Consider the following 57,671-nt stretch of genomic DNA (forward strand, 5'->3'; position numbering starts at 1 on the left):
GAATCATATGATTTCACAGATTACAGAGAGTTTAGTTAATATTACCGACAAAAATGCCAAAGTATCTAATCAACAAAACCAAGAACTAGAAATGGCGGCTACAGCAATGGAAGAGATGACATCAGCATTGGCAACAGTGACTGAAAATACATCTATGGCTGAAAAATACGCAGGGAGCACAGAAAAAGAGACGAGCACCAGTAAAGAAATTTTTGATAAAACGACACTTGAGTTTGGGACTTTGGAAACTGAGTTCACCAAAACATCTGAAGTCATTCAAGAATTGGCGGATGAATCGACCAATGTCGGTAATGTGTTGGATGTGATCAAAGATATTGCCGAGCAAACTAATCTATTGGCGCTTAATGCGGCTATCGAGGCGGCACGTGCAGGTGACCAAGGCCGCGGTTTTGCGGTGGTGGCAGATGAAGTGCGATCACTGGCGCAACGCACGCAAAAATCGGCAGGTGAAATTGAAGACATGATTGGAAGTTTGCAGGGTAAAGCCGAGCAATCAACCCAAACCATTCGTGTTAACGCTGAAAAAATCGCATCCACGCGTGACAATATGACAACGGCTAATGAGGCGCTAGGTACCATAAAAGAATCCGCAGCCGAGATTCACCGCCTTAACTCTTCCATTGCTTCTGCTACTGAAGAGCAACTGTCGGTGAGTGACGAGATCTCTAGCAATCTCGCGAATATCAAGACGCTTTCAGGTGATATGAATGAAGCGATTGATCAATTGGGTCCGATTGTCTCCGATCTAAAAGATAATGTTGACTCACTCAGCAGTGCCATCAAACATATCCGCACATAATTAGAGAGTTGTTAGCGGATTGTTGAGCTTGGCAATCCGCTCTTTCATTACCACCGCAAAAACGTCCACGCAATTCTGATAGACACCGACAAACACTGACACTCTCGTACATTCTCACGACAGCCTTTTTTTGATTTGCTGATTATAGTCAACCCTCTTTAACGCGTTTTATGCAACAAAATGAAGTGGGTTTGGCCGTGATGAATATCAGTAAACAGCATCGAATGAGTCTTGTGGAGTGGGCTGAAAGAATTTATCCGAACAGCAAAGGATGGCGTGTAGTGAGCAAAAACTGGCGTTTTTGCGCGTTGGGTTCGGCATTTCCAACCATTATGGAACGCATGATTGAGGTCTTTAACGAGCCGTATTTGGCGCCGGTATTGGCTGACTATCCAGAAGTGATCACTAAACCGCTCAAACCGTACCTCAATGTCTCACTGAGCATGTCTGAGCGGGTTGCAATGCTGCATGACCATTATCGTTTTATGGCAAATACCTTTGGCCGTCATTGCAGCACCATTTTCTCAGTCGCGGGTCTGCCTCTTGTCAGCTTTACTGCCAATAATGGACGTCAATATGGCGTGCGCTTTTATCGTGGTGCAATTCGCGAAGGGGCGCTGGGTTTGTCCTTGTATGACGTGGAGAGCAAGCAAGGCGTGTACAGTATTTCGTTCCACTTTAACCGTGAGGGGCGAGAACTCTATATCGGTGCCTTGCAAGGTCCGAGTGATAGCGTACCTGACCGTCATCAGATCATTAAAATGTTGACGAAAACGGCGCATGGATTGCGAACCAAAGCTTTGATGTTAGAGCTGGTGCTGATGCTGGGCCGTATCATGGGTGCCGAGCGCTGCTACGCGGTGTCTAATAAAGGCCATATTTATAAAGCGATTCGTTACATCACTTCTAAGCGGAATGTGGTGACGTTTGATTATGATGAGCTTTGGCGTGAATATGATGGCATGCCACTGAATCGATATATGTATACCTTGCCGATGCTGCCAATACGTAAAGATGTTACCCAGCTTAGTGGCAGTAAACGACGTTTATACACCAAGCGATATGCTTGGTTGCATACCCTAGAGCAAGATCTGAACTTGGCGATAAACGCGTTGACGGAAACGCGTGCAGAAATGCATCACGTTGCCTGAACAGCAAAAGCAATAAGAACAGCAAAATGGCCTCATAAGAGGCCATTTTGCGCGTCACTCACAAAACTCGCGACGCGCGAGCTACACCAAACGTCGCCGGAAGAGTCGGTGTCCCAAGGCATTGAACAATGCGCCCGCCACAATCAGCCCACCACCGAGATACGTCCATATGGACGGCAGTTCTTGAAAGACCGCTATCCCAATTAAAGTAGAAAACACGATTTGCACATACGCATAGGCTGACGCTTCGCCCGCTTGCTGTGTTTGCATGGCTTTGGTAAGTCCATACTGGCCGATTTGAGTAAACACGCCTACTAACACCAATAAGAATGTGAGCGGCAAACTTGGCATCACAAAGTCTGGCCACATCAACACCATTGAGACCGGCAGGGCGACCATCGGGAAGTATAGGATGATCACCGAGCTGTCTTCGCTGCGACTGAGCTTTCGTACAATCACGTAGGCCACCGAACTTCCCAAGGCCCCCAGTAATGCGATAGCGACACTAAAGGGCGGAAGTGCGCTATCGATCGATGTATTGAGGTTGGGTTGAACCATCAGATAGAGGCCGCCCAAACACAGGGCAATGGATACTAAGGTGGCGCCTTGTAATCGCTCTTTCAGCACGATCAATCCAAGTACCGCAGTAAAAACGGGATGCATGTATTGCAATACAGTGGCTTCGGCGAGCGGCAGGGTGGTAACGGCGTAATACACGCACATAAGTGCGCCAGTCCCTAATACGCCGCGCAGCAATAGTAGCGGTTTATTATTGCCAAAGGGCGACAAGCCTTTTCGTTTGACATCTGTGTAGCTGATAATAAGCGACACCAAAGCCCGTGCAGCGACAATCTCAAAAAGCGGGATACCATGTAGGCTGACATATTTAACACAGGCCGACATGACCGCGAAGCCGAACGCGGAAAGGAGCATAAAGCGGATCCCAATCGGGATCGCGGACAATGAAAAGGCAGGCATAATCACACCGGCTAAAACAACAAGGCCGCTATGATAACGTGTCTCGATCCGTTTTGCTTGAGAGAACGCACTAACGCGCGGTTAAGCGCCGCGCGTTAATAAAAACGTTAAAACGAGTAGCTAAGGCCAGAGACCCGTTAGCGCGCTCAGTAAACCCTCACTGGCACCTTGCTGGCCTAAATACTCGAGTACAATCGGTACAAATTGTTGCAAGGTGGCTGCATCAATGCCGAGTGTGTCAGCCACGTTATATAAACTCTCGAGCGAACCAATGTTATCGCCAATGCCACTGTCACCCAGTAATGATGAAAGGGAGGATAAATCAGGACGCAGACTTGCCAGCTCTTGCTGCTGGTTACCAGTGAGCTGATTCGCCGCCATCGCTAGCAGGGCACTTGCGCCGCCAGCCGCTTGCGTGGGGCTAACATCCACTTGCTCGGTAATTGCTTGTACAAGCGGCGATTCACTGGCCTGGTCGTCCGCAAATTGGGTCGCCATTTGGGTCATCACATCCGTGGTGGTATTACCTTGACCAAAAAACGCTTGACTGGCGGGAGAGATTAATATGGCAGCAAGCGTGAGTGCTGGCAGTGTCGCTTTCATAGAAGGCACCTATTATCAACCGAGAGTGATGTAGGTATAGCGGTAAATGGCGGTGAATGAAAGTCGCCGATCACTAAGACAGTGCAAGGTCGGTGTTTTTAGATGATATGGTTCGACGTTGGATTCGCTGTTTGATGGCAAAAAAGGCCAGCGCACCGATGATTCCTCCACCATGAGCGAGGTGAGCAATATCGATACCTAACGCGGCACGCATGGGCAGGGATTGGCCCAATAGCGCATCTCCCACACACTTTACGCTGGTGATTAAGGCAATCCATTTCCCGCTAGGGGTGTGAATAGTGCTTATTCCTCCATACATAAATAATCCATACAACACCCCGGATAGACCCATATACTGCTGATAGGGACTCCACCACATCACCAGACCAACCACACACGCAAGCCACAAGATCAGCGACGCCAGCGTACCGGCGCCGATATGGCGATAAAACATCAGGCCGAATACGCCTAATCCGGTCATGTTGGTCAGCAGATGGAAGAGGTTGTGATGAATAAAATTACCCGTCACCACGCGCCACGCTTGGCCTGAAGCCAGTGCACTGCGCTGCCACACCCACGTCTCAGCAAGTGACGAATAATGAACACCCACACACACGAGTGCGACGATTATCAGCAATCCAAGTGGTTGAGTTGGCACGTGTAGGGTGATAGGTCGTTTTCGCTTCATCATTGCCTTTTATCTCGTTACAGCTTGAATAACAACGCGTTATTGCAGTCAATATGACTGAATGAGATCTGCCTCAAATAACGTTACAAATGATAATTGATCTCAATCGTATTTGCATCTATGATGCGCGCCCTGAACTTACCCCAATTTAATGTTTTTATAACATGAAGTTAGTGAATACGCTGTTAATCGGGCTTTTGTTTGTGTCGCCATTGAGCCATAGCGACGATGAAACGAATACGTTGTCGTCATTTTCGTGGCTGCAAGATGTGACCCATCAACAGGATAAAATTCGGTCATATCTGGAACGCCAAAATCAGCATGCACAACAGTCTCTGATGGCGAGTCAATCGCTTCGCGATGAGTTGTTGAATGAATGGCAGCGCACACCGAAAACTGGCTCCACACCTTGGTTAACGCGCGATGGTCGCGAATTTTTGCAAACACGGGTTAATGGTGAGCGCGTGCTGCGTATGCGCAAAGCCGTCAGTGAACAAGGAGCCGTTCGCGAAAAAGAAGCTGTTCGCGAAAAAGAAGCAGGCAGCGAAAAAGGGTCGACATTGCTCAACATTGAGGCGCGAGCTGCTGAGCATGTGTATTACCAGCTGGGAAGTTGGTCGTTAAGTCCCAATGGACAATGGCTCGCCATTGCCGAGGATATTCACGGTGAGGAAGACTACCGCATCGTGCTGATCAACTGCCAATCAGGGCAAACCGATATTATTGCCACCGAGGCTGATGCGTCTGTCATTTGGTCGCCGGATAATCAGCAGCTCTACTATGTCGGTAAAGACGCGGAAACTGCACGCCCATATCAATTGTTCCGCCATGAAATAGGCACCATCGGTGGCGATAGCCTGGTGTATGAAGAAGTCGATCCTGCGTGGTTGTTGTCGGTATACCGTGCTAGCCACACAGATACGGCCATTGTGCAAGTCAACAATGAATCGTCGACCGAACAGCGTCTGCTCCGTCTGAATGAAGGCAGCCTGTCTGCACCGCTCAAAGCGCGCCAACCCAATGTCGAATACTACCTCGATAAGACCGATGATGCGTTTTGGATGCTGAGCAACCACCAAGGAACCAAGCAGTTTTATCGTGCTGCCGTCGCGACGCCGAACGATTGGCAAGTCATTTATGCCCCCAAGTCGGGCGCTGAATTAAACACGTTTTACCTCTTCGAAGATGGCATTGTCCTCACCCAACAGCAAGAGGGTGAGCAGTGGTTTATCTTACTTAATGCAGACGGTGAGCGCGTGGTTAAGCAGCCTTTGGCGGCACAAGGGCAGGTCGCTTGGTTTGCGCGCGGAGGCGACTATGCGAGCAATCAGTTGTTTATTCGCAGTATGTCGCTCGTACAGCCACCACGATGGGAAGCGCTGGATCTTAAATCCGGCACGCGTCGTGAAGTCAGTGCCGATCATTACCCCGACTTTGACGCGTCTCGCTATCACTCTGAGCGCTTATACGTTGGACCGCATCGTATTCCTGTCACCTTGGCATATCGTAAAGATGCGCTGACCCCGTCATCGCCAGTCGTGCTTTATGGATATGGCGCGTATGGCTTTACCATGAAGCCGTATTTTATGCCGCAAACCGTCTCGCTAATGGACAGAGGCGTCATCTATGCGATTGCGCATGTGCGTGGCGGAGGCTATTACGGTGCAACATGGCACCAAGCGGGCAGCGGGATGAATAAAAAGCATGGCATCCAAGATTTTATTGATGTCGCCAAAGCGATGGGCCGCTATCAAGATGGACAACGTGCAGTCGCGGCTGTTGGCTCCAGCGCTGGTGGTACCTTGGTTGCCGCGGCACTTAACCAAGCGCCCGCAGCGTTTGCGGCCGCTAGCCTCAATGTTCCGTTTGTCGATGTGCTGGGCAGTATGTCTAATCCGGCGTTGCCGTTAACCGCACAGCAATACCAAGAATGGGGCAATCCCGCGCAGAGCGATCAGCGCGAGGTCATGCAAGGCTATGATCCTTTGCGCAACATCCAGCAAAACCCTTATCCCCCTATGCTGGTGCGTGTCGGCTGGGACGATAAGCGGGTTCCTTTTTGGGAAGGGGCGCAATACCTTTCGCATTTAGCCGCAACCAGCACCCGAACGGGCCCTTATTTGTTGTTGACAGATTTTTCCCGTGGCCACCAAGCCGATGCGCGCCATGGGCTGACGCAACAAGCAACCGACTATGCCTTTCTCTTACACCAACTGAAGCGTGTGAACTAACCGGAGTATTAAATGAAATTGTCTTCTGTCTCTGTGGCAGTGCTGACGGCACTGGCTACTGGCACCGTGCACGCCAATTCTGCCAACACCGAGGAGAATACCTCTGGTGATGCGACCAATCGCCACGTCGAGACGTTGGTCGTCACGGCCAATAAATTTGCTGAATTGCCGTCAGATACAGCGGGTTCGGTCGCCATTTACCGCGGCGAAGATATCCAAAAAAAAGGCGCCACCGAGCTCTATGATGCACTGACAAACGAACCGGGTGTCAGTGTGACGGGCGGAGCGGGTCGCCCTCAAAACATCACCATTCGCGGGATGTCCGGTAACCGTATCTTGATTGTGGAAGATGGCGTCCCTGTCGCGGATGGGTTCGGGGCGGCTGATTTGAATGATAAAGCAGGGCGTAATTCCTTTGATATCGCAAGCGCCAAGCAAATCCAAGTCGTGAAAGGCGCTAGCTCAACCAGTTACGGGTCAGGTGCATTAGGCGGTGCCGTGATCGTGACATCGCTGAGCGCTGACGATCTCCTCCGCAACAAGGATCTGTACGCCGACGCGCAAGTTACCTATAGCGAGCTCAGTGATAAAGGCCGAGTCGGCAGTCGTCTCGCGCTCCGTCATGGTGATACCAGTGCGTTGCTCGATGTGAGCTATTGGGAAGGGGAAGAAACCCGTAATTATCAGCAAGATTTGTATAACCGCACTTTGGATGGTGGCAGTGCGTCGTTGCGTCTGGATCATTATGTCTCCGATCGCTGGAAGCTAAGTGCTCGAGCCAAGCTCTACCGCGAAGACGCATCGCGACAAGAAGGCACAGCATCGATTCAACCTGACGGTAAGTGGGATATCAAAACCTTTGATCAAGCCGAACAAATCGAAACCTCGCAATTGTGGCTTGGCAGTGAATATCACGCCCAGCAGCCTTGGTTAGAAACTCTCAACACCAAGCTCTATTACCGAAATACCGATTTTACCCAGAACACGAACCGTTTGATGACTCGCTGGAACATGGGGATCAATGAGCAACGTCGGGTGCTGGATGATCGCCGTTTTCAAGACCAGTCAATCGGTTGGTCGGTAGACGCCAACGCTGAGAAAATCAGCGGAGACGTGGTGCATACGCTGGTTTACGGTGGTGTGTTAGAAACGGCTTACCATGAACGCCCTGTGACGAAAACGACTCTCGACTGGAACGGCGTAACGGTGAGTGATACGCAACCTTTTGCCCCTGCTCGGAGTTATTCGTTAGGTGTTTATGCACAAGATGCAATGAGCATCGGGCAGTGGCGTGTGATGCTGGGCCTACGCGCTGATGCGTACCGATTGAGCGCAGACGATCCCCAAGCCATTGGCATGGCGAGTGTGGCGGATAATAACAGTGCAGCGTTATCGCCCAGTGCTTCGGTGGCTTATCACTGGACGCCAGCGTTCAATACCTACCTCAGTTATAAGCATGGTTATCGAGCGCCTGAATATGACAAAAGCTATGGCTACTCCAACCATGCCTCTGTGCCGGTGACGCCATTTGTGGTGCTGCCCAATCCGTCGCTTGACGCGGAAACCAGCGATAGTTTTGAGCTCGGGGCCAAATATGATGACGGCAAGCTGCGTTTGTATACCGCGGCGTATTACAACCGGTTTAGCCAGTTTATTGATATTGCCGATAAGGGCTTCAACGCAGAAACTGGTTTGTTTGAGAAGCGTTATGAAAACCTTGATGGTGTAAAAACGTATGGCGTTGAGGCGTCTGCGGCCTATGCATTTACCGAACAATGGCAAGCGAAAAGTCAGATTGGCTGGATTTCCGGCAAAGACGACAATGACGAGTATGTTCGCAACTTATCCCCGCTAGAGGGTAGTGTCTCACTTCACTTCGATAACCAATCGTTTAACGGTTATACCCGTTTGAACTGGGCAGATCAGATGACCCGCACGCCCATGTGCTACACCGAGTTAGGCACCCGCTCTGAGTGTGCTCAGACGTCTGGCTGGGCGAGCGTTGACCTTGGCTTGGGCTATCAGTTCTCGTCGCAAGCTTCTATCAATCTCAATGTCTATAACGTGTTAGACCGCGAATACATTCGTTATCAAGACGTTGCCGGTATTTCCGAATCACAAACCCGTTTTTCGACCGAGCCTGGTCGTTACTTCACCCTCAATGCACGTTATGCGTTTTAAGGAAGAACCATGAAATCAGCGATCAGTCTTGTGGCGTTGGTACTTGCCAGTACCAATGTCATGGCAGGGGAATGGGATTACCCTGCGGGCAATAATCAAGCAAGTGATGCCACTCAAGCACAGCAATATTTGCGCACGCATTATCCGTCGGTGGGAGAGCTGTCGTTGCGCTACCAAACCAGCAGTTTGCTTGGTCGTCAGTATAACTTTGATATTTATCGTGGTGGCGAGTATCAGCCGCAGCGCACATTAGTGCTACATACCGATAAACAGGGCTTGGTGACTCGGGTGTATAAAAGCTTAACCGACACCATGATCCGACAGGGTGAGGCAGTGAAAGAAGCGGCGATTGAGATCCCGCGTCGCCTGATCGCGGATGCGCCGCCAGCGCTATCAGACGGAGAATTAGTGACGCGCACCGTCAATGTGGTTGATCCAGATCTGCGTAGTATGGATAAACAGCCCGCCCCTGAAACGCTCTGGACAACGCTGGCGGATTATCCCCACGCGCCACGTTTTGTTATGCGTGATGTCTCTTTATTGGATGTGGGCGGCACCCTCTACTTGAGTAATCCCAGAGTCCAAGCTGTTGATGCCATCGCCTTTGAAGACAAAAACCCTGAGTCTGGACAATGGCAGAAAAGTGACAGTGTCTCGTTTTTAAATCCTGACGGTGTCACACAGTTTGCAAGCCATGCGTCGCTCACAACGTTGCCTTTTGATAGTCAAGACTTTGCACAAATGATGGCGTTTTATCATTTGGATAAGTCCCTGCAATATGTGTCCTCGTTAGGGTATTCATTATTTGACGGTCCGGTGCGCTTTGATGCTCACGCGTTAAGTTCGAACAACTCGTCTTACTATGTGGGTCCTAACGCGGTGATGTTTGGGGCGTCGGGCTCGCCCGATACACTGGATGCCGATGTCGTGGTCCATGAACTGGCCCACGGTATTCACTACCATATTTTGCCCGACTGGGCGTATGGCCACACGGGCGCCTTGGGTGAGGGATTTGCTGACTATTGGGCGGGCTCTGCCAGCTATCGCACCTTGTATCAACAAGGTGATGACTTCGAGATTGATACCGTCTTTAACTGGGATGGTTATTTCGGTTTTAAGCAAGGTACGCGCAGTTTGTGGAATCAAAAAGCGCGCTATTTTGAGAGCAGTGAATACCGCGCGCACGAAAATGTCGGTGGTGAATTGGGGGATGAGCTTTGGTCGACGCCTTTGTTCCAAACCCTCAAGCAAGCGGTCGCACTGTATGGTGAACCCGCCTTTAAAGAGATGGATACCTTGGTGCTGGAGTCGATGTTTGGGCTAGGCCGGGGCATGAAAATGCACGATCTGGCAGAAAGCATGCTCTATGTAGCTAAAACCTATTATCCATCACGCGACTATGCAGCCTTGTTGAAAGCGAACTTTGAACAACACGGTTTGCTCAAAGCACCGTTTCGCTTTGAGATAAGCCAGCGTTATGTTGCCGATACGGCGGCGATCCACACACGCTTAACACCACAAGGGCGGACAGCCAAAGTTCGCGGTGACATTAAAGTGGAAGGTGGAGCGCCCACGTCCATTAATCAAACACTCAGCCAGGCTCAGTCGTTTTCTATTCCTCTGCCGCTTGCGGCGCAATGCGGTCAGCCGCTGACCCTTGATGCGCAAATTGACTATCAATTTGATGACACGCTGCAAACCCATCAATGGCAAGACAGTTTGACGGTGATTAAAGGCTTGCCCCAACTCACCCAATCGCGCCAAATCCTGAATGCAACCTTACCGGATGCATCGGTGGCCAGTAATGGTGCGCAAAACAATGGCTTCAAAAGTTTTAACTTCATTATTAACGATGACACGAATGCCATTCGCTCCGATCTTGGCGTGTATGTCCATATCAACCATGCCAGCCCATCAGATTTACGCGTTGTTCTCGTCTCACCCGCAGGCACACGGGTGACGCTACACGCCAATACCGCCCATCAGAGCGATGACTTGGTGCGCTATTGGACCAGCCAGCACGACGGCCTTTTGCAAGCCTTTGATGGCGAACCTCTTGCGGGGAATTGGCGTCTTGAAGTGACGGACTATGCCCAAGGCAGCCGTGGTGAGCTGCTGGCATGGCAAGTGGGACGCGTGACGGAATTCGACTGCCAAGATACCGACCTTAGTACCAAAGATGCGTTCGATACCGCCAGCTCGGGAGGCGGCGCGTTGTCATGGCCACTGCTGCTGGTGGGCTTGCTTTGGGGCGGCTGGCGAGCACGAAAGGGCGAGTACCGATAACGCGTTATTCAATCACCTTAACACCCTTACTAAAAAGACAGATATGATGAAATTTAACTACTCTCTACTCGCCAGTGCATTGCTACTGGCAGGCTGTAATGGTTCTGGATCAGAAACGAGTGCAAGCGACTCGATCGCGCCGACCTACAGCGTCTCTGGTACCATTAGCGCCACCAATGCCACCGGTAATGAAACCGTTTGTGCGGATTTAAATGGTGACTTTGCCTGCAACGCCAACGAACCCACCACGCAAGCGGAGCAAGGGGCATTTACCCTCACCAGCGCCAATAAAGCGATCTTGTCCTCACCGATTGTCGCGCAAATCGACACCGGCGTGACCACGTTATCGTCGCAACGAATGGGAGCGCAGGCTGACGCGCCTCGCCAAGCGAATGCATTCCTTGTTGCTCCCGGCGTGCGTAAGACTACCGGCAATGAGATCAATGTGATCAGCACACTGGTCGCTAGCAACATGGCGGCAGGGGATGCCTATCAAGATGCTGTCGCTCATTTACGTGAGCAATTCGAGGCGATGGGCGTCACGACGCAAGCGGACTTGCTTACCAACGGGGCGGATAACCGTTTTGTACAGCTTGAAAATAACGTTTTATCGCTGATATCAGGGATGACACCCTCGCGGGCGAATCGCATGCTAGCGCTACTAAGCGGCGAATTGGCGCGTTACGCGGATGTTTTACTTAAAGGTGCGCCAAGCGACGCGGACCTTAACGCGATTTTGGTTGAGTTGGATGAACGGACTCAAATGCGTCCTGTAAACGATACCGGCATTGTTAGCTATTATTCCGACAGCGGGGATGTCGCCACCGCGCCTGTCGATTACCCCGGTCAAGATGCTGACTATGGTTTTGATGCAAAGGAAGGTGGGTTTAGCTTTACCAAACTAGATGGTAAGGGTCAGCCTTTGCCCGATAGCGCCACCACGTGGGATTGCGTGCAAGATAATCGCAGCGGACTGGTATGGGAGAGCAAACACACGGATCCTCAATCCCCGCGATATGTTGATCGCCTTTTTGCCTATCAAGTGCCTGGACAGTTCGAACCGTTTGGCAAAGACGTTGAGGCGACAGGCTGCAAAGACGCTGAGGGTATTTGCACCACGGCCCAATACCAAGCGTACCTAAATCAGCAACAGGTCTGTGGCATTGATCAATGGCGCTTACCCACTTTTATTGAACTGTATAGCCTGATTGATTTCGGCGAGACGCAAACCGATAGCGATGGGCGTGTTTATGGGCTCGATACGCAGTATTTCCCTCATCAATCCTCTGCCAGTGAATACGATGCCGGCTTGCTGTGGTCTTCCACCTCTTTCTTAACCGAATATACCGCATTTGCGACGCCGGGTGCGCGCTATATCCAGCTGCCGCAAACACGAGGCAGTGATCGTGGCACCACGGTATCGCTCGAGATCTATAGCGATCAGGTCGAGTCTGACTACACCTCATGGCAACTGCCTATTCGTCTTGTCGCCCAAGGAGAAAAATAATGAACAAGCTGATCATTGCCGCCAGTATCTTCGCATCTGCAACTGCATGGGCAGGCCAAGAATGCTCGATTGATTTAACCAAAACGGCACCGAATGTCCGTTACAGCTTTGATGATAATGGCACGGTAACGGACACCTTTACCGGATTAACGTGGATGCGTTGCCCACTGGGTAAAACCTGGCAAGCCGAACAGCAGGCGTGTCGTGGCGAGGGCACCGGAATGTATTGGCAAGCCGCACTTAATGAAGTGCAGGCGATCAATCAAAGCCAAGCGCATCCGCTGCATCAATTTGCCGGTCACACGCAATGGCGCATGCCCAATATTAAAGAGCTAGCGTCTTTGGCTGAACATGCTTGCATGAAACCCGCGCTTAATCCAAAGGCATTTGCCGCCGGATTCCCATACTCTACGTCAGAAGAAGGCTATGGCAGTGGTGATGTACGCGCTTACGTGTGGAGCAATAGTCATGTGCAAGCGGATAATACGATTTTGATGTTTGACGTGCGTAACGCGGAGATCTTTGCTTACGGGCCGACGCAGCTTGAGGGCAGTGTGCTGCTAGTGACTGACCAATAAACGACATCGCCCCAGCGACATCGACTGTGGCTGGGGCGAGATGATGGTTAGTGGTGATCGATAACCGAAGTGATCAAGCCACCGCACGTACTTTTTCTAAGTGGGCGAGGTACTCATCGTAACTGCCGTTAAAGTGCGACAATTGTTGGTCTTTAATCTCAATAATGTCAGTGGCGAGCGAGGAGACGAATTCGCGATCATGGCTGACAAAAATCAAAGTACCGGGGAATTGCTCTAGCCCTTTGTTAAGTGCTTCAATCGCTTCCATATCCATGTGGTTGGTTGGCTCGTCCATCACAATCACATTAATATCTTGCATCATCAGTTTGCCAAACATCAGACGGTTTTTCTCACCACCAGAGCAGCTTTTGGCTTTTTTATTCACATCATCAGCCGAAAACAGCAAGCGACCCAAAATGCCACGAACAATCAAATCATCATGCTTGGCGGTGCGCCACTGTGACATCCACTCAAACAGGGTGAGATCGTTATCAAACTCGGCACTGTTATCTTGCGGGCAGTAGCCAATCGCGGCATTTTCAGACCACTTAATGGTGCCTTTCTGGTGGCTCAATTCACCCACAAGACAGCGCAGTAGGGTTGATTTTCCCACCCCGTTTTCACCGATCACAGCCAGTCGTGAGCCAGCTTCAAGCAGCAGGTGACCGTTATCGAATAACAGGCCATCTTCAAAGCCATGACCCAGCTCTTTCAATTCAACCGCTTGGCGATGGAGCTTTTTGCTTTCGGTAAATTGGATATAAGGATGCACACGGCTTGATGCTTTGACTTCATCAAGCTGGATCTTTTCCATGCGTTTGGCGCGTGAACTGGCTTGCTTGGCTTTAGAGGCATTAGCACCAAAGCGATTCACAAAGTCTTGCAGCTCACTCAGCTCGGCTTCTTTTTTGGCGTTGCTCGACAGCAATTGCTCGCGTGCCAAGCTAGATGCCGCAACAAAGTCATCATAGTTACCCGGATATACACGCAGTTCACCGTAGTCAATATCCGCCATGTGGGTACATACGGCGTTCAAGAAATGACGGTCGTGCGAGATAATAATCATGGTGCACTGGCGCTGTTGCAGCTCACCCGCCAACCAGTTGATGGTGTGAATATCCAAGTTGTTGGTCGGTTCGTCCAACAGCAAAATATCAGGATTGGCAAACAGGGCTTGAGCAAGCAGCACGCGCAACTTCCACCCCGGCGCCACTTGCGCCATCAGGCCAAAGTGAAGCTCTTCGGCAATGCCCGCTTGCAAAAGAATATCGCCAGCTCGGCTTTCTGCGGTATAACCGTCCATTTCTGCAAACTGGCTTTCTAGCTCAGCCACAGCCATGCCGTCCTCTTCGCTCATTTCTGGCAGAGAATAAATACGCTCGCGCTCTTGCTTGATCTCCCACAGCTTGCGGTCACCCATCATCACCGTATCAATCACTGAATACTGTTCGTAGGCAAATTGGTCTTGGCTCAGCTCGCCCAACGTCTGCCCTGGTGTGATAGAAACATTCCCTGCACTTGGGATGAGGGCACCGCTCATGATTTTCATCAGGGTCGATTTGCCACAGCCATTGGCACCGATTAACCCGTAGCGGTTTCCGTTACCAAATTTGGCAGAGATATTTTCGAATAGCGGTTCAGCACCAAACTGCATGGTGATATTGGCGATTGAAATCAAAAGAGTTTCCTAGCGAATATGCTCAACGAGGGCGCGTATCATCATACTCAAAACGGGAGATGCACGGCCAAGCGAGGAGGGTGTAAAGATAAATAAGACTGAGCGCGCATTGTACAGAAATGTGATGGGATTAACAGTCTATGCTGGATGAACATTCAATTAAGGGTTTCCCTACTAGCGGTCAGTGGACGCACAAGAGTGTGACTAAAAGACATTTTGAATACCTATTGTACATATTGTTGAGCGAAGTCTAACTAGTGATACAAAAAAAGATCTAATCTGAGGCAATTATGGATAGTTCTCTTTGGCTAGTTCGTTGGGTTTGAGGTTTGTAAGCTTTTTCAGCTAGGTAAAGACTGCTTATAGCTAATAGAAAGCTCCTATTTATGCTGCTTACAACTGGATTGATTGTTCAAATGGATATGAATACTTCCCGAATACATTCTGTGTTGGATCGAAAAAATCAAGAACACCACAAAACTTGGCTCTCGCAGTTTCAAAAAAGTCGAACGGGGATCCCTTTTGGGTCACCGCTCTATTGTTATCACCTGTCGCTCAATGAGTACCTAATCCTAAAAGAGGTACTGTCGAAAAGCTTTGAAGTGGTGAATAAAACGGTTTTTTCTCCTGAGTGGTGTGGCGCATTTGTACTTTATTGTTCTGAGTGGTTTCGTCGCGAATACAATCTCGAGTGGAGTTGGAACACTATTCACGAGACGCTAGGGTTTGAACTTTCACCACAACAGCGTTCAACCGTGGTTCAACGTGGCTTGAAACTGTGGGGACGCTCAGTTTCCCGCTACGAGAACTCTCAAGGGAACAACTATCTCGGATCCGTTTTCAGAGAAGGTGGATTACCAACCAAGCTACTCTCTGACGATCACAACGGCTATCAAGATGCTTTTTCAAAGATATTCGGTCGATACAGTGAGGCCAAGGAGCTAGGGCAGCATTCTGTTCGGCAGCTTATCCAATCCCGTATCCAACGTTTACCAGAGGCACTGCAAGGTGATGACTCTGTCGAACTATTCGCTGATATGCTCGATAAGCTCGATAGCCTAGTTTACCAGTTTGGGTTAGATGGGCAGTCGGTACCCGCAAACTATCTCGATATACATTGTCCGAACTGGCGTACTCAGTTCCCACTGCCACTGGAAGATGACATAGGTACGCGCTTTCTGAACAACTTATTGGTGATTGCATCTAACGAAGTTAAAAAGAAAGCGAAGAAGGAAGTCAAACTTGGCTGCGCGCACTATTTTTCATGGGACAACCAATCAATTCGCACCGAAGTCACCTTGCCACATAAGCAACTGTTCATGTTTACTCGAGAACAGTTAAGTGTTAGCAGAATTGATTTGGTGTTGTTTGAAGGTCAAAAGCTGCTTGCCAACCTTGGCACTGGTTATGCGCAGTTTGACGGGGAGCAGTGTCATGTTGTGATCCGAAAAACGCGAGCTGAAGTGAAAAGGGTTGACGCCAAACAAAGGCTTTCTCTTGTGGCCATGCAATCGGGTGAAAAGCTTGCTCAGGTATCAATAGGTGACAGCGAGCTGGATTGGGGCGAAGTGCCAGTTATCTTGAGTGAGGAAGATGGTGAATGGCGAGTGTTAGGGCAAGCCTCACTCTCAACCCACAAAAAACATGTTTACATATTGATCCCGGAAGAAGCGAAGACGGAAACGCTATCGGGTGAGCTTACTGACACTCCAAACCGTTTTTGTCGCTTAAAAGTTTGCCAAGTAACAGGAACATGTTTAATCACTCTACCCGGTGATGATACGTATCGTATCTCGACGGGGTGCGATGATCCGAAACATGTTGGCGTTATGCTAGAAAGCGATGTAATGACGTGGCAAACCAAGCCGGCTATGATTTTTCGTGGTTTAAGAGCCATCAACCATGCGGCTACCAGAGTAACTGGTGAAAGCTTGGATGTTTGTCTTGATGGAAAATCGGTCTCGCACTTAACTCGAGAGAATTTTCTTGGTAAACAGCGTTTAACCATCAAAAAGCACAGTGGTGAAGTGCTATTGCGAAAACAAGTTGGTGTGCTGCCCGCAGATTTTGATATTAGCTTTAAAAGTAGTGATACACCCAATACTGGCGTAATTATCATCACTACTGCCGCACCCAAGGTCTGTGCAATTAAAACTCCTGGGGTGATTCTTGAGAACATAGAGAAATCTGAAAAACAGGTTGCTTTGCACCTTCTAGCTAAAGGGACGCCGCCTTCTTCTGTCCAAGTTGACATCACGTTGAATATGCTTGGTGAGGCGATAACCTTTATCCTGCCTTTTCCTTCAAAAGGTGCTGTCGCCTTTAATGCACATGGTAAACCTTTAGCACAAAGATTAACAGTGGATGACTTACTTGGCAGTCGACTACATCTGTTCTCTATGTCAGGTCAGGTGGCTCGCTATCAAATAGAAGCATCAAGCAATATTAAGGGGATAAAGCAAACCTCAGCTCCTTATTACCGCTGGCAATATGTGGTGAGCGATAAGCCTGTAGAAGTGAGCCTTTACGCGCTGAAAACCAGTCTACTGGAGTTGTTGTCGCTGAATAATCACTTGGATAGCACCGTTGATCTCGTCATTTCGGGTCCAGGAAAGACACTTCGTTTTTCCATCAGCCATTACTCATCAGTCATGGATTATGATCGGGAGAGAAATGTGGTTTATGCGCGTTCAAACCGACTCGCTGACACGCAGGCTCTTCGCCCTGCGTTGATGCACCTTACAGCACCAGAGCAAGCGCCAATCTATCTTGAAAGTCTTACTACTGAAGGTGTTTCAACAGGGGAGTTTGCCTTGCCTAATTACGTGACAGAAGGTGGTCCTTGGCTTGTAGTTCCTGCTTCGGACTCTGATGTTTTATTTCGGGCTAAATTTATCCCATGCATGGGTGAGCAAACAAATGACTGTGACGTAAAAACGTTACAAAAGGCATCTCGTATTTTTCACCCTTCATCTAATCCCAATGTGATTGCAGATGTGTTTCATCAAATGAAAACAGATTGGGGACACAGCGGTTGGCAGTACCTGCGCGATACATATAAGAACTACGGGCATCTTCCACTTTCAACGTTTGAAGTGTTCAAGTATTTGGTGAGAGATACCAAAGCATTGGCTGTGGCATTGTTTCAGTTTGAATTGAACCCAGAGCTGATTTCGCGACTGGAAAGTGAGTTGCCAGTGTTTTGGCAGTTTGTACCCCTGGTGGATTGGCGGCATGCGATTCAGCTTCAAACCTCGATGCTGGAAGGTATGTGTTTACCAGCCGAAATCGTTGATGAGTTGATGGCTAAACAAATAACGAAGTTGGTTGACGCCATTCCTGCTTTGTCAGACGAAGTGGCTATTTTCTTAGAAACAGGCAAATTACCCCAACTTTGTCCGAGCGCTTTGATGGAGACTCTTGTTCATAACGAGTGGTATCAAGATCTTTTGCGCCAGAACGCAGAAAATAACAGTTGGCCAACCGAGTTTGGCGCTGATTTGAAACGCTGGTGCACACAGTCTGGCTTAATGCCGTTTGAAATTAAAACCAATGCCTGGTTCCACGATGGAGTTGTTTACCTGCCGGTTTTCGCTGCTGCTGTGGTAACAGAGCTTGTGCCTACCGAAGTATCTTCAACCTTTCGTGATTACGACTTGTTCCATTTAAGAAAATTACGTGACTTCGATTGTGCGTGGTTTGAACCCGTATTCCGCTGTTTTGTCTCCTATTTTTTGCTAAACCAAACAGGTAATTAGAATGACCCGTTATTTTTCTTCTCTCGTTGAGCAAGCTATTAGTCGTACTAAAGAATCAACATTGAGTATCTTGGGCGTAACTAATCCTAATCTTCGCAATCACCTCAGCGAAATCATGTCTTCTGATTGTGGCCAAGAGAGTGCATTTTTGGCACCACCGGTATTCGAGCATACCTTCGGCTGGGAGTTTGCAGACCCGAAGATGAGCGATCTGGCGGGGAATCTTCTGTCTGAAGCGGTTGTTGCTGCCCTGGATAGCAAAAAGAACGGGCGCTATCGATTTAGTGCAGATTTTCAACCTTTCCGCCATCAGCTCCGCAGTTGGGAACATCTCTTAAACGAGCACAAATCGCTAGTCGTGACATCAGGCACGGGTTCAGGCAAAACAGAGTGTTTCATGGTGCCGATCATTAATGATTTACACCGCGAATACGAAGATAAAGGAGAGACCTTGGTCGGTGTGAGGGCGCTATTTCTGTACCCCCTCAACGCACTCATTAATTCCCAAAAAGAGCGTTTGGATGCATGGACCAAACATTTTGATGATGGCATTCGTTATTGCCTTTACAACGGCAATACCGAGAACTCTAAGAACAAGATGCGTGGACAGCAAAAAGATCGTCCGAATGAAGTGCTTTCACGTGAATTAATGCGGGAAGCACCAGCGCCAATTTTGGTGACGAACGGCACCATGCTTGAATATATGATGGTTCGCCAAATTGACGCTCCGATCATTCAACGCTCGCGCGAAGAAAAGTCTTTGCGCTGGATTGTACTGGATGAAGCGCACACTTATGTTGGCTCCCAAGCTGCAGAGCTGGCGTTGCAGTTACGTCGTGTACTTCAAGCTTTTGATGTAGAAGCAAAGGATGTACGTTTTGTTGCTACATCAGCGACCATTGCCGACGAGGATGCGGAAAAACAGCTAAAGAACTACCTAGCTCATTTGGCGGGTGTGGAACCGAACCAGATTGAGGTTGTTGGCGGTAAGCGGAGCGTCCCTGACCTTCCTGAGTGCCCGAGCAACAACTATTCAATTGAAGAACTGCTTTCTATTGAGCCTGACGGTGAACCTACTACTGGTAAGACTAAGCAAGTGCCCGATGTCTCAAAGCGCCGATTTGATGCCCTTTGTGGAAACACAACGGCACTTGCCCTTCGATCCACATTAGTGGAAGCAAAGAAACCGCTGGATCTGAATGACATCAATACACAGTTATCTATTCGTCTGAATCGTCCTCTCTTTACGCAACAACAACTCCTTGAGTGGCTTGATATCGCATCGGGTACAAAAGCAAGCAGCAGCGGCGAAGCATTTTTAAAGTTACGCGCGCATTTCTTCCAGCGTATGACCCAGGGGCTTTGGGCTTGTATTGATGCTAATTGCGGATGTAAGAAAAACACACCGCTTGAAGACAACTGGTCATTTGGCTTTGTTTACGCGACACAACGTCAGCAGTGCGAGTGCGGAGCACCAGTACTTGAGTTGACCTTCTGCCAAGACTGTAATGAACCCCACCTGTTCGGCAAAATCTCCCGAAAAAATCAACTTCACCAATGGAACGCCAGCGCGGGGGATGAGTTTTCACTTCTCAATGAGACTTCCAGTGACGATGATGACTATGAGATCCAAGACTGTGAGACAACAAACAGCCCACACGTGTTTGCACGGCCGTTAGCAGATAAAAACGGTTACTGTGATGTACATGTAGGGAAATCTGGCGTTTATGGTTCGCTGGAAGGCGAACGCATCGGTTTGTCGCAATACTTTGGGGGCGAGGACAAAGATGGCCCTATGGGCGAGCATCGTTGTGTCGACTGTGGTTTTGAAGGCTATCGTGGCGCAATGCCTTTTCGCAGGGCAATGCTAGGTTCGCCATTTTATGTGGCTAACGCTGTTCCTACCTTGCTGGAGTATTGCCCGGACATCGACGTCGATAAAGACACTAAACTTGGCCCTCAGTCACGACCTGGCCGAGGCCGACGTCTGATTACCTTCACCGACAGTCGCCAAGGCACTGCGCGCATGGCAGTGCGTATGCAGCAAGAAGCTGAGCGCTCAAAGCTGAGAGGGCTGGTGTTCGATATTTTAAGAGATGCTCAGCTATCTCAACCTGCTCCAGAACAAGTGAATTCAGACGTTTCTCCAGAAGCATTGTTAATTAAAGCTCAAGAACTTCGTGCAATGGGGCTCTCGATTCATGCAGATGATCTAGAAGAAAAGGCAAAAGCGCTATCGGAAGGCAGCCAAACGCTATCAATCGTCGAAGTATCTTGGTCTGAAATGGTATCCAAATTATCTCAGAAGAGTGACGTGACCGAAAGCATGCTGGAATACAGCAAGTACCTGTCACCGGAGACGTTTAAGCAATCTGATGGTCCCCTGAAACTCGCTGAAATGCTGTTGTTTCGCGAGTTTTCCCGTCGCCCGAAACGACAGAACAGCTGTGAAACACAAGGCCTAATTAAAGTTGGATACTCAGGTCTGAAGGCTATAAAGCGTATGCCTGAAAAATGGGAGCAGCATGGGTTAACACTCCAGGATTGGCTGGACTTCCTGAAAGTTGCCTTGGATTTTTATATCCGCGAGAACACCTACATGCTGCTGGAAGAAGATTGGAGAAAGTGGATTGGTAATCGCTTTTCCGCAAAACGCTTGAGAAACCCCGACTCGGAAGAGCAAGATGAGAACAGTGTGAAGAAATGGCCACTTGCAAGCCGAAACAGTATGAACCGATTGGTCAAGCTGCTTGCTTTAGGAAGTGGTGTGGATAAAGACTCGGTGATTGGCATTGACCTTATTGACAGTTGGCTGCGCGCGGCGTGGGGTGACCTCACATCAAGAAGCGTTGGTATTCTAAAAAATGATGGGAACAAGTTCTTTTTAAACAGAGAGCAGCTTACCTTCTCATTCACCGATAAAGTGTACGTTTGCTCGCGTACTCATAAGCTTCTCGATACGACCTTCAAGGGATTGACGCCATATTTACCGTTAAAGCTGGGTAACGATGGTTACACCTGCGTGGCAGTAGACTACCCACAGATTTGGGGGTTTGGAGACGACCAAGCTGATTTCGGTAAGGGTCTATTGCTTACCCGTCAGCAAGTCTCGGAGGATCCAAAGGTTCAGGCGTTAAGGGAGCAAAACTTATGGACGGATATCAACGACAGAGTCGTTGAAGGTGGTTTTTACTACCGTACCGCTGAACACTCTGCACAGCAGTCTGCTGAGCGTTTAGAGAAATATGAGGAGATGTTCAAGTCGGGTAAAATCAACGTACTTAACTGTTCTACAACCATGGAAATGGGGGTAGATATCGGTGGTATTTCTGCAGTCGTGATGAATAACGTACCGCCTCACCCAGCTAACTATTTACAGCGAGCGGGACGTGCGGGCCGGAGCAAAGAGTCACGCGCTATTTCCTACACGTTGTGTAAAGGAAACCCTCATGACCAGCAGGCGTTCAATGACCCTAAGTGGCCTTTTGAAACGTCGATCCCAGCTCCGTATGTCGCGTTTAACTCTTCACGCTTGGTCCAGCGTCATGTCAATTCCATGCTGCTTTCTGTGTTCCTGCGAGAACAGGTCGGAAATACAAAAACAGAGCGAACGTCGCTTAATTTGGAGTGGTTCTATCTTGCGTCAGGAGAGTCAATATCCGTCAGCGATAGATTTACAACATGGCTAAAGACAGGTGCAATTGCGTTAGAGAGGGAACTCCAAACCTTGGTGGCGGGAACCGTGCTGGCCTCCAGTTCAGTTACCAGCTTATTGGAACAAGCGTCGCTTATGATGCAAACGCTTTCCAAACGCTGGCTGGAAGAATACAAGCGACTTGAATCTGAGCAAGCGAGAGCTGAAGAGGGAAGCCCTTTTGCCTTTCGTCTCAAACAAGAACTGAACCGTTTATGTAAAGAGTATTTGCTTCGAGAACTGGCGGCGAAATCATTCTTACCAGGTTATGGCTTCCCAACTGATGTGGTCACGTTTAATAACACTAATATTGAAGACTTCAAGCGAGACAAGCTCGAAGGGAAGAAGAAAGAAGATGACAGGGAAGATAATGTCTCTCGAGCGCGGGGTTTACCAAGCCGAAACCTTGCGGTTGCCATTCGAGAGTATGCCCCCGGTGCAGAAGTTGTTCTGGATGGCCGAGTATTCCGTTCAGGTGGTGTTGCCCTTAACTGGCACAACATTTCTAAATCGGATGCAGTGGAGGCTCAAAAGTTTGATTTGGCCTGGCGCTGCAATCATTGCGGGCAGACCGGTTATCTAGATGGTGTCGCGATTGAACAAGATGATATCTATTGTGATAACGAAAAATGTGGCGAGAAGATAGACACGAAGAATCAGCGCAAGGTGCTTCAGCCAACAGGGTTCGTTACAGACTTCTATCACAGCCCTTCAAACGATATCTCGCAGCAGGCTTTTATCCCCGTTGAGACACCATGGATCTCTGTTTCTGGAACACAAAAGAACTTACCTAACCCTGATATGGGTTATATGGTTGCTAGCCCTGATGGGAGAGTCTTCAATCACACAGCAGGTGCATCTGGCAAAGGGTATGCACTGTGTATGTCATGCGGTCGCGCTGAGTCAATGACTTCTAGCGGCGAGTTTCCTAAACACTTCTCACCGTCCGTACCTCATGTTCCGTTGCAGGCAGGTAAGCTTGATGGTGAGGACCCTCGAGCCTCGTGTGGCGGTAGCACGACAATATTGAAAGATGTTCATTTGGGGAGTCACATAAAGACAGACGTTTTTGAGCTTGTTCTCAAGCATCCGCTTCGAAATGAGTTTATTGCAGACAATGAAGATGGGAGAACAGTTGCTACCACGCTTGCTGTGTCTCTTCGTGCTGCTCTTGCTGAGCTTCTTGGTGTTGCGGTTAATGAAATGGGTTATGCGGTTCGACCGATAATTCTACCCAATGGTGAAGCAGGTTTGGCCTTACAGCTCTTCGATATAATCAGTGGTGGTGCGGGTTTCGCTTCATCAGCACCAAAGCATATAGAGGCTTTACTGGCAAAGACAGTATCAAAGTTGAAGTGTCCAAAGTGCCAATCAGTTTGTGGTGACTGCCTACTAGAGACCGATTCAAGGCATGATGTTGAAAAACTCGACAGACTCGCTGCTTTAGACTGGCTTGAAGGGTTGGATCTATCGAACACGGGTCCAGAAGTGATTGATGGAGGGTCGTATAGTCCTTTTTCAGTGGCAGAGAATGTTGATCATTATGTTCAGAGGGGCTGTTCGAAGGTTGTTTTCTTACTCTCAGATAGCGTAAATGACTGGGATCTCTGCCATCCAGTTTTCAAGAAACAGCTAGCTAGCTTTGTTTTAAATGAAGATCGTGTTGTTAAGTTTATCTTACCTAAAAATATTGTTCTGGATGGAGAAACACAATCCGAACTGAATGCATATCGTGCAATGGGTGTTGAAGTAGAAGAAGCAGTTCTTAGCCCAGAAAACCTCGTTGCACAGATTGTTGACGATTCAGGCGTTGTATCTTTTGCCGCTCGGGACGCAGATGCACTTCGCGTACCTGGTCGATATTGGATGATGTCATCGGGCGCTTCAACTATTAGCAAAACACTAGCTTTAGTTGATTCTGTGCCCGTTGCTTTGGAGTTGGCAGAGTTCAATCAGCCTACTCAATATGGCGAAGCGGAAATCGTTAGCGAACTAAATGGTAAGTTAGACTCCTTTGGTGTTAGTTTCTGGCAGCATCTTTTATTAAATAACCCAGATCTGAAAACACTGATGCAGAATGATAATATTGAAGCGATTCAATATTCAGATAGATATCTTCAATCACCTGCTGCTCTGCTGTTCTTACGTCAAGTATTCTCTTCACTGACTAGCGTTATGAAGACAAGCCCAACTTTGACCATTGAAACGCTTTTCAGTGAGAAAGAACAAAATGCAAGATTTCTTCACCAGGATTGGTATCACAAGGATGATCAAAGGCTTGTTATGACAAGGGTCATTGAGCAAGCAACAGGTATTGCACCTGAAGTTGTCCTATTCGAAAACCGTAGCGATATTGCTCATCGCCGAATGCTGACCCTTGCTCTTAAATCCGGTAAGCGTGTAGTCATAAGGCTTGATCAGGGGTTTGGCTACTGGCGTTTGAAAATGACCGGCTGGCGAAACAAGCCGCTTCAATATAGTTTCAATGCTCATTGGACTGAGCAAGTTGAAATTATAGAGGAGTATGTCAAACACTTGGAAGTGTATAACAGTGAGAAATGGTCAACTGATATTAGTTTTCGTGTGGTTTGACGAACTCGTGTTGGCCATTTTTATGGGCTAAACGTAGAGGCAAACTAATTTAATAACGTCTACGTTTAGCCACTGGTTGCTCAAGTAAGCCTCGTGTTATATCAAATACCGCCCTTGAATATACTCGCGGAAGTGAGCGGGGTTGAGGGTTTCGCCGGTTGCATCTTTGAGTAAGTTATCGGTTGAGGTGGTGCTGGCGCGTTGCCAGATATGTTGAGACAACCAATCAAAAATCGGTGAAACATTGCCGCTGGCGATAATGCCGTCCACATCCATTTGCTGACGCATCGTTTGCATCAATTGCGCGGCATACAGCGCACCCAAGGTATAGGTCGGGAAGTAGCCAAAGCTGCCATCAGTCCAGTGAATATCTTGCATACAGCCGTTTTTATAGTTGCCAGCGGTGCTGAGGCCAAGGTATTGCTGCATGGCATGATCCCAACGGTCAGGGATATGATCGACCTCCATTTTGCCACTGATAAGATCGCGCTCAATGTCGTAGCGCAACATGATGTGTGCAGGATAGGTCACTTCGTCGGCATCAACACGGATATAGCCGGGTGAGACACGTGTGAGCACGCGGTGGAAGTTGTCTACATGGAAAGCCGGGTCGTCTTGGCGGTTAAAGGCTTGTTTGGCATGCTGACAAATCAAGGTGGCGAATGCCTCACTGCGGGCAAGCTGCATTTCACAGAACAAGCTTTGGCTCTCATGCACACCCATTGAGCGCGCTTTGCCAACCGGCAAGCTGGCAAGGTGTTTGGGTAGTCCTTGCTCATAGCGCGCATGCCCCGTTTCATGGATCACGCCCATTAATGCTGAGGTAAAGTCTTTCTCGTCATAGCGGGTGGTAATGCGTACATCGGTTGGCACGCCACCACAAAATGGATGAGTGCTGACGTCTAACCGACCATGTTCGAAGTCAAAACCCAGCAGCGCCATCATTTTCTCGCCTAAGGCTTTTTGCTGAGCCTCTGCAAAGGGGCCTTCGGGCAACCGTGTGGTTTGCTGGCTTTGCTTATCCACTACCGCTTGAATGGTGTCTGGTAGCCATGTTTTAAGCTCGCCAAACACTTCATCGATGCGGCTAGCGGTCATGTCTGGCTCGTAAAGATCCAGTAAAGCGTCATAGGGCGAGCAGTTTTTTTGATCGGCTCGGATGTGAGCTTCTTCGCGCRCGAGTGCCACTACTTCTTTAAGGTTTTTGGCGAAGCCGTCCCAGTCGTTATTTTGACGCTGCTGTCGCCAGGCGTGTTCACATTTGGCACCGGCTAAGGATTTGGCCTTCACTAAGGTGTCAGGGAGTACACTGGCATGTTGCCACTGACGCTTCATTTCTCTGAGGCTGGCCCGTTGGGCGTCATTGAGCCGGTCTTGTTGTTCATCCAACGCGCTAAACCAGTCATGCAGTTCATGCGTAGTGAGTTGCTGATGGGTATAGAGTGCCAATTCAGCCATGGCGTCGGCACGGGCTTGACTGCCTCCGCTGGGCATCATGGTGGCTTGATCCCAACCGCAGATTGCGGCAAGGTGCTGAAAATGCGACAGACGTTTGAAGTGAGCTTCCAGCTTATCTAGTTGTTCCATAATCACTTTCCTTGTTTACAACATTGCCGATATTTTGGCAACTTGGGTGAGAAAAGCAAGGCAAATGCTGGCGTTCTGTAAGGTGAACCTGATAAGGAGTTATTTGGGGAATGTACTTGTTTGGCTATGGCAGTTTAATGAATCCTGCTTCGCGCGCGTTGACCGGAGAGTCAGGGTGGGCGTGCCCGGTAACCGTATCGGGGTTGCAACGCTATTGGAGCAATGTCAGTGAAGCATTGATCTCTCCGTTAGTGGTATTGGAAGGAGACGGCGCGTGCAATGGCGTTTTGGTAAAGATCGCGCCAGACGCGTTGCCTGACTTTGATCGCCGCGAGGCAGGGTATCGACGTCTTTCGCTAGACGTGTCTCGTATTGCACTGCCGAAAGGGATTGCGCTTGAAGGGCCCGTGTACGTGTATGTGGCAGAGGATCGTGTCGCGCCTGATGTGCATAAACCGATCGCGCAGTCGTACATAGATACGGTCATGGCAGGCTGCTTACGCTATTCGTCTGATTTTGCGGCTGAATTTTTACACACCACTCAGGGGTGGGATGCGGCGTATTGTAATGATCGGGCACAGCCGCGTTATCCACGCGTCGCCGGCGTGAGCGATGAAGATAGGGTCATGATTGATGATTTGATGAAAACCCATCTCGGCCAGCATCCCGCTGAAGCGGTATAATTAGACTTACTAGCGAGCCACGTGCAACGTTATTTTGTTTAGATTGAATAAAACAAAGCCACCGCATGAACGGTGGCTTTGTTGATTAGGGGTTGTTCACCTTGTTACCAAGGGATTTATTGTACTTCGACGTAGACAAACTCAGGTGAGGTGACTTCAACGCGACGGTTTTTCGCGCGGCCGTCCACAGTGTCATTGCTAGCAATTGGCGTGGACTCACCTTTACCCATCACGGTTAAACGCTCGGCATCGATGCCCGCATCAACGAATACATCTGCTACCGCTTGTGCGCGACGCTCAGACAGTTTTTGGTTGTAGGCCGCTGGGCCTTTGCTGTCGGTGTGACCGATAATGGTCGCGGTCGCTTCTTCGTGCTGAAGTAGGCGATTGATCAGTGGTTGTAAGGAGGCAGCCGCTTGTGGAGAAAGGGTTGCTTCATCAAAGCCAAACAACTCGGTTTCGCCCGCTTCTGACAAGACGATGGTTTGTGGTTCCGCAACCATTTGTGGCTCTGGCGCCGGCTCAGCCATGACTGGCTCTTCAACCATAGGCTCAGGCATCGGCTCGCTGCTGGTGCGGCCGAAGTGGTAGGTCATACCCACGGTCACAAGGTTATTGTCAACACTTGAGAAGTAGCCGTCGTCCATATCATTAATGTGTTGGTATTCAAGACGTACGTTGATGTTATCGGTCGCTTGGTGATCCACACCGATCGCGCCCATCAATGACACGTCATCGCGATCACCGGCGCTGCTGTTCCAGTTCCACCATGCGCCACCGACTTTACCGTACAACGCGGTATCCGGTTTGAGATGGTAGGCAAATTTAGGGGCCAGTGTTAACGCAGTAAGGTCACCGGCAGCACCGAGTGTTGTTCCTGACTGGTCAAATGAGGTATCAAAACGGCCAAGGTAGTCATAGGTACCTTCTAGCGCGAACCAGTTATTGAAGTTATAACCGGTAACTACGCCTGCCGCTAGCTCTGAGTCGCCGCAGTTAGCGTCAGAGACACAGCTGTCTTCAAGGAATGAAGGACCCACACGGCCACCGAGGTATAGACCGCTATCTTGTTGTGCATAAGCCGCTGGTGCAACGGCTAAAAGCAGGCCTAGGCTTGTCACGACTTTTTTCATGCCACTGTCTCCTAAATAAGGATGATAAGGTATTATTGTTCGCATTAACTATGCGTTGTTATCCAGTCATTTTTGGAACGACCTTCACCCCTAGGCTAGATCTGGATAGTGGGTAACTCAATAGGAAAAAAGAGATTTAACCGAGATTTGACCCAGCCTGACGCAACTGTCTTAGGTATGCGTCAGGCTTGACCGTTGTCGGACAATTCGACAGGGAGTTAGCGTGATTTTGTCTGACTAGTGAGACGTTTTCGTTCGCCTTGTCCGCCCACAGGGCGACTTACAGATACTTGGCGTCCTTTCTTCATGCCTTTCTCGTAATCGTCGGTAATAGCGGCCATAGCGGCTTTTAGCTGTTGCTTGAAGGTTTCTCGATCAATGTTTTCGAACTCTTTGTCGATGTAGCTTTTAATCTTGTCATCGCTGTCACGTGCATCGAGCTGAGGCAGTTTCTCCAGCGCCCCTTCTAGCCAGCCGATAGTAAAAGACTGCACACGGCGCGACACTTCTTGGGTGCTGGTGCCCGAACCGGCAAAACTGTTGCGGAATTGGCCGATATGCTCATTCATCTCGCGATACACCACATCAAAGGCGAATGCGGCGAATATCGCGCGATCGGCATCACCAATAAATTCTGCTTGCTTTAAGCCTTTGTAGTTGATCAGCACACACTCCACGCCAAATCGACCATTGATACCGCGAATGATCTTCAGGATCGGTTCACTTACCGATGTAGGCAGCAGGGTTTCAGAGCGCGTTTTCCCCATGCTGATAAAGTCGATATCGTCTTGGTCGAGGCCATGTTTTCGCATCAGGCGCTCAGCCATCTTAATCGCCTGCGCTGCCTCATTGACGTTCGCTGAGTTACTTAACTCAAGGCATTTGGCGATTTTTTTGAGCGCTTTGCTTTTCGGATCTGACATGCATACTTCCCGAGAACGAACAAACGCGTATTGTATCGCGTCCGTCAATAACAACAAAGCCGTGTTGATGGATAAGAAGGCTTATTGTTCGGTCCTGCATAAAGGGAGGGGGTTGAAAGAAATATCGCGATGACGCGGTCTATGCAGGAGTAAGTGGTTATAAGGAGCCCCATTCATGGGCATGGTCAAGCAAATGAGTCTGTCGTTGCTGGTGTTAATGGTGATCACGGCCAATGGCTACCTTGTGCTGTGGAGCATGGCGGGTGGTCTGGATTCAGCGAGTTTTGTCGCGTTGTGGTTGGCTGGCGGCGCAATCATGGCATGGTTGACGGCGCGTTATCTCTCGAGCAACAAGACGAGCGTCTGTTCCGTTACAACCCATATGTATCCAGCACCGCCAAAACGCGCTGCGTCGCGACTGCCTGATTCACTCTTTTCTCAGCCTACTGATGTATGGCGTATGGCCGCGAGCTTGTTGCTTGCCGTCACATCCGCCTTGTTTGCATGCCGATATCTTGATTTAGGGACGTTGGCATTGATGGTGATGGCCGGCGTCCAAGGTGTGCACGGCCTGATGGCGACGGCAGAACGCAAAGGATTGCACTGGGGCGGCATGATGCTTTTGTTTGCTGGCGTGGGGTATTTATTTGCTCCCGGTATGTACGCCCCCAGCAGTTTAGGGTTGGGTTTGGCACTTGTCGCTGGATTGGCATGGCGTGACTATTGGCAGACGCTGTCTGAACAAACAGATCAGTACCCTAAACAACTCTGTGTTAGTTTTCGGTTGAGTGTTTTACTGGCAATTGCACTGTTAATTTTCGCGTTGCCCGGCTTAACCGTGACGATATCTGGCGCCATAGCGGCGATGATAGTTGGAGCCCTGACGGTGCTCGGGATAATTTATCCTTGGCAGTGGCTTTCTACACAGGTTTCTCTGCTGTGGAAGCATACGTTGTCGGTACTGGTGGTGATCGCCTTAGTTGGTGTGGTGTGGTTGGACGATGGTCAGATGATGAACATGCGTTTAGCCAGTGCGGCTTGTGTGGCCTTTATCGGCGTCATCTTGATGGGAGCGACGCCGCGTGAACAGGTACGAGGTTAAATATATGGCGTGATGAGCAATAAGTTAAACTGTTTATCTATACAGTGCTTTTGTCGGTTTGTTACACTCTCAGTATGATTTCTTGGGTTAGATGCTAAATAGTGGCTTTATCGACAACGTCTCAGCCGTATGTTCAAAAAGGGTTCGTTATTACGCGCCAACAACGTGATCGGGGCGAGTCGAGTACCATCGTGCTGTGGCTCTCTACACCTGATGGACCGGTAAAACTCTGTATTGAGAATCAACAAAGCGTTTTTTTTATTCCTCAAGAAGAGCAACAACGCGCACAAGCACTGCTTCCTTCTATCGATCCGCACGCCTACTGCAAAACCGTCCCGTTGGCGACCTTTCAACATATTCCTTTGGTCGCCTGTTACTTCAGTACCGTCAAACGCGCCCAAGAAGGGCAACGTGTATTAAGTGGTGCTGCCATTCCGCTCTATGAAGGGGATTTGCGTCTTGCGGATCGCTATCTAATGGAGCGCTATATATGCGGCAGCTTGCTGTTTACCGGCAATGCGCGTCAGCGAGCAGGTTACCTCGAAGTGACGCAAGGTAAAGCAAAGGCGCAGGCGTATACGCCACAGTTACGCCATGTATCACTGGATATTGAATGCTCAGAAAAAGGCCAGCTGTACTCGATTGGCTTGGACAGTGACATGGATAGCCGCGTGATTATGGTCGGGGCGCCACAACCCGATGCCCCCGCATGGATAGAATGGGTTAGCGACGAAGTCTCCTTATTATCGGCGCTTGAGCGCTGGTTTACCACCTATGATCCTGATGTGGTGGTGGGATGGAACGTGATTGATTTTGATTTCCGTTTGCTGGTCAAGCGCGCGCAGCGTCACCAAAAGTCACTCCGTATTGGCCGCGGCGGTGAAACTGCCTATTGGCGAGAAGGAAATGCCAATAAGTCTGGTTTTATTAGCTTGGCAGGACGTGTGGTCATTGATGGGATTGATGCGCTGAAAACGGCGACCTATGGCTTTCGCTCTTGGGCGCTTGAGTCAGTCGCGCAAACGCTGCTTGGTGAGGGAAAGGCCATCGACGATCCGCATGATCGGATGGCGTCTATCAATCGCATGTTTCATCACGATAAAGTCGCGCTCGCCACCTATAACTTGCAAGACTGCCGATTGGTTAATCGCATCTTTGCCCATACGCATTTGCTTGATTTTATGATTGAGCGCTCGCGTCTCACCGGTGTCGAGCTAGATCGGGTCGGAGGCTCTGTTGCTGCGTTTACCAACTTGTATCTCCCGCGCTTACATCGCTCGGGGTATGTGGCGCCTAATTTGGCCAGCGATGGTTGGATTGCAAGCCCTGGCGGCTATGTAATGGACTCTAAACCCGGCCTTTATCATTCGGTACTGGTGTTGGATTTTAAGTCGCTGTACCCGTCTATTATTCGCACGTTTTTGATTGATCCGCTAGGGCTGGTTGAAGGCTTAAAGTCACAACAAGCAGGCGAAGAGCACGATATTGTGCCCGGCTTTCGCGGTGGTGTGTTTCACCGAGAAAAGCATTACTTGCCGGCATTGATTGATGATTTATGGCAAGCGCGCGATCGCGCTAAAAAAGCCGGAGAAAAAGCCTTCTCACAAGCGATAAAAATCATCATGAACTCATTTTATGGGGTGCTAGGATCGTCAGGGTGTCGTTTCTTTGATCACCGACTGGCGTCGTCGATTACGATGCGGGGTCATGAGATTATGAAAACCACTCGTGAACTGATTGAGGCACAAGGCTATGAAGTGATCTATGGCGATACAGACTCGACCTTTGTGTCCTTGGGCGGTGATAAGGCGAGTGAGGACGCTGATGCTATTGGTCAATCGCTGGTTGATCACGTTAATAGCTGGTGGCGCCAGCACTTACGAGAAACTTATGATCTCGAATCGGCGCTAGAAATTGAGTATGAAACCCATTATCAGCGTTTTTTGATGCCCACCATTCGCGGCCAAGAAACCGGTAGCAAAAAGCGATATGCAGGTCGCGTCGTGGATAGAGAATCGGGTCACGCTGAGATCGTGTTTAAAGGCTTGGAGACGGTGAGAACCGATTGGACACCGCTTGCACAGCAATTCCAGCAACAGCTCTATCAACGCGTCTTCGATGGTGAAGAGGTGGACGAGTTTATTCGTGAGCTGGTGACCAGCACCAGCAAAGGCGAGCACGATGAACGCTTAGTGTACCGTAAGCGGCTTCGTCGTCCGTTATCGGAATATCAAAAGAATGTGCCTCCCCATGTGCGCGCGGCACGCTTAGCTGATAGCGAAAATCATCAACGTGGGCGCGCTCAGCAGTATCAACGCGGTGGCTGGATTGAATACGTGATCACCGTTAATGGCCCCGAACCCCTTGCTTACCGGCGTAGCCCGATTGATTATCAGCATTATATTGATAAGCAACTTAAGCCTATTGCCGATGGTATTTTGCCGTTTATTGGTAAAGAGTTTGATACCTTAGCCTTGCCACAATTAGGCTTGTTTTAACCAAACTTGCATTTCTGCCCAGTGCCCGCTTGAATGAATAGACGAGCAGGGAGGTAGATGTGGAACAACTGGATTTCTTCGAGGTGCCAAGTCCATGCAAAGGCATCTGCGAAGTGAACAACAAAGGCTATTGCAAGGGGTGTTTTCGCAGTCGCGAAGAACGCTTTCATTGGTTTGAATTAACCAATGAACAAAAACGCAATGTTGTTCGCCTCTGCCATCAGCGTTATGAGCGCATCATGCGTGCCAAGCGTAAACAGATGCGCGATGCTGCCTTAAATACCCAACCGATCCCGCAACAACCCTCATTGTTTGATGATGAGGACCCCACCCAGTAAGCATTCAGCGCACCTTCTCTTTCTCGCTTTGATTTTTTCACTGGCCACGAGTGGCGCCATTACCGAGTGTTTCTAAACTTAGGTAAGGAGGGCGAGGGCATGCGCAGTCAAACTTGTTCATTTAAAAGCAGTAAAGGCTGGTGTTGCGATCAGCCAGCCGGACAGTCCGGGCTATGCTATTGGCATGATCCGGACATTGATAAGTGTGGTCATGACGTAAAAGCAGACGTGGAAAAATGGGCGGCATCAGGAAAACCGCTTGATGGCTTTCAACTTGCCCGAACCGACCTAACAGACATTGATTTAGTGAACCGAGGAAGTCGCGAAGGCTACTCGTGCCAAGGCGCGGATTTTTATCGAGCGAACATGGCTGAAGCGCATTGCTTTGGATTGGATTTACGCGGCGCCTCATTAATGAAAGCCAACTTGCTACGCGCGAATTTAAACTGTGCGCGGCTAGATGGCAGCAACTTGTTAGGCGCAGATCTGGCTCGTGCAGGCCTTGAGAATGTGGACTGGGGAAAAGAGCTCAAGCAAGAACGACTGGCCTACAAAGAGCGTGATCCGGCAAGGCGAAAATCGCTATTTCAAGAGTCCGAAGAAGTCTGCCGAAACGTGCGTAAACAATGCGAAAAGCAGGGGTTATTTGAAGTCGCTGGGTATTTTTTTAAAAAAGAGATGCGGTTTCGGCGCTACCAAATGCCCAAGTTGAGTTTTCGACGTTGGCTTTCCAAGATTGTCGATCTCTTTTGCGGCTATGGTGAAGACCCACTGCGCGTGGTGGTATTTTCTGTTCTGGTGATTGTATCGTGTGCGCTGGCGTATTTTGCCCTTGGCACCACACAAAGCAATCCCATCTATCCAGATGTGACTGGCTGGCAGAGATACTTTTATGAATTGTTGAACGCCGTATATTTTAGTGTTGTCACCTTTACCACCCTCGGTTACGGTGATATATCGCCGCACGGCGTGGCGCGTTTTATTGCCGCCTTTGAAGCGTTTCTTGGCAGCTTTACGATGGCGCTATTTGTTGTCGTATTTGTCAAAAAGATGACGAGATAAAAGCGCGGTGGTGTGTACTATATAGAAATATGTTGATTAGGATAAAAGCGCGCCTCGGCGAAGCGCGCTTAGTTACTTTATAGAAGTCCACTAATTGATTGTACTAAGCCTTGCTTCAACACAGGCTCAGCCTCAGCAAACTCTAGGTTAACTTTATTGGCAGTGGAAAGAACACGTGTTTGATATCGTTTCCATTGTGTTTCTTGGGTTGATGTTACGACCTTCTTACTGTTCGTGCCTTGCGCGAGTTGAGAGTCAAGCGCTTCAGTCACAACGACACCCGCAGAGGCGCGCTCTGAGATTTGTAGGTCGGTAATCATTGAATAATAAACGTCCTCAACCAACGCATCAGCAACCAAGCCAATGGCCGCACCTGCGAGAGATGTTGCACCTCGGCCTGAACCGCCGCCAAATTGAGCACCAACAAGGGCGCCACCAACGGCGCTTCCAAAGCCCTGAGATAGGAAGTTTTCGCTATCACGCAGATCCGATTTACCGACTTGCAGAATATTCGCTTGGATCATGTAGTGAGCTTTATCTGGATTGTCGAGGACTTTATATCCGCGGCTTTCAATATTCGCTTTAATATCAGACTTAATATCGAGATTAGGCTTATCGGAAGTATTGCGAATTTGTAAGAACACGGTGCGTTTTGAAGGAGCCACTGGGTCTAAAAAGACGGTGTTACTCATTTTGGTTTGCACATCAAGGTTACGTTTTTTAACGAGAGTATTGGTGGCTGAGCAGCCCGTTAACATTAACGCCAAGGACATAAATGCAACAACAAAAATGCTTTTTTTCATGGTGGGATATAACATGTGTATTAAAAGGGAGGCTAAGTTAATCAACTTAATAGTCAAATTGGAATGCTGTTATCACGTTCATTCTCCCTTTTTTGATCTAGGTCTCCATTTATGACATTTTCATGACATGTAAATCTTACTTTTGCGCTAGGTCATGAATGCTCGGGATAAAAAAAAGACGCCCGTGGGCGCCTTTTATCACATCATTATTCGCTGAGGAATTAGATGCGGATGAAGTCCATGTGTTCAACTTTTGGCTTGAACGGGTGACGTTGGATGTCTTGTGGCTTCACTTTAACTTCTTGGCCATCGATAACCAGGATGATGCCTTCGTAGAACTCAGGCTTGTCCATTTGGTTAACAACAACTGGGTGGTCAAGTGCGATAGATACAGGCTCTTGGTTACCACCGTAAACGATAGCAGGGAATTTCTTCTGATGACGCAGGCGGCGGCTCGCACCTTTACCTTTCTCTGCGCGTACTTCAGCTTCGAATTTCATCATAATCAATAACTCTCTTTTAGAGTGAAAATACAGTACTGAGCGTAGCGACCTAACTCAATACCCAAAAACGAGCGCGGATAGTAGCACTGCTTGGGGGGTAAAACAAGCCATAACGCGCAGGATGGCGCAATCGCGTGCGTTAGAGGTCGGCGTCGGCGAATTGTTGACCGCGACTTTGGGCAAGCAGTGCATCAAGGCGATCTTGAGAAAGAAAGTCATCAACATCAAAAATCTTTTGGCGTAAGTGCCAAAAACGTCCTTGCTTGCGTGCGACGATAAAGTCCGGTGCCCGAAACCTGTGTTGTGCCGCTGCAATTTTGGTTGCGGCCGTATCGGTAAAGGGACGGTGTCTATCGACCAAATGAGGGCGGACAAAGCGTGCTAGCACATCCTGCTTTTGTTTCTTAGTGGCAAGCGGCCATATTTCATGAAGATCTGTTCCCTCACTGGTGTGATAGGTCACTTTCAACTGTGGTTTTTGATAACGGTTTTTTCCTGCAGTGAGTGACAGATCCACACAGGCCATCACCAGTGCGTCTTTGAGTTTAAGTGCTTCACGGAGCTTTTTGTCCGGATCGACCAATGGCTTGTCACATTGATGACAGCGCCGCGCGGCGATATCGTTATCGGCACCGCATTCATCGCAGAATTTGGCGCGAAAACGGTAACCACATATTTCGCGTTCACCGTCGTCGTCTTCAAAGTACCCTTGGCATTGACGGCCATAATGCTCAATCAAAAAGCCATTGTCGTCGAGTTTCCCCCAAAAGCTGTTATTAAATCCACACGCAGGACAAGGGACGGTAACGAGTTCACTGTCGCTGTCTGGTTTTGGCATGCCGATTTCGGGTTGATACAAGTCGTAGACGTTACCGGCATAATCGAGGATTAAACAGTCTTTTTTCCCGGGCGAAAGGCGCAAGCCACGGCCAGCAATTTGTTGATACAAACTCACTGATTCGGTTGGACGTAAAATGGCAATCAAATCGACGTGAGGGGCATCAAACCCCGTGGTTAGAACAGAGACATTGACCAAGTATTTGAGCTGTTTTTGCTTAAAGGCTTGGATCAGTGCATCGCGTTCAGGGCCGGGTGTATCACCAATAATCAAGGCGGATTCTTGTGGCGGCAGTAGCGCGAGCACTTCCTTCGCGTGGCTGACGGTTGCGGCAAAAATCATGACGCCCTGACGCTGCTTGGCATAGGACATTACTTGCTCAATGATTTGCGGCGTCGCGCGTGGTGTATTGGCCACGACCTTCTCTAGATCGGCTTCACGATAGTAACCGTTGGCGGTGCGAGAGACTTGCGAAAAGTCGTAACTGAGAAGGGGTGCATCCAGCACATGAGCGGGGGTTAAAAATCCTTCATCGAGCAAATGGCTAATCGGCAGCTCGAAGACACAGTCACGAAAAAAGCGCGTTTCAGTGGTGCGGACTTTTCCGCTGGTGTGATACTGATAAATCCAGCCTTGGCCCAGTCGATAGGGGGTTGCGGTGAGTCCCAACACTTTTAATCCGGCATTCACGTTTTGTAAATGGCTAATCACACGGCGATAACTGCTATCTTGATTGTCAGGCACGCGGTGGCACTCGTCGATAACTAGCAGCGAAAACTGATCCGCGAATGCTTCCAAGTTGCGTACCACCGATTGTACCGAGGCAAACACCACTTTTTCGTGTGATTCTTTGCGTCCCAGCCCTGCGGAGAAGATGCCTCCGGTTAGCCCATATCCTTCATACTTAGCATGATTTTGTTCCACGAGCTCTTTCACATGGGCGAGTACGAGAACGCGCCCTTTCGCGATGCGAGCAAGCTCTGCGATCACCAAGCTTTTGCCAGCACCGGTGGGGAGTACGGCGACGGCAGGTGTGCTGTGACGACGAAAATAATGAAGCACACCTTTGACGGCGTCAGACTGATACGGACGAAGGGTATACATAATAATCAGTAATCAACGTTACTCTCAGTGTGTGGGGAAACCACCAAAAGCGTTGGCGGTTTTCGGGATTGGCGATAAATGTGTTCCACAAAAAACGGCCCTTTTGAGGCCGTTTAATTTTACTGACTTATGGAGCGAGGTACAGGACTTTACAGGCGCTTTGACATAATGCAATGCTGACGGCGAGGTTGGTAATCAAATTGCTCATAAAACAAGCGGGCACCTTTGTTACCAATGTTGACCTCGAGGATCACCGCGACACAGTCATGCTGCTTGGCGGTTGCTTCAACTAAGGGGATCACTTGGGAACCGACACCTTGGCGCCGCCAGTTTTGTGCGATAAAAAACTGAYCAATCACGCCCACGCTGCCACCATTTTCAACGCTAAAGCTGTACACCAAGACCAAGTAGCCAATGGTCTCGCACTCGCCATTATGCTCAACATCAATCAGAAATACAGCCCCACGCTCTGGATGTGAGAGTAGCGTTTTAAACGCCGTTTCTACAGGCTCGCGATCGAAGGGAAGCGCTTCATGCTCGTGCTGCGCGCGCGACATGGCGATTAGCGTTTCAAAAGCATTAGCGTCCGGCTGGCGAAGAGAAACAATCATAGTGTTACCTTATTTATCACTGATTAGTCGAGAGACGCCAGTATCATACCCAGTCATTGAATAGGCTCAATCGCCACAACGTGTTGCATTGGCACGATGTGACGGACTCGTCGTCTCGATAAAAAGCCTGCGTGAGGCCTTGCATCTAATTTGTGGATTGGCGATAGCATGAGACAAGTTTATGTCACGGCCGTTCAGTATGCAGGTCAATCCATTGAAACTTGATCTGTGTCTTACTGCCTATGTGACGTATAATCGCCGCAAATACAGGTGTAACGAGCAGTCACATGCGATTAGATAAGTTTTTATGTGAGACCTTAGGGGTGACGCGAAAGCAAGCCGCACGCGTTCTGAAAAGTGAAGTGATTACCGTCAACGGTGAGGTAATCAAATCTGGCGCCGTTAAAATCAGCGACGATGCTGAGGTTGAGTTTGAAGGCCAGCGACTGATGCTGTCTGGGCCGCGTTACTTTATGATGCACAAACCCGCGGGTGTGGTGTGTTCCCATGAAGATGCGTTTAACCCCACGGTATTTGTGCTTTTAGAAGAAGTGAATGCGGAAAAACTGCATATCGCTGGCCGATTAGACGCTGACACAACAGGCTTGTTGTTGTTAACCGACGATGGGCAGTGGTCACACCGTATCACTTCACCCAAGCATAAATGCGATAAAACCTATCGTGTATGGCTAGCGGATCCACTTGCCGATGATGTCGCCGCTCAGTTTGAGCAGGGTGTTATGTTACGCGGTGAAAAAGAAGAGACCTTACCAGCGACGCTCGAAAAAGTGGATGAGTGCGAGGTGCTGCTGACTATTCAAGAAGGGAAGTACCATCAGGTGAAGCGCATGTTTGCTGCGGTGGGTAACCGTGTTGAGGCATTGCACCGTGAGTCTGTTGGGCCGTTATGCTTGGACGAATCCCTTGAGCCGGGCGAATATCGTCCATTGACCGCTGATGAAGTGGCCATGTTTATCAAATAAAAGCACGCCCTAGGCATTCCGTTATCCGCTCAGTGATGAAAAATGGGGTGTCTTTTTTAGGAGTCTGTCAGTCAGGCTCCTTTATATTTCCGCCGAAGACTGTTTTTTTGTTGCGAGAGAGACAATCTGCGCCCAGATTTCATGCTGGGTGTCGTTGCTTATTGCGCTATGCAATAACAACAAAAAGAAAGACATTCTTTCCCGCACAGAAACAATAAACTGTTACAATTCGATCTACCTCACGTTATTTCCTGTTGCTCTGTCTTTCACGTTAAGGAGTGTTATGTCGCAATCATCGGCTGTCACGGCGTCACCGACACAACTCAGTTGGCTTTTGATTATCATTTTGGGCGCGATCGCGGCGCTGACACCTCTTGCCATCGATATGTACTTGCCTGCGATGCCAGCCATCGCTGGCGATTTGGGGGCACCCAATAGTGCAGTGAAGTCGACCCTAGTGGCATATACGGCCGGATTTGCGATTGGCCAGCTCTTTCACGGACCAATCTCCGACAGCTATGGACGCAAGCCGGTAATGCTTGGCGGGGTGATGCTGTTTTTTATCTGCGCTGTCGTCAGTGCGCTCGCCGAAGACATCAACGTATTGATGCTGGCTCGCTCTACCCAAGGCTTTGCTGGAGCCGCGGCCGCCGTGATCATTCAAGCCTTGGTGCGTGATATGTTCGAGCGTGAAGAGTTTGCACGCACCATGTCATTTATCACCTTGGTGATGACCATTGCACCGCTTGCTGCTCCCATGATTGGCGGCTATTTGCTGACGTGGTTCGATTGGCGTGCGATTTTTTGGGTATTGGCCGGCTGGGCGTGTTTTGTGATGGTCTGTATTGTGGTGAAAATTCCCGAGACCTTGCCCCAAAATCATCGTCCGCCGCTGCGTATCGGTGCTTCGCTGCGTAACTATGCGCGTATGCTGAAAACGCCGTTTGCGGTCGGTATGATCTTTTGCTCTGGCTTCTCTTTTGCTGGCATGTTCTCGTTTCTTACCGCCGGCTCGTTTGTCTATATCGACTATTACGGCGTCAGTGCCAAGGCATTTGGTTATCTGTTTGGCCTTAACATTGTTTGCTTGATCATCATGACCTTTTTGAATGGTCGGCTGGTGCGCAAAATGGGCTCTCACTGGATGTTGCGTTTCGGCTTGGCGATTCAGCTGGTTGCCGGTATCGCGATTGCAGTCTGTCAGTGGTTAGACCTTGGTCTTTGGGGAACCGTGATCCCCGTGATGACTTACGTCGGTGTGATTTCGACTATCGGCAGTAACAGCATGGCTTGTTTACTGTCTTGTTATCCCCAAATGGCCGGTACCGCATCGTCGCTGGCAGGGACGATGCGCTTTGGTATTGGCTCGTTAGTCGGGGCTGGGGTAGCGGTCGTCTCTGATGGCACGCCGTGGGGGATGATTGGCGCTATCGCGATTTGTGCGATACTCTCTGCCGCTTTCTATTGGTTACTCGCGCGAAAAGAACCATGAGTTACGTGACCCATATCCAGACGGTAGTGAATACCGCGTTTGCAGACATTGAAGCCGCTATTGCGGCGCGAAAACTCGTTGATGCTCCCGCTGCTCGAGAAGCGTTTTTAGGACGTTGGGTGGCACAAGCGGCCAAAAAACAGCGCTTCCATCACAGTGTGAAAGCCGATCTACAACGTTGGGTGCAGCGTGCCCGTAGTGCGGGCACCAAAGCGGCGTTAGAAGCGGAATTTCGTCAAATTCAATCGGTTTACCAAGCTTGGTTCCCGGTGAGTGCGCCGGCTAACGCCGTGATGCACACCCAGCTATGTCAGCTAATCGATGCGGCAAAAGCGGCGCAGTGGATGGTGCATACTGACGCTACCATTGACCGCAAAGTAAGAGTGATCTCTGACGGGCAGCATTCATTGGCAGTGTGTCCCGATGCGACTCAAGCGGCTTTTGACTCAGAGGGCGTACTGGTTAAGCCGTTAAGTGTGTACGTGCGTGGCCCAGAAAACACCTTTATTGGTTGGGCACATCAAGCAGGATTAGCACCGACGAAAGTGACTGCCTATAAGTCAATCGTGAAATACCATGCCGAGTATCTCATTTGGCCACAAAACCAAGCAGATAGTTTGATGGTGATGCCCGTACCGACAACCCAAAAATAATCGATATAAACCGCCAGTTGGCGGTTTTTTCTTCATATAAAGGCAAGTACACTAAGGCCATTCTCGTTGTTGCGTGGAGTCGCCTGTGTCTGCCTTGTCTCGTCCTTTCTTTGATGCTGTTTTTCTCAAGCGTTTACTGTTAATTGCGATTCCCATTGCGCTGCAAACCATGATGTTTTCCAGCCGCAGCTTGGTGGATATTTTAATGGTGGGGCAGTTGAGTGAAGCCGATGTCGCGGCGATTGGCATCGCCGGGAAAGCGATGTTTGTCTCAACGTTATTGATTTTTGGCGCGATGACGGGTGGATCCATGCTGGTTGCCCAGTATTGGGGCGCAGGTAATATGCAGGGCTTTCGCGAGAAAATTGCACTCACGGTAACCTTGACCAATGCCACCGCCGCACTCAGTGCACTCATTTTTTGGCTCTACGCAGATTCGATTATTAGTGTTGCCAGTGATAACCCCACTGTGATTGCGTTAGGAAAAGATTATCTGCAAATCGCGGGTCTGTCGCTTTTTTGTCTGGCGAGTGTGTCAGGGTTAGCTGCTGGTTTGCGTGCCATGCACAAGCCAGGGATCAGCACGTTTTTCAGTGGCGTGGGGATCAGCGTTAACATCCTCTTGAACTGGGTGTTTATTTTCGGTCACTGGGGGGCGCCTCAAATGGGCTCCAAGGGTGCCGCAGTCGCGACCGTATTGAGTGGCATTGTAGAAATGCTGGCTTTATACCTGTACTTGTACCAGCGCCAACATCTTGTTGCTTTTTCGCGCGCGGAATGGGTCTCATCCCTGACACTGAAAGCCGTCAAGCGCTTCTTGGCATTGTCCTTGCCCACCGCCTTTAATTTTTTAATGTGGTCGTCAGGATTGTTCGTTTATCACGCGATTATTGGTCATGTGAATGAGGCCGGACTTGCCGCCATCGCGGTCATCACGCCGGTTGAATCCTTATCTTTATCGTTTTTGATCGGCACGGCTAATGCTGCCGCCGTGTTGGTGGGGAATAATCTCGGCGCCAAGCAAACCGAGACTGCGTACCAACAAGCTTGGCAAGTGGGCGTGTTTAATTTTATTGCCGGTGTGTTTATTGCGCTGGTGATGTTAGCGATTCAACCTTGGGTGCTAGGTTTTTTCCCTGCCTTGACCGGAGAAACGGCGCAAATCACCGCATACTTCTACTGGGCAATGTGCGCGCTTATCGTGGTAAAAACCATTCCGATGGCAATGATCGTCGGGGTGTTGCGTGCGGGTGGTGACGTGCGTTACTGCTTAGGGCAAGATTTTGTTGCCCAGTGGTTGATCGGTATTCCTGTGGTGCTGGCATCCGCGGTGGTGTTTGAGTGGCCGGTTTATTGGGTTTATGCCTTATTGGCGACCGAAGAGCTGGTAAAGTGGGTCGGCTCGCTCATCCGTGTTAAATCCGGTGTATGGCTGAACAATTTGGTTAGCGACAGCAATTGATTTTGTTATCAAATAATAATGGGAAGCTGCCCACAGTTTTTAGCCCTTTTCTCAGCGTGTTAATTGGGGTACATTGCGAATTCGTTCAGACAGTGTGACTTACTTCTCGTTTATCGCTGCTTTTATGACGTTAAAGGGTACGAATTGGCATGTTAGCAATTAAGGCGCTGTGTAAGGGCTATCAGGATGGAAGTGATTTTCATCCCGTGCTGCAAGGTGCCGCTTTGTCTGTTTCTCCCACCCATCAATTGGCCTTGATGGGGGAAAGTGGGTCGGGCAAAAGCACGCTACTTAATCTGATTGCCGGCTTGGACAAAGCCGACAGCGGTGAAATCTGGTTTGATGATAAACCGCTTCATCAAATGAATGAGCGCGAGCGTACCCAATTTCGTCGCCAGAATGTTGGCTCTATTTTTCAGCAGTTTAACCTACTACCAACCCTGACCATTGCCGACAACATCCGCTTTTGCCGTCAACTTAAAGGCTTGAAAGACGATGCAGCGCTGTGGCGTCAGATTGTCTCCCAACTTGATTTGATGCCGTTGTTGAATCGTTACCCCGAAGAAGCCTCGGGAGGGCAACAACAGCGCACCGCGATTGCTCGCGCGCTATATATGGAACCCAAGCTGTTATTGGCTGATGAACCAACGGGAAGCCTCGATGAGCGTAATGCGGATGCCGTCATGCGGCTACTTACCACATTAACGCGCCAACAAGAAGCGGGCTTGTTGGTGGTTACGCACAGTGAAACTGTTGCCAATTACTTACAAGGTAGCGTCATGCTGCAAGGGGGCGTGCTCAGTGTTCGGGCCCGTCGCTAATGCGTTATGGGGGCATTATCGCCGCCATCCTTTTCAAATTTTACTCGTTTGGCTGGGGCTTACCTTAGGTGTCTCCTTGTTGGTGGGCGTATTATCAATCAACCAACACGCGCAAAAAAGCTACCGAGAAGGGGCCAAGCTATTTAGTAATCCCTATCCGTTTAGCATTCATCATACTCAACGCACGCAGCGCGTACCGCAAGCGTTTTATATCGATTTACGTCGGGCGGGATTTACCCAATGTGTGCCGATCGAGCGTTTACAAGTTGTGACGCCGTCACTTGATGATCTCAACCTGATGGGCGTCGATACGATCGCGATGTTACCGATGCTCAGCGAAGGTGATGGCGGTGAGGGCATTTCTCCCGTCGATGCGATGTCTCCACCTTATCCCGTTTACGTTGGGGAAGCGATGGCGTCGCACAAGGGTTGGCAATCGGGACAAATGATCCCCTTGCTAGATTATCCGGCGATTGGCCCGTTGCGTATTGTCGATAACGATGCGCTTAGTATGGGCACCTACTTAGTAGCGGATATGGCGCTATTACGCGCCTTGGCTCCTCATGCCGGCATTAGTGAAGTCTTGTGTGGCACACTGAGTCAGGCCGAGCGCGAGCAGATCCGCCAATTATTACCCCCCGCTTTAACACTCGCGAAAACCCAAACTACCCAGTTAGGGCCACTTACCAACGCATTTCACCTCAATTTATTGGCAATGGGATTGCTCGCGTTCGTGGTGGGGTTGTTCATTTTCTATCAAGCCATTTCTCTTTCAATGACGCAGCGTCAGCCACTGGTCGGCGGCTTACGTCAATTAGGCGTAGACGGTCGACAGTTGTCACTGGTGATGGCGATTGAGTTAGTCGGCTGGGTCGTCCTAGGTGTGATCAGCGGGAATGTGCTTGGGTTATTGCTTGCTAAACAACTGCTTCCTGCGGTCGCCACGACATTGTCTGACCTATATGGTGCCGAAGTTGACTTGATCATGCACTGGCAATGGCAGTGGGGGTTGTACAGTGTGTTGTTAGCCTTGCTGGGGGCTGCAATGGCATCGGCTTGGCCACTCATCCGCTTAATAAAAACGCCTTCGGGACGCTTATCGCAGCGGATGACCTTATTACGCGGTACACGTCGAGAGTTTTCGGTACAAGCGGTATTGGCGTTGTTGCTTGCGGTAGCTGCGTGGGGCGTGTCGTATTGGCCTAGCAGCCAGTGGCAAGGCTTTACGTTAATTTCGCTAACCATGCTAAGTGCTGCGTTGGTCTTACCCTATTTGTGTGGCGGCTTATTTCATCTATTGGCGCAATGGCACCAAGGCGCACGTTGGCGTTGGTTTTTTACTGATGCGGCGGCCAGTTTAAGCTATCGCGGTGTGGCGGCAATGGCCTTTATGTTGGCGGTGTCGGCACATATTGGCATGGAAACCATGGTGGGCAGCTTTCGTGCTAGCACCGAAACATGGCTACAGCAGCGGCTGGCGGCGGATGTGTATGTTCGTCCTAGTAATGAGCTATTGCCCCGCATGGAATCTTGGCTGGTTAAGCAAGACAATGTCTCGCAGTTTTGGACAACGTATCGTCGTGAGCTCGATGCACCGCAAGGCCGACTTGAAGTCCTCTCGGTTGGTAATCGTCCCCTCGAGAAACAAGCACTAGCGATCAAGAACGCCCAACCGGATTATTGGTCGCAGCTCCATCAGCAACGAGCCGTATTACTCAGCGAATCGCTGGCCGCAAAATTCGGTGTGGAAGCGGGTGAAATGGTGAATTTACCCGCCCCGATGGGAGAGCGATGGCAAGTCGCGGGTGTCTATTATGATTACGGGAACCCCTACGGTCAGTTAGTGGTATCTGCGCGCGGTGACGTAGGAAATTGGTTAACTGCTGGCAGGCCATCGATGGCGGTTGTCCTCGATCAAGGCGTTGAAAGCGACCTGTTTATTGCGCAGATTCGTCGGACATTCTCACTAAGTAACGGCCAAGTTCAAAACCAAGCCGATATCATGCAGTACGCGATGCGCATTTTCGACCGTACGTTTACGGTGACCGAAAGTCTGTGTGTATTGATGCTGATTGTTGCCATCAGTGGTCTGTTTTTCTCTACGTTGGCCACCGAATTGTCTCGCCAGCGTCAGTACAGTTTGTTGCGTTGTCTAGGGTTGTCGGGGCGCGAGTTGATTGCGCTCGGAGGCGGGCAGTTGGTGATCATCGGGGTTGCCAGCGCTGTGATCGCAATTCCGTTAGGGCTACTGCTGGCGGGGATGCTAATCCATGTGGTGCTCAAAGCGTCCTTTGGTTGGACGATGACCATGAGCTTTTTCCCGCTCACCTATGCCACCACTATCGGGCTATCAATGCTTGCATTAATGTTGGCTGGTGCTTGGCCCGTCTATCGCATGATGAAGCGTACTGCAGCCGTCTCTTTGCGTGACGCGCAGTAACGGCAGGAGTTAGTGGGATGAAAGTAAGTCGCAAACTGTTTGGCTCCATGCTGGTGATGATGTTAGCCATCGCGCTGGGGAGTCTGATTTGGTGGGGGCGTCAGCCTGCGCCCCAAAGCAGCGCATCGACAGGCTTTGATGTGTTTGCCCAGCAGTCTGGTTTTCAAGCCGTGACCCCCGATTATCACCCGGAATATCCGAAAGATATGGCGGCCCATCCTGGCTTTGCCACTGAATGGTGGTATTTAACCGCCACACTTGAAGATAGCCAAGGCCAAGCCTACGGCGTGCAATGGACCCTGTTTCGCCGCGCGATTCGACCCGAGCAGGCGCTTGGCTGGGCTAGCCCACAACTCTATATGGCACATGTCGCGATAACACGCGCAGATCAGCAGTGGGAATCAGAACGGTTTGCCCGCGGAGGCATTGGTCAAGCCGGCGTGACGTTGTCACCATTTCAGGCGTGGTTGGATGATTGGCAATGGCAAGGTCAAGCCGATCCTTTTCCGGCTACAGTTGAAGCACAATTTGAGGCACAGAATACTGAGGTGGGCTTTGCTCTGCAGGTTGAAGACAGTGGTCTGAGAGTGAAGCAGGGCGAACAGGGGTATAGCATTCGTCATGAAAGTGCGCCGTCGGCCTCTTATTATTTCTCGGTGCCCCAATTACGCATTACAGGCTCCTTGACGCTCGACGGCAAGTCTTTTTCTGTGACAGGGAGAGGGTGGTTTGATAAAGAATGGTCGAGCGGTGCCATGGCCGACGACCAATCCGGATGGGATTGGTTTGGTTTGAATCTAGACGATGGGCGCGCGCTGATGGTGACTCAAATCCGCGGCCCAAAGCCCTTTGTATTTGGCTCTTTGACTTCGGCCGATGGCAAGGTGCGATCACTTGATAAACATGCAATACGCATGGTGCCGGTCAACCACGCCACACTTTCCGATAAACGTACACTGCCAGTGGGTTGGCAAATACGTGTTCCCGATGAAGGGATCAACGTGACCACGCAGCCTCTAAACCCAGATAGCTGGATGGCGTTAAGCATCCCATATTGGGAGGGACCCGTGCGTGTCGAAGGGAGCGTGAGCGGCCGTGGCTTTATGGAAGCCACGGGTTACTGATCATAATTAGCTTAAACCGACCCAAGCCTGAGTTTGATGCGGGCGCCAAATCGGTTGACGATCGACGGTGATCACACCGGGTTGGTTGTCGCCTTCGGCGGCTGAAATAGCGAGGCTTAACGCGGCATCGCTAATCGCATCAAATTGCTGTGGAAGCGACTGCACCCCAAAAGGTAAAAAGTCCAAGATGCGACTGTCCCCGAATGTGGCAAAGTATAAGGCGGTCGGCGCAATGCCTGTTTGCCGGATAGCATCCAATACGCCCTCACATAGGGTGAATGAGGTGGTAAGCAAGGCATCGGGTAAATCGCCAGCGTTTATCCATTCAGTCATTAACCGTTGACCTTCGCTGCGGCTAAAGGCGTTGCCATAGCGCACTTGTCCATCCACATTGCCGACCTCCAATGCGTTACGAAAGCCTTTTTCACGCTCTTGCGAGATGGCTAAAGAGGGGACGGCACCAATCAATCCTGCCTGATATACATCGCTAGGCGCAATAAGTGTCTCGGTTAATTGATACGCACCTTTGGCATCATCACTCAATACATTGGCGAACTGGGTCGCGTCTAGTTGTCGGTCGATAGCCACCACAGGTGTGCCTTTTCGCTGCACATCAGGATAAAAAGCATTATCCGCTGGCAGACACGAGGCGACGATCAACGCGTCAATCTTTCGAGAAATCAATGTAGTGGCAAGGGTTTGCTCGCGCTGAGGATCATCATCCGAGCCGGTGATAATCACTTGGTAGCCTTGATCATGGGCTTTGCGCTCTAGCAATTTGGCCAAGAGGGCATAACTGCTGTTGGCAAGATCAGGAACCACCAATCCGAGGGTACGTGTTGTTCCTGCCCGTAGCGCAGTTGCGGCACGGTTGGGTTGATAGTTATGTTGGTCAACAACCGCCATCACCCGTTCTCGGGTCTTAGCGCTGATCCGATAACGATCGGCTTTTCCGTTAATCACGTAGCTGGCCGTGGTGCGTGACACGCCGGCAAGGCGTGCTATCTCATCGAGCTTCATAGAAAGGATCCCGTATCAGGCCAATCGTTATTGATGGCTTTGTGAATGCGATCAAAGTTTGCACACATCCGATCAAGATTATGTTTGCATTATAAGCTAAAACGATTCAGCCTTAAAGCTGAAAGGTTTCAGCTGTTCTGTATGACACTACTTTTGTCACATATTTTCCAAAGACAGGACGGCAAAGAGTGAGACCGGATTCAACGTTGCGATAAATAGACCCAAAGACAACACCTTTGAGGTCTGACTGTAACCAAAAGCTGAAACGATTCAGCTTGGCGTGAGTTGAGTGATACGAACCATCTCGCGCCTTCAAGGATTGAACAGAATGTGAGTCGATGATGCAGGCATCCGTCTGGCTCACCTTCTACGATTTACCATGCAGTTGCTGCGATGCGGTGATTGTAATGAGCCCAATATATTGCGTGCGCAAGGCGCACAAACGAAGAGGATTAACCTCATGCTCGCACTAACAGCACAAGATATCTATTTACAGCAGTCTGCCGCCTCGAAAGAAGAGGCGATCAAAGCTATGGCCACGCGACTGATTGACAAAGGATTGGTCGCGCCCGGTTATCAAGCGGGTATGTTGGCGCGAGAAGCGCAAACGAGCACCTATTTAGGCAATGGTATCGCGATCCCGCATGGCACCACAGACACCCGTGATCAAGTAAAACAAACGGGTGTGCAAGTGTGTCACTTCCCACAGGGCGTAGACTGGGGAGACGGTGAAACAGCCTATCTTGCCATCGGTATTGCGGCGAAGTCAGATGAGCACCTGACAATCCTACGCCAATTGACCCACGTGTTATCACAAGACGGCATTGAAGCGCAGTTGAAACATATTGAGAGCGCAGACGCTATATTGGCACTCCTCAATGGCGATACGAAGAAAAGTAATCAGGGTTTTACGTTTACCTCAGATATGATTTTAAGTGGTTTCCCAGCGCGAGATATCACCACACTGCAAGCAGCCGGCGCGGGACTTTTGAAAAATAAAGGATGCCTAGATACCTCAGGAGTTGGTCATCTGATTGCCGCAGTGCCTGTTCATTTGGGTGAGGGGCATTGGGTGTTAGGTATTGCAAATGGCGTGTCTCACACTGGGGTGTCGCTTGTCATGCCTTCTGAGCCATTGAATATCGGTGAGCATGTCGCCCATGCTTTATGGTGTTTTGCGGCCAATAATGACGCGCACATAGCCCTGCTTGCCAAGCTGACCCAACTCAAAGCAGAGGGTAAATTGAACAGCCTTATCAACCAATCACCTGACGCGCTTGTGTCGGCGGTCATGCATTCGGATGCCGCTGACATAGAGACTGTGCAGCCACCAGCACCCGCGGCGAATATTGAGGGTGAATCGGGACTATTTACCATTACCAATGCACATGGCCTGCATGCGCGACCCGGCGCCATGCTGGTGAACACCGCCAAAAAATTTAGCGCGGATATTCAAGTGGCCAATGCTTCCACCCAATCGACTGCCGTCAACGCGAAGAGCTTGATGAAAGTCATTGCTCTAGGAGTAAAACATGGCCATCAGCTTCAGTTTACCGCCCAAGGGAGTGATGCGCAGGAGGCGATAGCCGCCTTGGGTGAAGCTATTCGTCAAGGCTTAGGAGAACACGCATGAGTGCAATCTTAACCGTGACCTTTAATCCTGCTCTCGATATGACGGGGGCGCTTGGTATCTTGCAAGCTGGCGATGTCAACTTAGTGCAAAAGTACAACCTGCATCCTGCAGGGAAAGGGGTGAATGTGGCGCGGGTGTTGGCTGATTTGGGCGCTAAAGTGACGGTATCTGGCTTTTTGGGTGAGGAAAATCAAGACCCTTTTGCGCACTTATTTGTTGAGCATGGCATTTGTGATCGCTTTTTACGCGTACCGGGCGTGAGTCGAACAAATGTCAAACTGGTAGAAAAAGACGGTCGTGTCACGGATCTCAACTTCCCGGGAATGGCAGTGGAAGGGCGCGATATTGAGGCGCTCACGCATACCTTATTGGAATTAGCTGATGGGCATGACTGGATTGTACTGGCAGGTAGCTTACCGCCAGGCGTCAATGCTGATCAGCTCAGTGACTGGGTTCAGGCTCTCACCGAGGCCGGTAAGCAGGTGATTGTCGATACTAGTCAGCATGCTCTGCGTGCTGCGGTGTCCGCCAAGCCTTGGCTTGTGAAACCCAATGAAGCTGAGCTTGCTCAGTGCTTGAACGCGCCAATCAGTAATGAACTCGATACCTTATTGGCACGTGGTGAACAACTATTCCAACAAGGGATTGCCAATGTGGTGATTTCTCGTGGTGTAGATGGTGTGCTGTGGCGCAACCATCAAGGTTGGCTGCAGGCCGTCGCACCTGCGCAAGAGGTCGTCAGTACCGTTGGTGCGGGAGATTCACTGGTTGCTGGTTTGGTATGGGGATGCCAAGCCGGTGAAGAAAAAGCGACGGTACTTCGTCGAGCGGTCGCGCTATCTGCGCTGGCGGTCACCCAAGTGGGTGTCGGTGTCTCTGATATCGACCGCGTTTATCAAATGATAGAAAAAATTAGCGTGTCACCGGTCACTGTGTCCGCACACGCCGAATAAACAATCCAAGAGTGGGGTAAAAGGTATGAAACTGGTCATTGTGACGGCGTGCCCAAGTGGCGTCGCGAACACAGTTATCGCAGCAGGATTGCTTGAAAAAGCAGTCGGTGAGCGAGGCTGGCAAGCAACCATCGAATGTCAATCAAGCATTAAGGCGTCAACACCGGTCTCGTCTGAGGCGATTGCCGACGCGGAGCGTATTCTGCTCGTCGGTTCACCGGCGCAGACGGCACGTTTTAACGGTAAGCCGGTTTATCAGGCATCATTAAGTGATGTGATGGACAATGCGCAAGCGGTTCTTGATACGGTGGCATCTCACGCTGAGATTTATCAAGCGTCAGAGGAGCCTGAGGCGGACCAATCCATGCGTATTGTCGGCATTACCGCATGTCCGACCGGGGTTGCGCACACGTTTATGGCGGCTGAGGCGATTGAAGAAGCAGCCAAAGCGAAAGGCTACAGCGTTAAAATTGAAACGCGGGGCTCGGTGGGGGCAAAAAATGCGCTGACCGATCAAGAAATCGCTGATGCGGATGTGGTGTTTATTGCCGCAGACATTGAGGTTGATTTAAGTCGCTTTGATGGCAAGCGATTATATCGAACCAGCACAGGCGTCGCGTTGAAAAAAGCCGCTCAAAGCCTTGATGATGCGGTCGCCAATTCGGAGGTCTACCACGCAGCCAAAAAACACACCAGTGGACAAGCGAATGCCAGTCAAGGTGAGCGAACAGGGGTGTATAAACACTTGATGACTGGGGTATCGCACATGTTGCCACTCGTGGTCGCGGGCGGCTTGGCCATTGCACTGTCATTTGTGTTCGGCATTGAAGCATTTAAAGAAGAAGGCACATTGGCTGCTGCATTAATGCAAATTGGCGGTGGCAGTGCGTTTGCCCTGATGGTGCCTGTCCTCGCCGGTTTTATTGCCTTTTCTATCGCGGATCGGCCCGGTCTTGCTCCCGGCCTTATTGGCGGTATGCTCGCAGCCTCAACAGGCGCAGGGTTTCTTGGCGGGATTCTGGCGGGCTTTATCGCCGGTTACAGTGCCAAATTTGTCGCTGATAAAGTGCAACTGCCTGCAACCATGGAAGCCCTCAAACCCATTTTAGTGATCCCATTGGTGGCAAGCTTATTCACGGGCTTAGTCATGATCTACGTGGTGGGTGGTCCTGTTTCGGTAGCGATGGATAGCTTAACCACCTTCTTGCAAGGCATGAACTCAACCAACGCAGTGATCTTGGGTGTACTGCTGGGTGCGATGATGTGCTTCGACTTGGGTGGTCCAGTGAACAAAGCCGCATACACCTTTGGTGTGGGTTTGATCGACAGTGGCACCTACATGCCAATGGCAGCGATCATGGCCGCAGGTATGGTGCCGGCCCTGGGGATGGGACTGGCAACATTTCTGGCGAAACGTAAATTCAACGATGCCGAGCAAGAAGCGGGTAAAGCCTCGTTTGTGCTGGGGCTGTGCTTTATCTCTGAGGGGGCGATCCCTTTCGCGGCCAAAGACCCAATGCGAGTTATTCCGGCGTGTATTGCTGGGGGCGCGCTGACTGGAGCCATTTCGATGCTGATTGGCGCGAAGCTAATGGCGCCCCACGGTGGATTATTTGTACTGCTTATCCCCAATGCAATCACCCCCGTGTTTATGTACTTGGCTGCCATCGCCGCCGGTACGTTAGTCACAGGGATTGTTTACGCGTTGATCAAATCTGTCAGTCAGCCATCGCCGCTGACAGCTGCGAAGCAGTCATAGTTTGCTCTTTGCTTAGCAAAAAGGCCCATTCGGGCCTTTTTTTATGCTCTACACCTGATTACAGGCTTGCGGGCTCTGGGACCAATGGATAGCGAACGCCCATCATTTTCTCCATGCAATGAACCACTTGGCAGCTATAGCCAAATTCATTGTCGTACCAGATATACAGGACGCAACGGTTTCCATCCGCGATAGTTGCTTGGCTATCAACCACGCCTGCAAAGCGAGAGCCGATCAGATCGCTGGAAACCAACTCAGTAGATTGGGTAAAGTCGATTTGGCCGGATAGCGGCGAATACAAGGCAACATCTTGAAGATAAGCATTAATCTCATCTTTGCTTGTTGCGTTATCCAAATTCAAATTGGCAATTGCCATCGAAACGTTTGGCGTAGGGACGCGTACAGAATTCCCCGTGAGCTTACCTTTCAATGCAGGCAACGCTTTCGCGACAGCACTAGCGGCACCGGTCGAGGTGAGCACCATATTTAAGGATGCTGAGCGACCACGGCGATCACCTTTATGATAGTTATCAATCAGGTTTTGGTCGTTGGTGAATGAGTGCACCGTCTCGATATGGCCGCCATCAATGCCAAATTTGTCGTGCATGGCTTTAAGTACTGGCGTGATCGCGTTGGTGGTACAGCTGGCCGCTGAGATAATCGTATCATCGTCGTTGATAACGTTATCGTTGACGCCGAATACCACGTTTTTGATATCGCCTTTGCCCGGCGCGGTGAGCAAGACCTTTTGGGCGCCCTTGCTTTTTAGGTGTTGGCTCAACCCTTCTTCGTCACGCCACATTCCCGTGTTGTCGACCACTAATGCATTGTGAATACCGTATTGGGTATAGTCCACGTCTGCTGGGCTATTGGCGTAGATCACCTGAATAAAGTTGCCATTTGCGATTAACGCACTGCGGTCTTCATCAACGGTGATGCTGCCGTTGAATGGGCCATGAACCGAGTCGCGACGTAATAAGCTGGCACGTTTTTCTAGATCGCCTTCGCGTCCACCACGTACAACAATAGCGCGTAAACGTAACGGATAACCGGGACCGCTTTTCTCAACTAAAAGTCGTGCTAACAAACGACCAATACGGCCAAAACCATATAAAACGACATCTTTAGGCTCAACACTGTTGCCCGTTCCCACTAAATGGCCTAATTGACTGTGGAGAAAATCAGCAATGCCGTCTTGGTTGTCATGTGATTGCCAATAGGTCCAAGCTAATTGGCCGACATCGATTTTGCTCGGCGCGAGATCCATTTCCGCCATCACTTCAATCAAAGGCAAGGTTTGACTGGGTGCTAAGGTGCCTCCGGTGTAACGGCGGGCGACTCGGTGCGCCTTGATAATATCAATGGTACTGGCGTTGATCAGTTGACGGCCAAACAGTTGGATTTCGACCCCTTTTTGGCGATAAAGCTGACTGAGCAGCGGATACATGGTTTCAGAGTGATTTTGGCTGGTTTGCCAATCGAGTAGGTAGTGTTCTGGACTCATGAGTCAACCTTTTTTCACGAATGATAATGGAGTGGGCAGGGTGCCCAGCAGGGTTTTGACTGATCTTTTGCCAGCCTTATGATTTTGTGGCGCAGTCTATACGATGCAGAATTATTCACCTACTAAAAATAACTGACGTATTAAATGAGGGAAACGATTAAAAAATGGCGAGATTTTGATTGAGATTCGTTCTTGCCATGTGATGCTAATCAAATGAAGATTGCGATAGGATGCAAAAAGAAAGTTAATAAATTGAGGTTGCGCAATAATAGGCGTGTTTTATTTTATCATGTAAAATTAGTCACGGGTTCGACAAGGTGAGAGTGAGTCTTCCCAACCACTAACTATGGTGACGTTAATGGTTGGGGTACCCGAGTTTCAAAGGGATAACGATTAGATCCCTAGCTCGTCGAGTAGGTCATTATTGCCGCCACCCGTTCCTTTTTTCTCGGCAGGTTTCTTCTCAAGTTGACGCACGGTTTCTTCTTCCAGAATCGCATCTGGATTAACCTCTTCGCCTTCTTCAAAGTCTTGCAACTGGATGAATTCAGTTCGCTCCATCGCCAGCTCTAGATAGAAGATGTGGTTATTTTCAGTGGTAAAGCTCACTCGACGCGCCTGCGGCTTATCAATGTTGCTGTCCACGGAAACCGTGAGGTTTTTGTTCACTGCCATCATCTTCGGCTGATTCTGAGTGATAGAGGTTTGAATCGAGCGTTTAATTTTCCCTGTGAAGTCACCAATGATTTGGTTCATCAACTCGCCAAGTACGTCGCCGACTTCATCGGCAGTGTGCAAACTCGCAAGCTCTTCAGCGGGGATCCCCATGTGTTGCATATAGTTGTTGTAGATCTCCATTGCCGCAGCAGAGGAGAAGTTGATGACGACAAGGCCAGAGAAGCCGCCATCAAATAAAACAAAGCAGCCTAAATCAGGCTTTAAACTGGTTTTGGCAATTTTCTGTACCATCGCGGCGTGATGAACCGGCGAATTGGTGGCCTTGGTCAACACAGCGGTGGCTGACTGGCAAAGCTTGAGTAATATGTCCTCGGAGGTGACGACCTTGGTTTTTCTCATTATTCACTACCGTAGTTGTTTAAGTGTCTCTTACTCAGTGTGGCACTGGATTGCGCAATTTGTACACTGGTTTTACCGATATCCGGATATGGGATCACGTTATCCCTTGTCATCCGCCGCTGATACCGCTATTCCGACCCGTCCAGAATTTGCGCGATGGCTGCCTCGAGGCGAGGTAGTGCATGGTTGAGTTGGCGAAGCGCCGTATCTAATTCAGCGCTATCTTGTGCGTCCGCCGCTTTTTCTGCCGCTAGGCAATAGTGATACGTTTCTTGCGCCCCGATACTGCCTGCCGCGGATTTTTGTTTGTGTGCGGCGTCTTTTAATGCCGCCCAGTCGTGAAACGGTGGTGTGTGTTGTACAAGCTCATGTAGGCAGGGCAGGCTGCGTGTTTTAAAAACGGCGATGATGTCTTGGTAAGCATCCTGTTGCCCAGCATACAGTCGCGTGATCACGCTGGCGTCTAGGACGAGACGCTCGGCTGTCTGTTCCGCCTCAGGCGTGGTGTGCATATCGTCTGAGACAGGGACGCCTGAGGTGAAAGCGGCAAGCGCATTGTCGTCGTTCAACCACTTTTGTAAGGTCTCATGGAGTGCGTCGAGCTCAATGGGTTTGGTGATGTAATCGTCCATCCCAGCTTGAAAACAGCGGGTGTCTTCACCGCTCAGGGCGTTGGCGGTAATGGCTATGATTGGAATGCGTTGACCGCCTTGCTGTCGTTTTCTTAGTGCCGCGGTGAGATCGTAACCATCCATTTTGGGCATGTGGCAATCGGTGAGCACTAAATCCACCTCATGCTGTTGGTAAACACTGAGGGCATGTTCACCATCTTCTGCCATCAGCACATCGAATCCGAGATAACTAAGCTGCTGGACCAGCACTTGCTGGTTAGTGGGGTTATCTTCGACGACTAAAATTCGACCCCGTCCGGTTTTGAGTGGGGCTGACAGTGATAGCTCGTCACTATATTCGCCGAGCATACTGACATCGGGGCTTTCTAGCCCTAAGCAGACACGAAGACCGTGCACCAGTCGACGATAGGTCAATGGTGAGGCGAACAGTTCTACCACACGCTTATCTTGGTGACGAGTTAAGGAGAGGGTATGTCGCAGTGCAATCACATGGGCGAAAGTATACTGGTGAAGTTGGCTATCATTTAATACCGTTTCTGGGTCTTGGGTGATAATAACGAAGTGGGTGTTATCCGTTTGAGTTGAGCAGGGATGCGCATCAAGCGGTGTGAGCGTTTTATTGTGTGTCACTCGGTGTTTGATATCTAAGTGTTTTAAATAAGCGGTAATGGCGGTGCGTAACGCTCCGGCGGGTAAATCGATAAGTACCCACAGTGGCGCGCTCGATTCTGTGGCAATGGCGGGTTTAGTCTTTTCTGACAGGGGATTGATCGTGTACTCAAGCTCGACACGGAACTGTGTGCCTTTCCCTTCCTCACTGTGCACGCGGATCACGCCGCCAAGCAGGTCAACAATATTTTTACAAATCGCCAGTCCTAGGCCGGAACCACCATACTCGCGTGTGGTAGATGATTCAGCCTGATTGAATGGCTGAAAAATGGTTTCGAGCTTCTCTTGGCTAATACCAATTCCATTATCGGTGATTTCGATATCGAGCTTGGTTTTATCCGGCGAAGAGGCAGGCTGAGGCATGATCCAAACATCGACTTTCCCGGTCTGGGTCGACTTTCCGCCGGAAAACTTCACCGCATTACCAACCAAGTTATACAGCACTTGTTTAAGACGGTTGGGGTCTCCAATCAGCTGATCAGGAAGGCGCGGATCAATAAACAATGACAGTGTAACGTTACGCTTGTTGGCATGGTGACTCACCGTGTCCATGACTTGCTCGACTGTCTCCGAGAGTGAAAAGGTGACCCGTTCAAATTGGAGCTTGCCCGCCTCCGTGCGAGAAAAATCAAGAATATCGTTAATAATCGACAACAGCGATAATGCTGATTCTCGCACCGTTGCAATCAGACTATGTTGCGACGGTGAGAGCGGTGAGCGGCGTAACATATCAATCATGCCGATGACGCCATTCATTGGCGTACGAATTTCATGGCTCATGGTGGCGAGAAATTGAGCCTTCGCACGCGAGGCACTTTCTGCGCGCTCTTTTTCTCGCATCAGCTGTTCTCGTGCTTGGTTGCGAGAGATGATATGCGCACGGAATATCACTAAACCATGCGCGATTTTACCAACCTCATCGGTGCGTTCTTGGTAGTCACTGAGCGGGGGCGTCATATCGCCTTTCACCAAGCTTTGCATGGTATCGGCCAGGTTGACGATAGGTTGTGTGAATGTGCGGTAGATATACACATACATGGCACCGCTCACAAACAAAATAAATAGCAGCAAATAACCAAGATTAAGCTGATTGGAATGAAGAATATCTTGCAAATCAACCATTGAGCTGCTGACAACCATACCCGTTTCGCGTGCAAAGCCGGAAAGCGCATTTTCTAGCGCTTGATATTCCTGATCACTGAGCGTTCGCACCGCCTTCATAGCTTCTATTTTGGCGCGAGGTTGATAGTTATTGAAAATGGCAATGCCACTGCGCTTCAGGCTGGTAAAGTGCTGAGAAATTAATTCCAGCTTGTTCAGAGACAAGGGATCATTGAGCTCGAACTTCGCCAGTGATAGGTAGCGCTCGAATGTTGCCATGTCGTCAGTAAAGTCACGACGACTGTTTTCTTGACCATCGAGGTATTGGTTGAGCTCGGTGAGCATGTCGCCGTTTTCATCCACGAGCTCATCAAGGTATTGTAAAATCGCGACGTTGTCGGGTTGCGTCAGCTCTTGA

At 49.8% G+C, this 57,671-nt stretch carries 39 protein-coding genes (1 of these 39 running past the window's edge); 24 read left to right on the forward strand and 15 right to left on the reverse strand.

The window, feature by feature from the left end; all coding sequences use genetic code 11:
• Positions 1 to 820, forward strand: an 820-nt coding sequence (locus BZG84_RS06790) for a methyl-accepting chemotaxis protein (protein ID WP_241825765.1), incomplete at its 5' end; no start/stop codon positions are given.
• A 170-nt stretch (positions 821 to 990) separates the two neighbouring features.
• The gene (locus tag BZG84_RS06795; RefSeq protein WP_131826261.1) at positions 991 to 1,971 is read left to right on the forward strand and encodes a VirK/YbjX family protein; all 981 of its coding nucleotides are present in this window, start codon (positions 991 to 993) and stop codon (positions 1,969 to 1,971) included.
• Positions 1,972 to 2,052: 81 nt separating this feature from the next.
• Here the strand turns inward: BZG84_RS06795 and BZG84_RS06800 are convergent, their stop codons facing one another.
• The 3 genes from BZG84_RS06800 to rrtA all read right to left on the reverse strand — a co-directional run bounded on the left by BZG84_RS06800 (position 2,053) and on the right by rrtA (position 4,243).
• On the reverse strand, positions 2,053 to 2,949 hold the full coding sequence (locus tag BZG84_RS06800; protein WP_077678086.1) for a DMT family transporter: 897 nt from the start codon (positions 2,947 to 2,949) through the stop codon (positions 2,053 to 2,055).
• A 120-nt stretch (positions 2,950 to 3,069) separates the two neighbouring features.
• Complete coding sequence (locus BZG84_RS06805; protein ID WP_077678087.1) at positions 3,070 to 3,552, reverse strand: DUF2780 domain-containing protein; 483 nt, start codon at positions 3,550 to 3,552, stop codon at positions 3,070 to 3,072.
• Between the two features lie 73 nt (positions 3,553 to 3,625).
• Complete coding sequence (rrtA, locus tag BZG84_RS06810; RefSeq protein ID WP_077678088.1) at positions 3,626 to 4,243, reverse strand: rhombosortase; 618 nt, start codon at positions 4,241 to 4,243, stop codon at positions 3,626 to 3,628.
• A 161-nt stretch (positions 4,244 to 4,404) separates the two neighbouring features.
• On the opposite strand from rrtA, the gene BZG84_RS06815 reads away from it, so the two are divergent.
• From BZG84_RS06815 to BZG84_RS06835, 5 genes are read left to right on the forward strand one after another with little or no spacing between them, the layout of a single operon-like run.
• A complete protein-coding gene (locus BZG84_RS06815) occupies positions 4,405 to 6,471 on the forward strand; it encodes a prolyl oligopeptidase family serine peptidase (RefSeq protein WP_077678089.1) in 2,067 nt (688 codons plus the stop codon).
• A 12-nt stretch (positions 6,472 to 6,483) separates the two neighbouring features.
• The gene (locus BZG84_RS06820; RefSeq protein WP_077678090.1) at positions 6,484 to 8,652 is read left to right on the forward strand and encodes a TonB-dependent hemoglobin/transferrin/lactoferrin family receptor; all 2,169 of its coding nucleotides are present in this window, start codon (positions 6,484 to 6,486) and stop codon (positions 8,650 to 8,652) included.
• Between the two features lie 9 nt (positions 8,653 to 8,661).
• Complete coding sequence (locus BZG84_RS06825; RefSeq protein WP_077678091.1) at positions 8,662 to 10,938, forward strand: proprotein convertase P-domain-containing protein; 2,277 nt, start codon at positions 8,662 to 8,664, stop codon at positions 10,936 to 10,938.
• Positions 10,939 to 10,981: 43 nt separating this feature from the next.
• The gene (locus tag BZG84_RS06830; RefSeq protein WP_158011473.1) at positions 10,982 to 12,445 is read left to right on the forward strand and encodes an Lcl C-terminal domain-containing protein; all 1,464 of its coding nucleotides are present in this window, start codon (positions 10,982 to 10,984) and stop codon (positions 12,443 to 12,445) included.
• Positions 12,445 to 13,023, forward strand: a complete 579-nt coding sequence (locus tag BZG84_RS06835; RefSeq protein ID WP_077481727.1) for an Lcl C-terminal domain-containing protein — start codon at positions 12,445 to 12,447, stop codon at positions 13,021 to 13,023. The genes BZG84_RS06830 and BZG84_RS06835 overlap by 1 nt, the downstream gene beginning before the upstream one ends.
• A 73-nt stretch (positions 13,024 to 13,096) precedes the next feature.
• Here the strand turns inward: BZG84_RS06835 and BZG84_RS06840 are convergent, their stop codons facing one another.
• Positions 13,097 to 14,701 (reverse strand): ABC-F family ATPase, encoded by a 1,605-nt coding sequence (locus tag BZG84_RS06840; RefSeq protein ID WP_077678093.1) that lies wholly within the window; start codon positions 14,699 to 14,701, stop codon positions 13,097 to 13,099.
• Positions 14,702 to 15,087: 386 nt separating this feature from the next.
• Between BZG84_RS06840 and BZG84_RS06845 the strand changes: the two genes are divergently transcribed.
• The gene (locus tag BZG84_RS06845; RefSeq protein WP_131826262.1) at positions 15,088 to 18,459 is read left to right on the forward strand and encodes an STY4851/ECs_5259 family protein; all 3,372 of its coding nucleotides are present in this window, start codon (positions 15,088 to 15,090) and stop codon (positions 18,457 to 18,459) included.
• 1 nt (position 18,460) lies between these two features.
• On the forward strand, positions 18,461 to 24,745 hold the full coding sequence (locus BZG84_RS06850; RefSeq protein WP_077480717.1) for a DEAD/DEAH box helicase: 6,285 nt from the start codon (positions 18,461 to 18,463) through the stop codon (positions 24,743 to 24,745).
• Positions 24,746 to 24,841: 96 nt separating this feature from the next.
• Here the strand turns inward: BZG84_RS06850 and BZG84_RS06855 are convergent, their stop codons facing one another.
• Positions 24,842 to 26,332: a carboxypeptidase M32 gene (locus BZG84_RS06855; RefSeq protein WP_077678095.1), complete on the reverse strand. Its 1,491-nt coding sequence runs from the start codon at positions 26,330 to 26,332 to the stop codon at positions 24,842 to 24,844.
• Positions 26,333 to 26,442: 110 nt separating this feature from the next.
• Between BZG84_RS06855 and BZG84_RS06860 the strand changes: the two genes are divergently transcribed.
• Entirely contained in the window at positions 26,443 to 27,015 is a 573-nt protein-coding gene (locus BZG84_RS06860) for a gamma-glutamylcyclotransferase family protein (RefSeq protein WP_077480713.1), read from the forward strand.
• A 116-nt stretch (positions 27,016 to 27,131) separates the two neighbouring features.
• Here the strand turns inward: BZG84_RS06860 and BZG84_RS06865 are convergent, their stop codons facing one another.
• Together BZG84_RS06865 and BZG84_RS06870 are read right to left on the reverse strand one after the other, a co-directional pair.
• Positions 27,132 to 28,148 (reverse strand): OmpA family protein, encoded by a 1,017-nt coding sequence (locus tag BZG84_RS06865; RefSeq protein ID WP_077480711.1) that lies wholly within the window; start codon positions 28,146 to 28,148, stop codon positions 27,132 to 27,134.
• Between the two features lie 218 nt (positions 28,149 to 28,366).
• On the reverse strand, positions 28,367 to 29,071 hold the full coding sequence (locus tag BZG84_RS06870) for a DUF2786 domain-containing protein (protein WP_069588488.1): 705 nt from the start codon (positions 29,069 to 29,071) through the stop codon (positions 28,367 to 28,369).
• Between the two features lie 175 nt (positions 29,072 to 29,246).
• Between BZG84_RS06870 and BZG84_RS06875 the strand changes: the two genes are divergently transcribed.
• The 4 genes from BZG84_RS06875 to BZG84_RS06890 all read left to right on the forward strand — a co-directional run bounded on the left by BZG84_RS06875 (position 29,247) and on the right by BZG84_RS06890 (position 34,071).
• Complete coding sequence (locus tag BZG84_RS06875) at positions 29,247 to 30,173, forward strand: hypothetical protein (protein ID WP_077480709.1); 927 nt, start codon at positions 29,247 to 29,249, stop codon at positions 30,171 to 30,173.
• 98 nt (positions 30,174 to 30,271) lie between these two features.
• The gene (locus BZG84_RS06880; protein ID WP_443216373.1) at positions 30,272 to 32,671 is read left to right on the forward strand and encodes a DNA polymerase II; all 2,400 of its coding nucleotides are present in this window, start codon (positions 30,272 to 30,274) and stop codon (positions 32,669 to 32,671) included.
• A gap of 59 nt (positions 32,672 to 32,730) precedes the next feature.
• Complete coding sequence (locus BZG84_RS06885; RefSeq protein WP_077457063.1) at positions 32,731 to 33,009, forward strand: DUF1289 domain-containing protein; 279 nt, start codon at positions 32,731 to 32,733, stop codon at positions 33,007 to 33,009.
• A gap of 99 nt (positions 33,010 to 33,108) precedes the next feature.
• Positions 33,109 to 34,071, forward strand: coding sequence for an ion channel (locus BZG84_RS06890; RefSeq protein ID WP_077480705.1), 963 nt, complete (start codon positions 33,109 to 33,111; stop codon positions 34,069 to 34,071).
• 77 nt (positions 34,072 to 34,148) lie between these two features.
• Here the strand turns inward: BZG84_RS06890 and BZG84_RS06895 are convergent, their stop codons facing one another.
• The 4 genes from BZG84_RS06895 to BZG84_RS06910 all read right to left on the reverse strand — a co-directional run bounded on the left by BZG84_RS06895 (position 34,149) and on the right by BZG84_RS06910 (position 37,930).
• Positions 34,149 to 34,874 carry a complement resistance protein TraT gene (locus tag BZG84_RS06895; protein WP_077457073.1) on the reverse strand — a complete coding sequence of 242 codons (726 nt, stop codon included), beginning with the start codon at positions 34,872 to 34,874 and terminating at the stop codon, positions 34,149 to 34,151.
• 221 nt (positions 34,875 to 35,095) lie between these two features.
• Positions 35,096 to 35,374 (reverse strand): 50S ribosomal protein L25, encoded by a 279-nt coding sequence (gene rplY, locus BZG84_RS06900; RefSeq protein WP_069588543.1) that lies wholly within the window; start codon positions 35,372 to 35,374, stop codon positions 35,096 to 35,098.
• Between the two features lie 142 nt (positions 35,375 to 35,516).
• Positions 35,517 to 37,319 carry a DEAD/DEAH box helicase gene (locus BZG84_RS06905; protein ID WP_077480703.1) on the reverse strand — a complete coding sequence of 601 codons (1,803 nt, stop codon included), beginning with the start codon at positions 37,317 to 37,319 and terminating at the stop codon, positions 35,517 to 35,519.
• Between the two features lie 149 nt (positions 37,320 to 37,468).
• Positions 37,469 to 37,930 carry a GNAT family N-acetyltransferase gene (locus BZG84_RS06910; RefSeq protein WP_077678096.1) on the reverse strand — a complete coding sequence of 154 codons (462 nt, stop codon included), beginning with the start codon at positions 37,928 to 37,930 and terminating at the stop codon, positions 37,469 to 37,471.
• 287 nt (positions 37,931 to 38,217) lie between these two features.
• On the opposite strand from BZG84_RS06910, the gene rsuA reads away from it, so the two are divergent.
• The 7 genes from rsuA to BZG84_RS06945 all read left to right on the forward strand — a co-directional run bounded on the left by rsuA (position 38,218) and on the right by BZG84_RS06945 (position 46,905).
• Positions 38,218 to 38,913, forward strand: a complete 696-nt coding sequence (rsuA, locus tag BZG84_RS06915; protein ID WP_077480699.1) for a 16S rRNA pseudouridine(516) synthase RsuA — start codon at positions 38,218 to 38,220, stop codon at positions 38,911 to 38,913.
• A 214-nt stretch (positions 38,914 to 39,127) separates the two neighbouring features.
• The gene (locus tag BZG84_RS06920) at positions 39,128 to 40,405 is read left to right on the forward strand and encodes a Bcr/CflA family multidrug efflux MFS transporter (protein WP_077480721.1); all 1,278 of its coding nucleotides are present in this window, start codon (positions 39,128 to 39,130) and stop codon (positions 40,403 to 40,405) included.
• Positions 40,402 to 41,058 carry a DUF2913 family protein gene (locus BZG84_RS06925; RefSeq protein ID WP_077678097.1) on the forward strand — a complete coding sequence of 219 codons (657 nt, stop codon included), beginning with the start codon at positions 40,402 to 40,404 and terminating at the stop codon, positions 41,056 to 41,058. The genes BZG84_RS06920 and BZG84_RS06925 overlap by 4 nt, the downstream gene beginning before the upstream one ends.
• Before the next feature lie 85 nt (positions 41,059 to 41,143).
• Positions 41,144 to 42,520 (forward strand): MATE family efflux transporter, encoded by a 1,377-nt coding sequence (locus BZG84_RS06930; protein WP_274532429.1) that lies wholly within the window; start codon positions 41,144 to 41,146, stop codon positions 42,518 to 42,520.
• A 149-nt stretch (positions 42,521 to 42,669) separates the two neighbouring features.
• The gene (locus tag BZG84_RS06935) at positions 42,670 to 43,341 is read left to right on the forward strand and encodes an ABC transporter ATP-binding protein (RefSeq protein WP_077479149.1); all 672 of its coding nucleotides are present in this window, start codon (positions 42,670 to 42,672) and stop codon (positions 43,339 to 43,341) included.
• Entirely contained in the window at positions 43,322 to 45,781 is a 2,460-nt protein-coding gene (locus BZG84_RS06940) for an ABC transporter permease (RefSeq protein WP_077678098.1), read from the forward strand. The genes BZG84_RS06935 and BZG84_RS06940 overlap by 20 nt, the downstream gene beginning before the upstream one ends.
• 17 nt (positions 45,782 to 45,798) lie before the next feature.
• The gene (locus BZG84_RS06945; RefSeq protein WP_077479151.1) at positions 45,799 to 46,905 is read left to right on the forward strand and encodes a lipocalin-like domain-containing protein; all 1,107 of its coding nucleotides are present in this window, start codon (positions 45,799 to 45,801) and stop codon (positions 46,903 to 46,905) included.
• A gap of 6 nt (positions 46,906 to 46,911) precedes the next feature.
• Here BZG84_RS06945 and cra read toward each other — a convergent pair whose 3' ends face one another.
• Positions 46,912 to 47,925, reverse strand: coding sequence for a catabolite repressor/activator (cra, locus tag BZG84_RS06950; RefSeq protein ID WP_077678099.1), 1,014 nt, complete (start codon positions 47,923 to 47,925; stop codon positions 46,912 to 46,914).
• A gap of 460 nt (positions 47,926 to 48,385) precedes the next feature.
• Between cra and fruB the strand changes: the two genes are divergently transcribed.
• Genes fruB through fruA form a run of 3 tightly spaced genes read left to right on the forward strand, consistent with a single transcriptional unit; the run spans position 48,386 to position 52,270 of the window.
• Positions 48,386 to 49,558: a fused PTS fructose transporter subunit IIA/HPr protein gene (gene fruB / locus BZG84_RS06955; RefSeq protein WP_077479187.1), complete on the forward strand. Its 1,173-nt coding sequence runs from the start codon at positions 48,386 to 48,388 to the stop codon at positions 49,556 to 49,558.
• Complete coding sequence (gene pfkB, locus BZG84_RS06960; protein WP_077479153.1) at positions 49,555 to 50,511, forward strand: 1-phosphofructokinase; 957 nt, start codon at positions 49,555 to 49,557, stop codon at positions 50,509 to 50,511. The genes fruB and pfkB overlap by 4 nt, the downstream gene beginning before the upstream one ends.
• A 25-nt stretch (positions 50,512 to 50,536) precedes the next feature.
• Positions 50,537 to 52,270: a PTS fructose transporter subunit IIBC gene (gene fruA, locus BZG84_RS06965; RefSeq protein WP_077479154.1), complete on the forward strand. Its 1,734-nt coding sequence runs from the start codon at positions 50,537 to 50,539 to the stop codon at positions 52,268 to 52,270.
• Between the two features lie 58 nt (positions 52,271 to 52,328).
• Here fruA and BZG84_RS06970 read toward each other — a convergent pair whose 3' ends face one another.
• The 3 genes from BZG84_RS06970 to BZG84_RS06980 form a co-directional block, all read right to left on the reverse strand.
• On the reverse strand, positions 52,329 to 53,774 hold the full coding sequence (locus BZG84_RS06970; RefSeq protein ID WP_077661953.1) for a glyceraldehyde-3-phosphate dehydrogenase: 1,446 nt from the start codon (positions 53,772 to 53,774) through the stop codon (positions 52,329 to 52,331).
• A gap of 393 nt (positions 53,775 to 54,167) precedes the next feature.
• Positions 54,168 to 54,851 carry a DUF3334 family protein gene (locus BZG84_RS06975; RefSeq protein WP_077479156.1) on the reverse strand — a complete coding sequence of 228 codons (684 nt, stop codon included), beginning with the start codon at positions 54,849 to 54,851 and terminating at the stop codon, positions 54,168 to 54,170.
• Between the two features lie 128 nt (positions 54,852 to 54,979).
• On the reverse strand, positions 54,980 to 57,671 hold the 3' portion of the coding sequence (locus BZG84_RS06980; protein ID WP_077479157.1) for a hybrid sensor histidine kinase/response regulator. The gene runs 503 nt beyond the window's last position; the window shows 2,692 of its 3,195 coding nt (coding positions 504–3,195); its start codon lies off the right edge, out of view; it ends in the stop codon at positions 54,980 to 54,982.

It is taken from the genome of Salinivibrio sp. PR932, assembly GCF_001996125.1.
GTDB lineage: Bacteria > Pseudomonadota > Gammaproteobacteria > Enterobacterales > Vibrionaceae > Salinivibrio > Salinivibrio proteolyticus.

Excerpts from the sequence above, each read along its gene's own strand:
- BZG84_RS06795 (WP_131826261.1), top strand. The coding sequence starts at position 991 with ATGCAACAAAATGAAGTGGGTTTGGCCGTGATGAATATCAGTAAACAG.
- BZG84_RS06800 (WP_077678086.1), bottom strand. The coding sequence starts at position 2,949 with ATGCCTGCCTTTTCATTGTCCGCGATCCCGATTGGGATCCGCTTTATG.
- BZG84_RS06805 (WP_077678087.1), bottom strand. The coding sequence starts at position 3,552 with ATGAAAGCGACACTGCCAGCACTCACGCTTGCTGCCATATTAATCTCT.
- rrtA (WP_077678088.1), bottom strand. The coding sequence starts at position 4,243 with ATGATGAAGCGAAAACGACCTATCACCCTACACGTGCCAACTCAACCA.
- BZG84_RS06815 (WP_077678089.1), top strand. The coding sequence starts at position 4,405 with ATGAAGTTAGTGAATACGCTGTTAATCGGGCTTTTGTTTGTGTCGCCA.
- BZG84_RS06820 (WP_077678090.1), top strand. The coding sequence starts at position 6,484 with ATGAAATTGTCTTCTGTCTCTGTGGCAGTGCTGACGGCACTGGCTACT.
- BZG84_RS06825 (WP_077678091.1), top strand. The coding sequence starts at position 8,662 with ATGAAATCAGCGATCAGTCTTGTGGCGTTGGTACTTGCCAGTACCAAT.
- BZG84_RS06830 (WP_158011473.1), top strand. The coding sequence starts at position 10,982 with ATGATGAAATTTAACTACTCTCTACTCGCCAGTGCATTGCTACTGGCA.
- BZG84_RS06835 (WP_077481727.1), top strand. The coding sequence starts at position 12,445 with ATGAACAAGCTGATCATTGCCGCCAGTATCTTCGCATCTGCAACTGCA.
- BZG84_RS06845 (WP_131826262.1), top strand. The coding sequence starts at position 15,088 with ATGCTGCTTACAACTGGATTGATTGTTCAAATGGATATGAATACTTCC.
- BZG84_RS06850 (WP_077480717.1), top strand. The coding sequence starts at position 18,461 with ATGACCCGTTATTTTTCTTCTCTCGTTGAGCAAGCTATTAGTCGTACT.
- BZG84_RS06860 (WP_077480713.1), top strand. The coding sequence starts at position 26,443 with ATGTACTTGTTTGGCTATGGCAGTTTAATGAATCCTGCTTCGCGCGCG.
- BZG84_RS06865 (WP_077480711.1), bottom strand. The coding sequence starts at position 28,148 with ATGAAAAAAGTCGTGACAAGCCTAGGCCTGCTTTTAGCCGTTGCACCA.
- BZG84_RS06870 (WP_069588488.1), bottom strand. The coding sequence starts at position 29,071 with ATGTCAGATCCGAAAAGCAAAGCGCTCAAAAAAATCGCCAAATGCCTT.
- BZG84_RS06875 (WP_077480709.1), top strand. The coding sequence starts at position 29,247 with ATGGGCATGGTCAAGCAAATGAGTCTGTCGTTGCTGGTGTTAATGGTG.
- BZG84_RS06890 (WP_077480705.1), top strand. The coding sequence starts at position 33,109 with ATGCGCAGTCAAACTTGTTCATTTAAAAGCAGTAAAGGCTGGTGTTGC.
- BZG84_RS06895 (WP_077457073.1), bottom strand. The coding sequence starts at position 34,874 with ATGAAAAAAAGCATTTTTGTTGTTGCATTTATGTCCTTGGCGTTAATG.
- rplY (WP_069588543.1), bottom strand. The coding sequence starts at position 35,374 with ATGAAATTCGAAGCTGAAGTACGCGCAGAGAAAGGTAAAGGTGCGAGC.
- BZG84_RS06905 (WP_077480703.1), bottom strand. The coding sequence starts at position 37,319 with ATGTATACCCTTCGTCCGTATCAGTCTGACGCCGTCAAAGGTGTGCTT.
- rsuA (WP_077480699.1), top strand. The coding sequence starts at position 38,218 with ATGCGATTAGATAAGTTTTTATGTGAGACCTTAGGGGTGACGCGAAAG.
- BZG84_RS06925 (WP_077678097.1), top strand. The coding sequence starts at position 40,402 with ATGAGTTACGTGACCCATATCCAGACGGTAGTGAATACCGCGTTTGCA.
- BZG84_RS06935 (WP_077479149.1), top strand. The coding sequence starts at position 42,670 with ATGTTAGCAATTAAGGCGCTGTGTAAGGGCTATCAGGATGGAAGTGAT.
- BZG84_RS06945 (WP_077479151.1), top strand. The coding sequence starts at position 45,799 with ATGAAAGTAAGTCGCAAACTGTTTGGCTCCATGCTGGTGATGATGTTA.
- cra (WP_077678099.1), bottom strand. The coding sequence starts at position 47,925 with ATGAAGCTCGATGAGATAGCACGCCTTGCCGGCGTGTCACGCACCACG.
- fruB (WP_077479187.1), top strand. The coding sequence starts at position 48,386 with ATGCTCGCACTAACAGCACAAGATATCTATTTACAGCAGTCTGCCGCC.
- pfkB (WP_077479153.1), top strand. The coding sequence starts at position 49,555 with ATGAGTGCAATCTTAACCGTGACCTTTAATCCTGCTCTCGATATGACG.
- fruA (WP_077479154.1), top strand. The coding sequence starts at position 50,537 with ATGAAACTGGTCATTGTGACGGCGTGCCCAAGTGGCGTCGCGAACACA.
- BZG84_RS06970 (WP_077661953.1), bottom strand. The coding sequence starts at position 53,774 with ATGAGTCCAGAACACTACCTACTCGATTGGCAAACCAGCCAAAATCAC.
- BZG84_RS06975 (WP_077479156.1), bottom strand. The coding sequence starts at position 54,851 with ATGAGAAAAACCAAGGTCGTCACCTCCGAGGACATATTACTCAAGCTT.